The sequence below is a fragment of the Blautia intestinihominis genome, assembly GCF_040096655.1.
Taxonomy (GTDB): Bacteria; Bacillota; Clostridia; order Lachnospirales; family Lachnospiraceae; genus Blautia_A; species Blautia_A intestinihominis.
In genome coordinates this window covers 1-57671 of record NZ_JBBMEI010000007.1, presented here as the reverse complement: position 1 = coordinate 57671, position 57671 = coordinate 1, and the positions used below count along the sequence as shown (strand labels likewise).

The 57671-nt window shown below is 45.1% G+C and carries 53 protein-coding genes and 5 pseudogenes (1 of these 58 running past the window's edge); 11 read left to right on the top strand and 47 right to left on the bottom strand.

All coding sequences use genetic code 11. The features are described 5' to 3' along the window. From WMO75_RS20085 to WMO75_RS03810, 4 genes and pseudogenes are all read left to right on the top strand, one after another. Nucleotides 1–440, top strand: a pseudogene (locus WMO75_RS20085) (IS607 family transposase) (it extends 9 nt beyond the left edge of the window). Then, entirely contained in the window at nt 370–1533 is a 1164-nt protein-coding gene (locus WMO75_RS03820) for an RNA-guided endonuclease InsQ/TnpB family protein (RefSeq protein ID WP_118698763.1), read from the top strand. The pseudogene WMO75_RS20085 and the gene WMO75_RS03820 overlap by 71 nt, the downstream one beginning before the upstream one ends. A gap of 196 nt (nt 1534–1729) precedes the next feature. Continuing rightward, the gene (aroA, locus tag WMO75_RS03815) at nt 1730–3004 is read left to right on the top strand and encodes a 3-phosphoshikimate 1-carboxyvinyltransferase (RefSeq protein WP_227222441.1); all 1275 of its coding nucleotides are present in this window, start codon (nt 1730–1732) and stop codon (nt 3002–3004) included. A 115-nt stretch (nt 3005–3119) separates the two neighbouring features. Continuing rightward, nucleotides 3120–4109 (top strand): 2-hydroxyacid dehydrogenase, encoded by a 990-nt coding sequence (locus WMO75_RS03810; RefSeq protein ID WP_303223254.1) that lies wholly within the window; start codon nt 3120–3122, stop codon nt 4107–4109. A 104-nt stretch (nt 4110–4213) separates the two neighbouring features. On the opposite strand, the gene WMO75_RS03805 is transcribed toward WMO75_RS03810, so the two are convergent. Beyond that, complete coding sequence (locus tag WMO75_RS03805) at nt 4214–5065, bottom strand: deoxyribonuclease IV (RefSeq protein ID WP_022215291.1); 852 nt, start codon at nt 5063–5065, stop codon at nt 4214–4216. 153 nt (nt 5066–5218) lie between these two features. On the opposite strand from WMO75_RS03805, the gene WMO75_RS03800 reads away from it, so the two are divergent. Continuing rightward, the gene (locus WMO75_RS03800; RefSeq protein ID WP_349077654.1) at nt 5219–6589 is read left to right on the top strand and encodes a CapA family protein; all 1371 of its coding nucleotides are present in this window, start codon (nt 5219–5221) and stop codon (nt 6587–6589) included. Between the two features lie 45 nt (nt 6590–6634). Here WMO75_RS03800 and WMO75_RS03795 read toward each other — a convergent pair whose 3' ends face one another. Next, complete coding sequence (locus tag WMO75_RS03795) at nt 6635–7549, bottom strand: LysR family transcriptional regulator (protein WP_118252432.1); 915 nt, start codon at nt 7547–7549, stop codon at nt 6635–6637. A 176-nt stretch (nt 7550–7725) separates the two neighbouring features. Here WMO75_RS03795 and WMO75_RS03790 point away from each other — a divergent pair, with 176 nt between their 5' ends. Then, the gene (locus tag WMO75_RS03790) at nt 7726–8415 is read left to right on the top strand and encodes a YoaK family protein (protein WP_118252431.1); all 690 of its coding nucleotides are present in this window, start codon (nt 7726–7728) and stop codon (nt 8413–8415) included. Between the two features lie 37 nt (nt 8416–8452). On the opposite strand, the gene WMO75_RS03785 is transcribed toward WMO75_RS03790, so the two are convergent. Further along, nucleotides 8453–10075 (bottom strand): hypothetical protein, encoded by a 1623-nt coding sequence (locus WMO75_RS03785; protein ID WP_118698769.1) that lies wholly within the window; start codon nt 10073–10075, stop codon nt 8453–8455. A 153-nt stretch (nt 10076–10228) separates the two neighbouring features. Here WMO75_RS03785 and WMO75_RS03780 point away from each other — a divergent pair, with 153 nt between their 5' ends. From WMO75_RS03780 to WMO75_RS03765, 4 genes and pseudogenes are all read left to right on the top strand, one after another. Beyond that, nucleotides 10229–11608 carry an aldehyde dehydrogenase gene (locus tag WMO75_RS03780; protein WP_349077653.1) on the top strand — a complete coding sequence of 460 codons (1380 nt, stop codon included), beginning with the start codon at nt 10229–10231 and terminating at the stop codon, nt 11606–11608. A gap of 45 nt (nt 11609–11653) precedes the next feature. Beyond that, nucleotides 11654–11788 (top strand): annotated as a pseudogene (locus tag WMO75_RS03775) (B12-binding domain-containing protein); the annotation flags it as partial. After that, on the top strand, nt 11789–12253 hold the full coding sequence (locus tag WMO75_RS03770; protein ID WP_319638488.1) for a cobalamin B12-binding domain-containing protein: 465 nt from the start codon (nt 11789–11791) through the stop codon (nt 12251–12253). A gap of 236 nt (nt 12254–12489) precedes the next feature. Continuing rightward, the gene (locus WMO75_RS03765) at nt 12490–12924 is read left to right on the top strand and encodes a GGDEF domain-containing protein (RefSeq protein ID WP_349077651.1); all 435 of its coding nucleotides are present in this window, start codon (nt 12490–12492) and stop codon (nt 12922–12924) included. An 84-nt stretch (nt 12925–13008) separates the two neighbouring features. On the opposite strand, the gene WMO75_RS03760 is transcribed toward WMO75_RS03765, so the two are convergent. The 44 genes and pseudogenes from WMO75_RS03760 to WMO75_RS03550 all read right to left on the bottom strand — a co-directional run bounded on the left by WMO75_RS03760 (nt 13009) and on the right by WMO75_RS03550 (nt 57086). Then, nucleotides 13009–14382: an MATE family efflux transporter gene (locus WMO75_RS03760; RefSeq protein WP_227222435.1), complete on the bottom strand. Its 1374-nt coding sequence runs from the start codon at nt 14380–14382 to the stop codon at nt 13009–13011. A gap of 116 nt (nt 14383–14498) precedes the next feature. After that, nucleotides 14499–17128 (bottom strand): annotated as a pseudogene (gene ppdK, locus WMO75_RS03755) (pyruvate, phosphate dikinase). Between the two features lie 166 nt (nt 17129–17294). After that, nucleotides 17295–18545: a 6-phosphofructokinase gene (locus WMO75_RS03750; protein ID WP_022213186.1), complete on the bottom strand. Its 1251-nt coding sequence runs from the start codon at nt 18543–18545 to the stop codon at nt 17295–17297. A gap of 280 nt (nt 18546–18825) precedes the next feature. Further along, a complete protein-coding gene (locus WMO75_RS03745; RefSeq protein WP_118252410.1) occupies nt 18826–20220 on the bottom strand; it encodes a glycine--tRNA ligase in 1395 nt (464 codons plus the stop codon). 78 nt (nt 20221–20298) lie between these two features. Further along, nucleotides 20299–21051, bottom strand: coding sequence for a DNA repair protein RecO (gene recO, locus WMO75_RS03740; RefSeq protein ID WP_349077650.1), 753 nt, complete (start codon nt 21049–21051; stop codon nt 20299–20301). Between the two features lie 3 nt (nt 21052–21054). Further along, a complete protein-coding gene (gene era / locus WMO75_RS03735; protein ID WP_022215421.1) occupies nt 21055–21963 on the bottom strand; it encodes a GTPase Era in 909 nt (302 codons plus the stop codon). 25 nt (nt 21964–21988) lie between these two features. Next, complete coding sequence (locus tag WMO75_RS03730) at nt 21989–24913, bottom strand: insulinase family protein (protein ID WP_022215422.1); 2925 nt, start codon at nt 24911–24913, stop codon at nt 21989–21991. A gap of 45 nt (nt 24914–24958) precedes the next feature. Beyond that, nucleotides 24959–25540 carry a DUF6553 family protein gene (locus WMO75_RS03725; protein ID WP_118698776.1) on the bottom strand — a complete coding sequence of 194 codons (582 nt, stop codon included), beginning with the start codon at nt 25538–25540 and terminating at the stop codon, nt 24959–24961. Nucleotides 25541–25694: 154 nt separating this feature from the next. Beyond that, on the bottom strand, nt 25695–26720 hold the full coding sequence (queA, locus tag WMO75_RS03720) for a tRNA preQ1(34) S-adenosylmethionine ribosyltransferase-isomerase QueA (RefSeq protein ID WP_022215424.1): 1026 nt from the start codon (nt 26718–26720) through the stop codon (nt 25695–25697). 2 nt (nt 26721–26722) lie between these two features. Next, nucleotides 26723–27487, bottom strand: coding sequence for a tRNA (guanosine(37)-N1)-methyltransferase TrmD (gene trmD, locus WMO75_RS03715; RefSeq protein ID WP_022215425.1), 765 nt, complete (start codon nt 27485–27487; stop codon nt 26723–26725). Continuing rightward, on the bottom strand, nt 27488–27994 hold the full coding sequence (gene rimM / locus WMO75_RS03710) for a ribosome maturation factor RimM (RefSeq protein ID WP_022215426.1): 507 nt from the start codon (nt 27992–27994) through the stop codon (nt 27488–27490). A gap of 58 nt (nt 27995–28052) precedes the next feature. Continuing rightward, complete coding sequence (locus tag WMO75_RS03705) at nt 28053–28283, bottom strand: KH domain-containing protein (RefSeq protein WP_005424345.1); 231 nt, start codon at nt 28281–28283, stop codon at nt 28053–28055. A gap of 60 nt (nt 28284–28343) precedes the next feature. Then, nucleotides 28344–28589: a 30S ribosomal protein S16 gene (gene rpsP, locus WMO75_RS03700; RefSeq protein ID WP_005424344.1), complete on the bottom strand. Its 246-nt coding sequence runs from the start codon at nt 28587–28589 to the stop codon at nt 28344–28346. Between the two features lie 50 nt (nt 28590–28639). After that, the gene (gene ffh, locus WMO75_RS03695) at nt 28640–29986 is read right to left on the bottom strand and encodes a signal recognition particle protein (RefSeq protein ID WP_022215427.1); all 1347 of its coding nucleotides are present in this window, start codon (nt 29984–29986) and stop codon (nt 28640–28642) included. Between the two features lie 3 nt (nt 29987–29989). Further along, nucleotides 29990–30313: a YlxM family DNA-binding protein gene (gene ylxM / locus WMO75_RS03690; RefSeq protein ID WP_022215428.1), complete on the bottom strand. Its 324-nt coding sequence runs from the start codon at nt 30311–30313 to the stop codon at nt 29990–29992. A gap of 265 nt (nt 30314–30578) precedes the next feature. Continuing rightward, on the bottom strand, nt 30579–30800 hold the full coding sequence (locus WMO75_RS03685; protein ID WP_118252406.1) for a DUF7723 family protein: 222 nt from the start codon (nt 30798–30800) through the stop codon (nt 30579–30581). Next, nucleotides 30790–30921 (bottom strand): annotated as a pseudogene (locus tag WMO75_RS20080) (DUF7724 family protein). Before WMO75_RS20080 ends, WMO75_RS03685 begins: the two are co-directional and overlap by 11 nt. Before the next feature lie 109 nt (nt 30922–31030). Next, the gene (locus WMO75_RS03680; RefSeq protein ID WP_022215429.1) at nt 31031–31282 is read right to left on the bottom strand and encodes a type II toxin-antitoxin system Phd/YefM family antitoxin; all 252 of its coding nucleotides are present in this window, start codon (nt 31280–31282) and stop codon (nt 31031–31033) included. A gap of 516 nt (nt 31283–31798) precedes the next feature. After that, nucleotides 31799–32419: a metallophosphoesterase family protein gene (locus WMO75_RS03675; RefSeq protein WP_118252404.1), complete on the bottom strand. Its 621-nt coding sequence runs from the start codon at nt 32417–32419 to the stop codon at nt 31799–31801. Between the two features lie 17 nt (nt 32420–32436). Beyond that, nucleotides 32437–34350 (bottom strand): BMP family ABC transporter substrate-binding protein, encoded by a 1914-nt coding sequence (locus WMO75_RS03670; RefSeq protein ID WP_349077649.1) that lies wholly within the window; start codon nt 34348–34350, stop codon nt 32437–32439. Nucleotides 34351–34455: 105 nt separating this feature from the next. Continuing rightward, nucleotides 34456–35667, bottom strand: a complete 1212-nt coding sequence (gene ilvA, locus WMO75_RS03665) for a threonine ammonia-lyase (RefSeq protein ID WP_118252402.1) — start codon at nt 35665–35667, stop codon at nt 34456–34458. 39 nt (nt 35668–35706) lie between these two features. After that, on the bottom strand, nt 35707–36660 hold the full coding sequence (gene ftsY / locus WMO75_RS03660; protein ID WP_227222600.1) for a signal recognition particle-docking protein FtsY: 954 nt from the start codon (nt 36658–36660) through the stop codon (nt 35707–35709). A 15-nt stretch (nt 36661–36675) separates the two neighbouring features. Next, nucleotides 36676–40236 carry a chromosome segregation protein SMC gene (smc, locus tag WMO75_RS03655; protein WP_227222599.1) on the bottom strand — a complete coding sequence of 1187 codons (3561 nt, stop codon included), beginning with the start codon at nt 40234–40236 and terminating at the stop codon, nt 36676–36678. 19 nt (nt 40237–40255) lie between these two features. Beyond that, a complete protein-coding gene (gene rnc, locus WMO75_RS03650; RefSeq protein WP_227222598.1) occupies nt 40256–40945 on the bottom strand; it encodes a ribonuclease III in 690 nt (229 codons plus the stop codon). 1 nt (nt 40946) lies between these two features. Next, nucleotides 40947–42005, bottom strand: coding sequence for a phosphate acyltransferase PlsX (plsX, locus tag WMO75_RS03645; RefSeq protein ID WP_022215436.1), 1059 nt, complete (start codon nt 42003–42005; stop codon nt 40947–40949). Between the two features lie 116 nt (nt 42006–42121). After that, nucleotides 42122–42454, bottom strand: a complete 333-nt coding sequence (locus WMO75_RS03640; protein ID WP_227222596.1) for a zinc ribbon domain-containing protein — start codon at nt 42452–42454, stop codon at nt 42122–42124. 156 nt (nt 42455–42610) lie between these two features. Continuing rightward, entirely contained in the window at nt 42611–42754 is a 144-nt protein-coding gene (locus WMO75_RS03635) for a hypothetical protein (protein ID WP_243111586.1), read from the bottom strand. 18 nt (nt 42755–42772) lie between these two features. After that, entirely contained in the window at nt 42773–43183 is a 411-nt protein-coding gene (gene tnpA, locus WMO75_RS03630; protein WP_022215439.1) for an IS200/IS605 family transposase, read from the bottom strand. A 193-nt stretch (nt 43184–43376) separates the two neighbouring features. Next, nucleotides 43377–45215 (bottom strand): ABC-F family ATP-binding cassette domain-containing protein, encoded by a 1839-nt coding sequence (locus tag WMO75_RS03625; RefSeq protein ID WP_022215440.1) that lies wholly within the window; start codon nt 45213–45215, stop codon nt 43377–43379. 9 nt (nt 45216–45224) lie between these two features. Then, a complete protein-coding gene (locus WMO75_RS03620; RefSeq protein ID WP_022215441.1) occupies nt 45225–46571 on the bottom strand; it encodes an MATE family efflux transporter in 1347 nt (448 codons plus the stop codon). A gap of 99 nt (nt 46572–46670) precedes the next feature. Further along, the gene (locus WMO75_RS03615) at nt 46671–47552 is read right to left on the bottom strand and encodes a hypothetical protein (RefSeq protein ID WP_349077645.1); all 882 of its coding nucleotides are present in this window, start codon (nt 47550–47552) and stop codon (nt 46671–46673) included. A 2-nt stretch (nt 47553–47554) separates the two neighbouring features. After that, a complete protein-coding gene (locus tag WMO75_RS03610) occupies nt 47555–47995 on the bottom strand; it encodes a hypothetical protein (RefSeq protein ID WP_118698782.1) in 441 nt (146 codons plus the stop codon). Nucleotides 47996–48003: 8 nt separating this feature from the next. After that, a complete protein-coding gene (locus WMO75_RS03605) occupies nt 48004–48552 on the bottom strand; it encodes a hypothetical protein (protein WP_349077643.1) in 549 nt (182 codons plus the stop codon). Nucleotides 48553–48621: 69 nt separating this feature from the next. Next, nucleotides 48622–48789: pseudogene (locus WMO75_RS03600) on the bottom strand (tyrosine-type recombinase/integrase); the annotation flags it as partial. Nucleotides 48790–48910: 121 nt separating this feature from the next. Then, the gene (locus WMO75_RS03595; RefSeq protein ID WP_227589473.1) at nt 48911–50488 is read right to left on the bottom strand and encodes a recombinase family protein; all 1578 of its coding nucleotides are present in this window, start codon (nt 50486–50488) and stop codon (nt 48911–48913) included. Beyond that, entirely contained in the window at nt 50485–52176 is a 1692-nt protein-coding gene (locus WMO75_RS03590; RefSeq protein ID WP_227589474.1) for a recombinase family protein, read from the bottom strand. Before WMO75_RS03590 ends, WMO75_RS03595 begins: the two co-directional genes overlap by 4 nt. Before the next feature lies 1 nt (nt 52177). After that, the gene (locus WMO75_RS03585; protein WP_117555535.1) at nt 52178–53869 is read right to left on the bottom strand and encodes a recombinase family protein; all 1692 of its coding nucleotides are present in this window, start codon (nt 53867–53869) and stop codon (nt 52178–52180) included. Nucleotides 53870–53977: 108 nt separating this feature from the next. Next, on the bottom strand, nt 53978–54226 hold the full coding sequence (locus tag WMO75_RS03580) for a DUF6870 family protein (protein ID WP_015568866.1): 249 nt from the start codon (nt 54224–54226) through the stop codon (nt 53978–53980). Further along, nucleotides 54207–54587 carry a type II toxin-antitoxin system PemK/MazF family toxin gene (locus WMO75_RS03575; protein WP_015568867.1) on the bottom strand — a complete coding sequence of 127 codons (381 nt, stop codon included), beginning with the start codon at nt 54585–54587 and terminating at the stop codon, nt 54207–54209. The genes WMO75_RS03580 and WMO75_RS03575 overlap by 20 nt, the downstream gene beginning before the upstream one ends. A gap of 153 nt (nt 54588–54740) precedes the next feature. Next, complete coding sequence (locus WMO75_RS03570; RefSeq protein ID WP_005344284.1) at nt 54741–54923, bottom strand: hypothetical protein; 183 nt, start codon at nt 54921–54923, stop codon at nt 54741–54743. Between the two features lie 244 nt (nt 54924–55167). Beyond that, complete coding sequence (locus WMO75_RS03565; protein ID WP_172677211.1) at nt 55168–55641, bottom strand: sigma factor-like helix-turn-helix DNA-binding protein; 474 nt, start codon at nt 55639–55641, stop codon at nt 55168–55170. A gap of 325 nt (nt 55642–55966) precedes the next feature. Then, nucleotides 55967–56398: a hypothetical protein gene (locus tag WMO75_RS03560; RefSeq protein WP_227589475.1), complete on the bottom strand. Its 432-nt coding sequence runs from the start codon at nt 56396–56398 to the stop codon at nt 55967–55969. A 7-nt stretch (nt 56399–56405) separates the two neighbouring features. Then, nucleotides 56406–56618: a sporulation initiation factor Spo0A C-terminal domain-containing protein gene (locus WMO75_RS03555; protein WP_227589476.1), complete on the bottom strand. Its 213-nt coding sequence runs from the start codon at nt 56616–56618 to the stop codon at nt 56406–56408. A 150-nt stretch (nt 56619–56768) separates the two neighbouring features. After that, complete coding sequence (locus WMO75_RS03550) at nt 56769–57086, bottom strand: helix-turn-helix domain-containing protein (RefSeq protein ID WP_008688152.1); 318 nt, start codon at nt 57084–57086, stop codon at nt 56769–56771. A gap of 179 nt (nt 57087–57265) precedes the next feature. Here WMO75_RS03550 and WMO75_RS03545 point away from each other — a divergent pair, with 179 nt between their 5' ends. Further along, nucleotides 57266–57472 carry a DUF6219 family protein gene (locus WMO75_RS03545; RefSeq protein ID WP_008688150.1) on the top strand — a complete coding sequence of 69 codons (207 nt, stop codon included), beginning with the start codon at nt 57266–57268 and terminating at the stop codon, nt 57470–57472. The last annotated feature ends 199 nt before the right edge of the window (nt 57473–57671 follow it).

Genomic DNA, 57671 nt, shown 5'->3' with positions numbered 1-57671 from the left:
TATAAACCAATAGATTTTGCTGAATTATTAGGTGTTTCTGTAAAAACATTTCATAAGATGGGACAGAGAGGGAATCTTAAAGACAAACCATCCCCACAGACAGGCGTTATTACACATCTAAAAAATCAGATAGCATTTTTGCGTCAGTTCTGTAAAACCAAAAGAATGATTGTAGGCCAGTGCATTGAAGACTATGGAAGCGGACTTAATTATAACCGTGGATAAGATCATGGAGCAAAAGGTCAAAACTTAGTAATCGCACATAAAGACAGATTTATGCGTTTTGGATACGACTGGTTTGAAAGATTCTGCATGCATTTTCCTGTAGATTATATGGCCTTCGTAAATATAAAAAGCAGATAGAAAAGGATGAGGAGATTGCTGAAGAGCTTCAAGACAGAGATCAATCCTACAGAAGAGCAGAAGATCAAAATACATAAGACAATCGGTACATGCAGATATATTTATAATTTTTACCTGTTTCATAATAAAGAACGTTATGATATCGGCGAAAAATTCATGAGCGGCAGGGCGTTCAGTGTATGGCTGAATAATGAATATCTTCCAAAACATCCGGAATATTCCTGGATCAGAGAAGTCAGTTCTAAATCAGTAAAGAATGCAATTGAAAATGCCTGTACCGCTTTTTCAAGATTTTTTCATCATCAGAGTGGTTTCCCAAGATATAAGAAAAAAGGAAGATCTGATGTGAAAATGTATTTTGTAAGGAATAATCCTAAAGACTGTTTTTGCGAACGACATAGGATCAAGATCCCAACACTTGGCTGGGTAAGATTGAAAGAAAAAGGTTACATTCCGACCTCCAGGGATGGATATGTTGTCAGAAGCGGAGCGGTTTCCATGAAAGCAGGCAGATACTATGTATCTGCGCTTATCGAAGTACCAACACCGAAAGTGGATGGGAATTTCAGTGATGGTATTGGAATTGACCTAGGGCTGAAGAATTTTGCAGTTGTGTCAAATGGAACTGTATACAGAAATATCAATAAAACAGTACAGATCAGAAAACTTGAGAAACAATTAACACGGGCACAGCGAAAGCTTTCCCGCAAATATGAGAATTTAAGGAAAGGAGAGTTCACTCAAAAAGCAAATATACAAAAGCAAAAGCTTAAGGTGCAAAAACTTTATGACCGGATAGAAAATATCCGTACAGATCATATCAACAAAACAATATCTGAGATAGTGAAAACCAAGCCGTCTCACATAACAATCGAGGATCTGAACGTATCCGGGATGATGAAGAACCGGCATCTCTCAAAAGCAGTTTCGTCCCAGAAATTCTACGAATTCCGGACGAAACTAAAAGCAAAATGTGCAGAATATGGAATCGAACTACGGGTAGTTGACAGGTGGTATCCATCTTCCAAAACCTGCCACTGCTGTGGATGCATCAAAAAAGACCTGAAACTTTCAGACAGAATCTACAAATGCACATGTGGGTATGTTGAGGACAGAGATTTCAATGCGGCACTGAATCTGAGAGATGCAAGGACTTACAAAGTTGCATAATCCTGCAAACGTAAGTATGTACCGAAGGCTATTTCGGGAATTAACGACTGTGGAGTGTACTTAGGATCTGTGAGTAGAGATAACGCAGGTTACTCAAAAACATACACGAAGAAACAGTAAGCGGTATTCGCGAGAAGCCGCATTATCTCAATGTGAGTATGTTTAATCACATTTTGAGTGGCAGTAGAATAAAATAATGGAAATCAAAAAACAAACCAATTTAAGAGGAACTCTTACAGTTCCGGGCGACAAATCCATCTCACACCGTGCAGTCATGTTTGGCTCACTCGCCAATGCCACCACCAGAATCACACATTTTCTCGAGGGCGCTGACTGTCTCTCGACGATCTCCTGCTTCCGCAAAATGGGGATCGATATTGACCGGAACGGCGACGAGATCCTTGTACACGGCAAAGGTCTTCACGGACTCAGTGCACCGACAGGTATCCTTGATGTCGGCAACAGCGGAACCACGACCCGTCTGATCTCAGGAATCCTTGCCGGACAGAAATTTACTTCTGAACTTGACGGAGACGATTCGATCCGCACCCGCCCGATGAAGCGTATCATGACTCCTCTTACTTCCATGGGCGCTGATATCACAAGTAAGCTGGACAATGAATGTGCACCACTTATCATCCACGGAAAGCCGCTTCACGCCACCCATTACGATTCACCGGTTGCTTCTGCACAGGTCAAATCCTGCGTTCTGCTTGCCGGTATGTATGCGGACGGGATCACCAGCGTAACAGAGCCATTTCTTTCCCGTAACCATACAGAGATCATGCTGAATTATTTCGGTGCTGATATCACCTCCGAGGGAACGACCGCTTCCATCAAGCCAGAACCGGTCCTTGAGGGAAGAGAAGTCCAGGTTCCTGGTGATATCTCTTCTGCTGCTTACTTTATCGCGGCCGGACTTCTGACCCCGGGAAGTGAGATCCTTCTTAAGAATGTAGGGATCAACCCGACCCGTGCCGGAATCCTCAAAGTCTGCATGGATATGGGCGCTGATATCACCCTTCTGAACGAAAGCACTGAGGGCGAACCGACAGCTGATCTTCTGATCCGCACCAGCTCTCTCAAGGGAACTGTCATTGAGGGCGGCATCATCCCGACTCTGATCGATGAGATCCCGATGATCGCAGTTATGGCTGCTTTTGCCGAGGGAACCACGATCATCCGCGATGCACAGGAACTCAAAGTCAAGGAATCTGACCGTATCGCAGTTATGGTTGACAATCTCACCCGCATGGGTGCTGATATCGAGGGCACAGATGACGGCATGATCATTCACGGCGGCAAACCGCTTCACGGTGCAGTGATCGACTCCTATCTCGACCACCGCATTGCCATGTCTTTTGCTGTGGCAGGAACGATCTGTGATGGTACCGTGGATATCCTGAATGGAGAATGCGTTAATATCTCCTATCCGGAATTCTATCATGATCTTTACAGTCTGAACAAATAAAACGATTCTATAACAAAAACTGCTTTTTTCATGCAGACAGCGCATACTCTTTTTTCTCTCAGGGCATTCTAAGTCTGAGGTGGAAAATGAAAATCAAGCTAAGGGAGTGTACACGATGAAAATATTATTTTATGGTGCAAGAGATTATGACCAGAGATTTTTTGATAAACTGAAACCGGCGCATCCTGATATCGACATTACTTTTATTGAAGCAAATCTCTACGCAGAGACTGCTTCCCTCGCCGCCGGTTACGAGGGGATCTGCGCTTTTGTAAACGCAGACCTTGGAACAGAAGTGATCAAAGAACTTGCACATCAGGGTATCCGTCTGATCCTGATGCGCTGTGCCGGTTATAATAATGTAGATCTCAAAACTGCTGCCGAATGCGGCATCAAAGTCCTCCGCGTTCCCGGCTATTCTCCGGAAGCGGTCGCCGAGCTTGCAATGGCTCTCGTCCTCACCGCCAACCGTCATACCCACAAAGCTTATATCAAATGCCGGGAAAACAACTTTTCCCTCAATGGTCTCATGGGCGTGAACTTGTATGGAAAAACAGCCGGGATCGTCGGAACCGGCAAGATCGGGCTTGCCATGGCGCGTATCTGCCGCGGCTTCGGCATGAAACTGCTCGCCTACGACCTGTATCCAGACAAAACGCAGACAGATCTTAACTATGTTTCCCTTGAAACACTTCTTTCTTCCAGTGACCTGATCAGCCTTCACTGCCCACTCACACCGGACACTTACCATATGATCAATAAGGAAAGTATCTCCCGGATGAAAGACGGTGTCATTCTCGTAAACACCTCCCGTGGCGGCCTGATCTGCACCGAAGACCTGATTGCAGGTATCCGGGATCACAAGTTTTTTGCTGTGGGACTTGATGTTTATGAGGAAGAATCTGATTTTGTCTATGAAGATATGTCCGAACATATCCTCAAAACCTCTACCGTGCAGAGACTGCTCTCTTTCCCGAACGTTGCGCTCACTTCCCATCAGGGATTTTTTACAGAGGAAGCGCTTACCAATATCGCTGAGACGACACTTGAGAATGCTGAGGCTTTTCGCACAGGGCAGGAACTCAGAAACGAAGTGCATATTTAATGTTATTGTCCATTCCTGACAACACTTTAATTTCTTCTGGAAAGTGCAAAGCGCTTTCCATTTTCTATATCACACAATCATGGAAGCACTTGTCGCGCGTCCATTTATTTCTCGTATGCTTCTCTCAGCGTCCGAATCTCTGCCGCCCACCCTTCATCATCATTCGGCGTTTCCAGAATAAACGGAATTCCCTCCAGGCGCGGATAACGGATCACCCTTACCAGTGCTTCCAGCCCGATCCGGCCCTCGCCGATCCTTGCATGGCGGTCTTTGTGGCTGCCAAGATCGTTCAGGCTGTCATTTAAATGAATGGCTTTTAATTTCTCAAGCCCGATGATCCGGTCAAATTCTTCAAGGACACCATCGAAATCATTCACGATGTCATAGCCTCCATCCCAGACATGGCAGGTATCCAGACAAATTCCCATCTTGTCCTTCTTTTCTACCAGGTCGAGGATCTGACGGAGTTCTTCGAAATTTCTTCCCATCTCCGTCCCTTTGCCGGACATCGTTTCAAGAAGCACCGTTGTGGTCTGGTCTTCGGTCAGTACCTCATTCAGCATTTCCGCGATCATGCGGACTCCTGCTTCTGCTCCCTGTCCTACATGGCTTCCCGGATGAAAATTATAATAATTTCCCGGTGTCCATTCCATACGCTTCAGGTCATCTGCCATCGTCTCCCTGGCAAATTCCCGGATATTTTCCTTTGCCGCACATGCATTCAGTGTATATGGTGCGTGTGCTACGATCTTCCCAAATTTATATTCTTCTGTCAGTTCCAGAAATTTACGCACATCCTCCGGATCGATCTCCTTCGCCCGTCCGCCTCTCGGATTTCTGGTAAAAAATGCAAACGTATTTCCCCCGTTTGCGATCATCTGGCGTGCCATCCTGGTATAGCCTTTGGATGAAGTTGTGTGGTTTCCAATATATAATGGACTTTTTGCTGTACTCATAAAAATCTCCTTTTTTCTTAGCATCTGCGGACCGTTCCGCTTCTATCCTTTGATTATACAAAAAAAATCAAAAACTGCAAACATATTGACGAATTGTATAAAATTCCCTATACTTTTTATAAACAAAAAAATACATAAAACAAGGAGTTTCCCATGCCGCCAAAAAAGAAAAAACACAAAAAACGTGCGTACAGAAAATCCCGCTACTACCGCAGAAGGCAGCAGCTCACTGAACGTCTTCTCATAGGCTGCGGTGCCGTTCTTATCCTGCTGCTTCTTATCATCCTGGTCCGTGGCTGTTCTGCACGCAAAAATGGTACCGTTAAAACAAACGCTTCAGCGAAATCACAGGATGAGACTTCTGCCTCAGATGCAGACCTCACACCAACACCGACCATGGCTCCGGTATCCCTGACCGTCAGTGTCGTAGGTGACTGTACGCTCGGTACAGATGAAAACTTTGACTACGATACCAGTCTTAATGCTTATTACGAGAATTACGGAGCAGATTATTTCTTCTCCAATGTGAAGAGCATTTTTTCCGCAGATGATCTGACGATCGCCAACTTTGAAGGAACTCTCACTGATTCTGATGAGCGCGAGGACAAGGAATATGCTTTCAAAGCTCCTGCCGAGTATACCAGTATCCTCACTGCCGGTTCCGTCGAAGCAGTCAACACTGCCAACAACCACAGTCATGATTATGGCGATCAGAGCTATACCGACACCATTCAGGCACTTGACAATGCCGGTATCCTGAATTTTGGTTATGATAAGACTGTTGTAACGGAAGTGAAGGGGATCAAGATCGGACTTGTAGGAATCTACGAGCTCAAGGATCACCTCGGCCGTGAAGAACAGCTCAAGCAGAACATCGCCAAGGTAAAAGCAGACGGCGCGCAGATCACGATCGTGATCTTCCACTGGGGCAATGAAAAAGAAGAAGTCCCGGACAGCAACCAGACTACACTTGCACACCTTGCAATCGACGAAGGAGCGGATCTGGTATGCGGCCATCACCCGCATGTTCTCCAGGGAATCGAAGAATACAAGGGCAAAAACATCGTCTACAGCCTCGGAAACTTCTGCTTTGGCGGAAACCAGTATCCATGCGATATGGATACTATGATCTTCCAGCAGACTTTCACCGTAGATCAGGATGGAGTAAAAGCAAACAATGTAACAAACATCATCCCATGCTCGATCTCCTCTGATTCTGACTATAACAACTATCAGCCAACTCCTGCCGAGGGAGATGAAGCCACACGTATCCTCAATAAGATCCAGGAGCGCACTGCCATGATCACCGGCGACGCGACGTCATCTTCTGACAGTTCGGATTCTTTGGAAGAAGACAATGAAGATTCCTCAGAGGATTCTTACGACGATTCCAGCTATGATGAAGGATCCGATTCCTATGATGACTCGTATTATGATGATTCCTATGACGATTCTTATGATGATTCCTACAGCGATTACGACGAAGATGATTCTTATGATTACAGTTATGATGAAGAAGAATAGATACTGCCTGCAGTAACCTCATCAAAACCCGGGAATCCCGGAGATTCAGGGTGCCTGACGGATATATTCCGTGAGCACTCTGATCTCCGGGATTCCTTTTACTGTGTCGAGAAGTTCCTGCAGGAAATCCATCACCAGAGGAGCTGCATTCCGCCGGTCTCCCATGATCGCATAGCAGGTACGGTATTCCGGACCATTCTCCAGCGCTACAATGCGGCATTCCCCCTCCTGAGAAAGTTTCTTTCCTATTGTTGCCGGCATGATCGCCCATGTTTTTTCGAGATCGAGGAGCTGGCGCAGAAGTGCCATATTGTCGAGTGATACTTTTACTTCGGAATTATTTCCAAACCAGTAATCGTGCCACATGATAAAAGAATCACTCCATGGAATGTAGATCTCATCCTCGCTTTTCAGACGGGAAGGCAGGATTCCATCCTCATACGCGGTATCTTTGCTGCAGACCAGGACCAGTTTTTCTTCAAAAAGCGGCACCGTCTGCACTTTTTTGAAAAAATGCGGATTGGTGATCAGTCCCATGTCGACTTCTTTGTTTTCGACCGCCTTGTAGGACACATTTGACCGCATGGTATCAATATGAAAACTGCATCTCTTGTGTTTCTCCAAGAAACTGCCGATGACCTGCGGCATGAAATAAAAATTCAGACTGTCTACATTTGCGATCCGAAGAATGTCCTGTGGCTTCTCGTACTGGATCTTGCTTGTCTCCAGCCACAACTGCTCCCACTTACGCGCAAGCGGGACAAAACGCTGTCCTGCATCGGTAAGCTCCAGTGTGCGAGAACCTTTTTTACGGATGATCAGTTCTGTTCCCAGTTCTTCTTCCAGTGCAGACAGGCGATGGCTGAGTGCCGGCTGTGATACAAACAGCACCTCCGCTGCTTTGGATAAAGATGAGCTGGATACGATCGTAAGAAATGTCTTGATGTCCTGGTAATTCATGGTTCCTCCTTCTGTGATGTCTTCTTATGTATTTGTTCAACCTATAATATTACTGTTCACTCCATTCACAGCAACCTATAAATTCTGTTTATATTATATAGATAAAATATCGAATTTACAATATAATATTTTGATACTATAATAAGCTCAAAATCAGAAAGATAGGAATGATATACATGGATAAAGCAGTCCTTGAACGCCGCCTTCACCTGACGGTGACTTTTATCGGTGGTTTTATGGGATGTTATGCAATCTTTAACCGCAGTGATATTTTTGGATCTGCACAGACCGGAAACTTGATCTCCTTTGTGATGGATCTGGTAGGACGTACGGATGCCGAAATCTTTTTCCGTTTCTCCGCACTGCTGATCTACATATTCGCGATGGTCTCCACCGTATTCCTCTCACATAAGATGGAACGGACAACCTTGAAATTTATCAGTGTCCTGATCGATGGTCTTGCCTTTGTTCTTCTGGCATTTCTTCCACAGGACATGGATCCGTTTGTTGCTCTGTATCCAATTTTTTTTGCTACTGCATTTCAATGGTGTTCCTTCAAAGGTGCCGATGGTTTTAACAGCTCCAGCATCTTCTCCACCAACAATCTCCGTCAGTGTACGACAGGATTTGCAGAGTACCTTTACAGCAGAGATTCCGAAGCACTCCGAAGAGGTATCTTCTATGGAAAAGTGCTTCTTTCCTTTCATTTCGGAGTTGCAGTGTGCTTCCTGTTCTGCTCCAGATTCCATCTAGCAGGCGCATGGGCAGGACTTCTCCCGGTATGCACCGCACTCGTCCTTGTCAATGAGGAACGCGCTCTTTCCAGAGCAGCAGAAAAAGAGGAGGTTCTCAGGGTTCACGCCTGAGAGCCTCCTTTTTGGTTCTTATCAATTATTGCTTTTCTTATGCTGCCGCATCTTCTGCGGATGTTTCCTGTGCTGTTGTCTCATCTGTGGATCCTTCTGCATCTTCTGTGGAAGTTTCTTCCACGGAAGATTCCAGGATCTGTAAAAATCCATCTGCCAGGTCTGCCGGAACGCCTGCTGTCTTCATGTTTTCTGTGATGACACTCCAGTCTGCGTTCTTGACATATTCTGTCATTTCTTCCTCATTATCCACTGCATAAACAGTTCCAGGATTTGCAAGATCCGGGATTTCTGCACCTTCTCCATATCCACCTGTAATAGAAAGTGTTCCAAGTGATACACCGGATGTCAGTACAGAAAGCTCCATACTGCTGGTTTCAGCTGTGGCATCAGAATCCATCTTGAGCACTGCACTGAATCCATTCAGCATGCTGGTGACATCAGCATTTTCATCATCTGTCTGTGCCTCCGGGAAGGAAATTGTAAAAGTTCCATTATAATAGCCGGCTTTTTCCGGTTTGAGTTCCAGATCTGTTACACCGATATCCATTGCCTCTGTATGGTTTACAGCCAGGATATAATCGCCGTTCCAAAGTCCGTCAGTGGAAGAACCTGTTCCGGTAACAGTCACATAACTGTCATCTGCTCCAAATTCCAGAAGAAGTGCAGTCTGTCCGTCACTGGATGGTGTCTTGAGTGAAAATACCGGCTGAGAATCTGTTCCGTCAGAAATTCCAATCTCACGTCCTACAACTTTATTCTCACTGTTTACCCAAAGTTTCTCAGAAAAACTTTCTGTACTTTCACTGTCCTCAGATTCTGCTGATTTGATATCATTCAGCAGATCATCAATTCCAGACTGATAAGATGCGTACTGATCTTCGCCCTGATTCCAGAGATCGAAGAGTCCCTTGATCTCCTTATCATCTCTCGCAGTTGTGAGGATTTCTTCCACCATGGAACGTGCGGAATCATCAGTAACAACGCCTTCATATACGGTACAGTCCTCACCGATTCCTTCTACAGAAAGTGTCTCCTCTGTCGCGGTTCCCTCTTCCATATTATCGATCACAAGATTTCCATAGCGGTCAAGAAGTGTGCTGACTGTCTTTCCATCTGGTATTACACTGGTGATATCAGATAAAGCATTCATATATTCCTTCATAAATTCCTGCGTTGTCTCGTCTGCACTGCTGGCAGGATCCAGTGCAAGATATGCATCAGAAACTTCCGGGATCTGAATGTATTGTTTCATCTCTGACAGATCTTCGTATATATTGAGATCACAGAGTTTCTGGTCATTCAAAAGGATCGTGGAAGCGATTGCCTCTGTTCCGTCCTTGACAGAAACTTTCATATCCATAGTCAGATCCTGAAACCAGCTCATGTCTTCCTGACCAAGAAGTGTTCCGAGGATTGCCTTTCCGGTATCCTCCACGGTGAGTGTCATCTTGCCGGTGGAACCAGCAAATGCCTTGTCCATATTCTGTGCATAATCATCAACAGCACCTGCGACAGAAGATACCATAGCATCAAGAGATGTTTTGGCTGTTTCCTGATAAGATCCTGCTGCAAATGCGATGCTTGCCCCTGTCAGGACCATAGAAGAACCAAGTGCAACGGAGGCTGCTTTTTTGAGTATTTTTCTTCCTTTATTCATACAAAAATCCTCTTCCCTTTCTTATTATTATATTTTTTATTTTACCACAGGAATCGTCTTTATACAACAATTTTCGATTAAATATTCAGACTTTTCGATGGGTTGACATTTTTTCTTCTGACTGTTATCCTTGAAATAAAAAAGGAAATTATTATGACAGAAGAAGAAATCAAAAAACTAGTCGAACTTCAGCGAAGTTATTTTTATACCGGGGCGACCCGTCCTGTCAAAACCAGGATCGAACATCTGAAAAAACTGAAAGACTGGGTCACAGCCCATGAAGAAGATATCAACAAAGCCCTTGGAGAAGACCTTGGCAAAAGTTCTTTCGAAAGTTACATGTGTGAAGCCGGTCTGATCCTGAACGAATTGACACATATGATCCGAAATGTCGATGAATATGCTGAAGAACAGGATGTCCATACTCCGATGTCCCAGTTTGCCGCGCGCAGTTACAAGAAGCCTGTTCCTTACGGGATAGTCCTTGTTATGAGTCCGTGGAACTATCCGTTTCTCCTCTCGATCGAACCGCTGATCGACGCGCTTGCAGCCGGAAATACCGTGATCCTCAAGCCAAGTGCCTACTCTCCTGCCACGACAACGCTCATTCAGACTCTGGTACAGGAATGTTTTAAACCGGAACTTGTCTCTGTTGTCACCGGCGGTCGGGATGAAAATACCAACCTTTTGAACCAGCATTTTGACTATATCTTTTTTACCGGAAGCCAGCATGTCGGCAGGGAAGTCATGGCAAAGGCAAGTCAGTTCCTCACCCCGGTCACCCTGGAGCTTGGCGGCAAAAGTCCCTGCATCGTAGACCGGAAATGTAATCTCAAGCTCGCCGCACGCAGGATCGTCTTCGGTAAATTCTTAAACTGCGGGCAGACCTGCGTCGCCCCGGATTATATCTACTGCGACCGCAAGATCAAGGACCATCTCATGAAGCATCTGATCAAACAGATCCGGCGGCAGTATTCTGAAACACCACTTCAGAATCCTGATTACGGCAAGATCATCAATGAGAAACATTTTGACCGGCTCTGCGACCTGATCTCTTCCGGCAAAGTCGCTTATGGCGGGAAATCCGATCCTGATACCCTTCGCATTGAACCGACTATCCTCGACTCTGTGTCCTTCGAGGATCCTGTGATGCAGCAGGAGATCTTTGGCCCGGTCCTTCCAATTATAACTTATGATTCTATGGATGAGGTTATTCCAAAAATCAATTCCATGGCACATCCCCTCGCGCTCTATATTTTTACTTCACGGCGTAAAACAGCCCGAAAGTTCATGGAAGAATGCAGTTTCGGCGGCGGCTGTATCAATGATACGCTGATCCATCTTGCCACTTCTGAGATGGGATTTGGTGGCTTTGGCGAAAGCGGCATGGGTGCATACCACGGCGAAGAAGGCTTCCGGACTTTTTCCCATTACAAGAGTATCGTGGACAAGAAAACATGGATCGACCTTTCGATGCGCTACCAGCCGTACAAACCACGCAACGAAAAACTGCTCCACAGATTTTTGAAATAAGTATTTTTTGTATCTGAGGTAGTACAATTATACCTCGTTCAGCAGTTTACGGAAGCCGGTATTCCTGTAAATGATATTTACGTCGAGATCCTGGCTGAGAGCATGCGTCGTGTCGGGGAACTCTGGCGCACAGCCCAGATCACTGTCGATGCAGAACATTACTGTACTTCTGTTACACAGATGGCAATAACGCAGATGTACCCGCTTCTGTTCTCCAGCGAATGCAGGAACCGCACGCTTCTCTGTGCCCGCCCTGGTACAGAACTCCACGAGATGGGTGCACGTATGGTAGCTGATATTTTTGAAAATGATGGCTGGGACAGCATCTATCTCGGTGCCGCTGTTCCGGAGGATGCCATGCTGGAAGCGGTCCGCAGCAATCACCCGGATCTGATCGCTCTTTCTGTAACCATGCCACAGCACCTTCTTGTATGCCGTGACCTTGTAAATGCGATTCGCAGAGAATTCCCGGAGAGCAGGATCGCAGTCGGCGGCAAAGCTTTCCAGAGTACACATCAGATCTGGAAACAATGGCCAATTGATTTTTATGTCGAAGATGCCCGCGAACTGCTTCAGAATGTAAATACTGAAATGAGATCCTCCACTGTTCTTCTGAGATTCCAATTCAGACGGGTACCTGTCTGAAAGATCTTATCAGCGATCCCGGCTGTCTGGATGAACCTGGGCTTGCCGATTCTCAGCAAACCAACATCATAACTGCATATTTCCCGGATATCCGGCAGGAAATCCCTGTCATCATCTGTACATTCTCGGAATATTATCTGGTCTTTCTGGCTCTGATCCAGAATCAGCAGGATTATGTCGACTTTACAGAGACTTACACAGATTCTCTCTCTTGGGCGAAGCAGAGGCTCCATCCAATGTATACAGATGAATATTTCCAGATCGAGCAGATGAACAATCAGCTCATCAATTCTCAGCGTGCCCTGATGAAGAGCAACAAGAAGCTTCAGAGCCTCCTGGCAGAGATCCGGCAGGCGAGTAATGCCATCGCGATTTTGGAACAGGATGATCTGACTGCACTTTACAGCGCGTCTGCTTTTTACCGCAGGGTCGAGAAATGTATCCAGGAACATCCGGATCAGGTTTATGATATCATTGCACTTGATATCGAACGTTTTAAACTGGTAAATGAAATCTACGGCAGGGTTTCCGGTGACCGTATGCTCAAAAGCCTTGCTATCACACATATCCTTAATACACTTCGAGAAGATGGTTTTTTATCGAAATGGATGATTTCGGTACCGGAGAGTCTTCGCTTTCCATGGTTGCTGAAATGCCTGTCGATCTTCTGAAACTTGACCGGAGTTTCCTTGTCTCCGGCCGCAGCTTTTCTTGAAATTCCCTGATAAGCAAACGTGACGGACTTAATCGGTCCGTCACATTCCTAATATCGTCTTATGTACTTTTTTCCTTACAAAATAATAGCAGATCACCTGCAGAATGATCGTGATGATCCAGGATACCGGATAAGATATAAAGAGGAACGACAGGCTTCTGTGGTGTGGAAATAATCCGAAGATCCACACGATACGTGTTCCTACGGTTCCTATAATCGACAGGATCATCGGTACACCGGAGCGACCCATTCCGCGGAGTGCTCCCGGGATCAGATCCATGATACCACAGCAGAAATAAGGAACTGTTGTGTATGCAAGGATTTCAATACCGCACTGGATAACATCCGGGTCACTTGTATACAGTCTCAGCAATTTATCGCCAAAGAAATACGCGCCGCATCCCAGGGTAAAAGAAACTGCAAAAGACAAAATGATACAGTCCATCAGGACTTTGTCCATACGCTTCGTCTTGCGTACGCCATAATTCTGGCTTGTAAAACTCATGCAGGACTGCGTAACCGCATTGACAGACACATACAGAAATCCAAAGATATTATTGGCTGCCGTATAACCTGCCATGGCGATCGAGCCAAAGGAATTTACGGAAGACTGCAGCAGTGCATTGGAAATATTGATGACTGTGCTCTGGATTCCTGCCGGGATTCCTACCTGAAAGATCTGTTTCAGATAAAAACTTTTGATCGTGAGTTTCGAGAAACGAAGCTGATAGCTTCCTTCCGAACGATACAGACAGCGCAGTACCAGAATACAGGAAATGCACTGGGAAACTACTGTTCCGATTGCAACACCAGCCACGCCCATGTGAAAAACAATGACAAGAAGCATATTCAGGCAGGCATTTGCAACCCCTGATATGATCAGATAAAACAGCGGACGCTTTGTGTCTCCAACCGCTCTCAGAATAGCTGCACCGTAATTGTAAAGCATGAAAAATGGCATTCCCAGGAAATAAATACGCATGTACAGCGTCGAATGAGCAATAACGTTATCCGGCGTACCCATGATCTCAAGTGCCAGCCTGGAAAAGATCAGTCCGACGAACGCCATAATAATACCGCTTACCAGAGCAAGTGTAATGGCGGTATGCACGGTCTCAGACATCTCCTTATGCTTGCCGGAAGCATAGAAACGTGCAGCAAGTACATTCGCTCCAAGAGAGACTCCAATAAATAAATTCGTAAAAACAGCGATCAGAGCTGTCGTCGAGCCAACCGCAGCAAGCGATTCGCTTCCCGCAAACTGCCCCACAACAATGATGTCCACAGCATTGAACATCAGCTGTAAAATACCGGACAGCATCAATGGCAGCGAAAACGAGATCAGCTTGTCCATGATTGAGCCATTGCACATGTCGATTTCGTATTTGTTATTTTTCAAGATTACTCCCCCCATTTTATGTTAATGAGTTTAAAAGACCCCCACAGAATGAATCTGTGGGGGTCGGTATTACTCCGTTTGGACACAATGTATAAATTTAGAATCTATACTAATTTAGAACAATCTATTCCTTATGCATTCTTCTCAGCGATTGCTGCCTGAGCTGCTGCCAGACGAGCGATCGGTACACGGAACGGTGAGCAGGATACATAGTTAAGACCGATCTTGTGGCAGAATTCTACAGAGGACGGATCTCCACCGTGCTCTCCACAGATACCTACATGAAGGTTCGGGTTAACCGGTCTTCCGAGCTCGATTGCCATCTTCATGAGTTTACCAACGCCAACCTGATCAAGTTTAGCGAATGGATCGTTCTCGAAGATCTTAGCATCGTAGTAAGCGTTCAGGAATTTACCTGCATCGTCACGGGAGAAGCCGTATGTCATCTGTGTAAGGTCGTTTGTACCGAAGCAGAAGAAGTCAGCTTCTTTAGCGATATCATCAGCTGTAAGAGCTGCTCTCGGGATCTCGATCATAGTACCAACTTCGTACTCAAGGTTGGAACCAGCTGCTTTGATCTCAGCGTCTGCTGTTTCTACTACGAATTTCTTAACATATTTAAGCTCTTTGATATCGCCAACAAGCGGGATCATGATCTCCGGTTGATTGTCCAATCCGGATGAGCGTTCTGAACTTTGATTGCTGCACGGATAACAGCTGTTGTCTGCATCTTGGCAATTTCCGGATAGGTAACTGCAAGACGGCATCCACGATGACCCATCATCGGGTTGAACTCATGGAGAGAATCAATGATTGTCTTGATCTCTTCAACAGTTTTGCCCTGAGCGTCAGCAAGTTTCTTGATGTCAGCTTCTTCTGTAGGAACGAATTCATGAAGCGGCGGATCCAGGAAACGGATAGTAACCGGGTTGCCTTCCAGTGCTTCGAACAGTCCTTCGAAGTCTTCCTGCTGATATGGAAGAACTTTTGCAAGTGCTGCTTCTCTTTCTTCTACTGTTGTGGAGCAGATCATTTCACGGAATGCATCGATACGTCCCTCACCGAAGAACATATGCTCTGTACGGCAAAGACCGATACCTTCTGCACCAAGCTCAACTGCTTTCTTAGCGTCAGCCGGTGTATCTGCGTTTGTACGAACTTTCATAGTTCTGTATTTGTCAGCCCAAGCCATGATACGGCCGAACTCACCAGCGATCGTAGCGTCTACAGTCGGGATGATTCCGTCGTAGATGTTACCTGTTGTACCATCGATGGAGATGAAGTCTCCTTCGTGGAACTCTTTACCAGCCAGTGTGAATTTCTTGTTTTCTTCATCCATAGCGATATCACCGCATCCGGATACACAGCACTCACCCATACCACGGGCAACTACTGCTGCGTGAGAAGTCATACCACCACGAACTGTCAGGATACCCTGAGCAGATTTCATACCTGTGATATCTTCTGGAGATGTCTCAAGACGAACCAGAACGACTTTCTCTCCTCTTTCTGCCCATTCAACAGCGTCATCAGCTGTGAATACGATCTTACCGCAAGCAGCTCCTGGAGAAGCTCCAAGACCTTTGCCCATCGGTGTAGCAGCTTTCAGAGCAGCTGCATCGAACTGCGGATGAAGCAGAGTATCAAGGTTACGTGGGTCGATCATTGCTACAGCTTCTTCTTCTGTTCTCATTCCCTCATCAACAAGGTCACAAGCGATCTTCAGAGCAGCCTGAGCAGTTCTCTTACCATTACGTGTCTGCAGCATGTAAAGTTTACCGTGCTCTACAGTGAACTCCATGTCCTGCATATCTCTGTAGTGGTCTTCCAGAGTTTTGCAAACCTGTTTGAACTGTACGAATGCTTCCGGGAATTTCTGTTCCATTTCGGTGATGTGCATAGGTGTACGAACACCAGCAACAACGTCTTCACCCTGAGCGTTTGTCAGGAATTCACCGAACAGACCGTTAGCTCCTGTAGCAGGGTCACGTGTGAAGGCAACACCTGTACCACAGTCATCTCCCATGTTACCGAATGCCATCATCTGTACGTTAACAGCGGTTCCCCAGGAATATGGGATATCGTTGTCACGACGATATACGTTTGCACGCGGGTTGTCCCAGGAACGGAATACGGCTTTGATAGCACCCATTAACTGTTCCTTCGGATCAGTTGGGAATTCAGCACCGATTTTTTCTTTATATTCAGCTTTGAACTGTTCTGCAAGTTCTTTGAGGTCTTCAGCTGTAAGCTCAACGTCCTGTTTAACGCCTCTCTTAGCTTTCATTTCGTCGATCAGCTCTTCGAAATATTTCTTACCAACTTCCATAACTACGTCAGAGTACATCTGGATGAATCTTCTGTAGCAGTCCCAAGCCCAACGTGGGTTGTTTGATTTTTCAGCAAGAGTATTAACTACTTCTTCATTTAAACCAAGGTTCAGGATAGTATCCATCATACCAGGCATGGATGCTCTGGCACCAGAACGAACGGAAACAAGCAGAGGATTTTCTTTGTCACCGAATTTCTTACCGGTAACTCCTTCCATTTTGGTGATTGCTTCCATGATCTGACCCATGATCTCGTCGTTGATCTGTCTTCCATCTTCATAGTACTGAGTACAAGCTTCTGTTGTGATTGTGAAGCCCTGCGGTACCGGAAGACCAAGGTTTGTCATTTCAGCAAGGTTAGCACCTTTACCACCCAGAAGGTTTCTCATATTAGCGTTACCTTCTGTAAACATGTAAACCCATTTTGCCATTTTTACATTTCCTCCTAATTATTTGTTCTTTTACATAAAAAAATTATGTTTTACGCACATAATTATTGTATAGACTTTAGTACAAATAGTCAAGGTTAAACTGTCAAAAAATGGGGAAAGTTTTTGTCATAATATGTAAAAACCTTTCCCCATTTCATATTTTACTTTAACGTTTCTTCTTAAGGTTGAGCACAAGGTGTCTCGGGAGCCCGTTTACCATGATCGGCTGGTAGTCTCCCTGGATCAGCGGGCTGATATAATCGACAAAATCCTTGGTCACATAAGTCGCATCTTTGTTCATCCAGTTTCTCGGAACGACCTTCTCTTCGTTGGCGATCCTGTGTACGTCATAGATGCCTGTTTTTGCCATGTACGGGTCATCGGAAACACGGTCGATGACGATCATCTTGCCGGTGTCGCCTTCATCTGCTGCCTTCACTGCAGCACCGCCTACCATGAATGCCTCGTCGATATCGACACGGGATGCCATATGGGAAGCACTTCTCTGTAAGGTAGAAAGCTCTACAGCCCTTGTCTTGCAGCCACACTCTGCTGCCAGGAAGTTGGCAAGGTATGTCGCGGTTCCTGCGAGCTGTTTGTGGCCGAATGCATCCACGTAATCTCCGGAGCTTCCAAGTTCGCAGACATAGCGTCCGTCAGCGAGGCGGATTCCCTCGGATACAGCGATCACAACGGAAGATTTCTTCTTGAGGAGTTCTTTGACTTTGACAAGGAATTTCTCAATGTCAAATGCAACTTCCGGAAGGTAGATAAGGTCCGGTCCGTCGCAGTCCTCTGTTCTCGCAAGTGCAGTTGCGCCGGTGAGCCATCCTGCATTTCGACCCATAACTTCCATGATCGTGATCATGCTCTTCTTGTAGGTAAGACCCTGTGCGTCACGGATCACTTCCTTGGTGGAAGCTCCAATGTATTTGGCTGCACTTCCAAAACCAGGTGTATGGTCGGTCAGTGCGAGGTCATTGTCAATGGTCTTCGGTACGCCAAGGAATTTCTGCTTCTGGCCGGTCAGGATTGCGAAATCAGAAAGCTTCTTGATGGTGTCCATGGAGTCATTTCCGCCAATATAGATAAACGCATCAATATCAAGACGGTTCAGTATACCAAAGATCTTCTCATAGATAGTCTTGTCTTCGTGGATCTCAGGAAGTTTAAAACGACAGGAACCTAAGAACGCGGACGGGGTTCTCTTGAGAAGCTCAATGTCCAGCTCTGAGTGGATCTGTGTGGAAAGATCGATATACTGTTCATCCAGAAGTCCCTGAATTCCGTGCAGCATTCCATATACCTTGTCGAAACCTCGCTCAATGGCGTTCTTGTACACACCTGCAAGACTGGAATTGATTACTGCGGTAGGACCTCCGGACTGTCCTACAATGATATTGCGTTTTTTTGCCATACTGTCATCTCCTTTTTTGTTGTCGGATATATAATAGTTAAATTTTACCAATATTATCCGTTTTCGTCAAGAAGATTTGTGTATTTTTATATGTTTTTGTATATATCTTTTGTTTTTATTATCTATTTTGTATAGTTTTGTTTGTATATGCTGTATGGATTATAAAAGAAATAGAAGAATGCCACAAAAAAATCAGGCATCTGCCGTGTCTGCGTATCAGCGCAGTGCACAGCGAATGCCTGTCGTCATTCTCTTATGAAAGTTTCTGAGTCCTCAGAACTTAGAATGTAAATTTGTCAGCAAAGTATGCTTCCAACTCGTCGATCTTGACACGAACCTGCTCCATGGTGTCACGGTCACGGACAGTAACTGCTCCGTCATTCTCAGATTCGAAGTCGTAAGTGATGCAGTACGGAGTACCGATCTCATCCTGTCTTCTGTAACGTTTACCGATGTTTCCACGGTCATCGTACTCGCAGTTGTATTTCTTGCTTAACTGCTGGAAGATTTTCTCTGCACCATCGTTCAGCTTCTTGGAAAGCGGAAGGACACCGATCTTGACCGGAGCCAGTACCGGATGGAAGTGAAGGACTGTACGAACGTCGTTCTTCTCTGCATCCAGAACTTCCTCATCGTATGCGCTGCACAGGAATGCAAGTACCATACGGTCAGCACCAAGTGAAGGCTCGATAACGTAAGGAATGTATTTCTGTTTCTTCTCATCGTCGAAATATGTCAGATCCTGACCGGATACATTCTGATGCTGTGTCAGGTCATAGTCTGTTCTGTCAGCGATTCCCCACAGCTCGCCCCATCCGAACGGGAACAGGAACTCTACGTCTGTAGTAGCCTTGCTGTAGAAGCTCAGTTCTTCCTTGTCATGGTCACGGTAACGGACTTCGTCATCCTTAAGGCCAAGGGAGCTCAGCCAGTCAAGACAGAATTTCTTCCAGTATGCAAACCACTCAAGGTCTGTATCCGGCTCGCAGAAGAATTCAAGTTCCATCTGCTCGAACTCACGGGTACGGAATGTGAAGTTACCCGGTGTGATCTCGTTACGGAAAGATTTACCGATCTGGCCGATACCAAACGGAATCTTCTTACGGGATGTTCTCTGTACGTTCTTGAAGTTTACAAAGATACCCTGTGCTGTTTCAGGTCTTAAGTAAACAGTGTTCTTGGCGTCCTCAGTTACACCCTGGAATGTCTTAAACATCAGGTTGAACTGACGGATATCTGTGAAGTTGTGCTTGCCGCAGGACGGACACGGAACTTCGTGATCCTTGATGAAGTTCATCATCTGCTCCTGGGACCATGCATCTACGCTTCCTTCGATCGCAATGTCATGCTCTCCGCAGAAATCCTCGATCAGCTTGTCTGCACGGAAACGCTCGTGGCATTCCTTACAGTCCATCAGAGGATCGGAGAATCCGCCAAGATGACCGGATGCTACCCATGTCTGCGGATTCATCAGGATCGCACAGTCTACACCGACATTGTACGGGGATTCCTGAACAAATTTCTGCCACCATGCGCGCTTTACGTTGTTCTTGAGTTCAACGCCAAGGTTACCGTAGTCCCAGGTATTTGCAAGACCTCCATAAATTTCTGAACCAGGATAAACGAATCCTCTGGCTTTTGCCAGAGCAACAATTTTCTCCATTGTTTTTTCCATGATATCTCTCCTCATTGTTTTATTGGTGAAAACCTAAGTGTTCTCATTATACCGCATTTTCAATATATTTCAACTTTTTTATTTCATAACCTCCAGAATCTGGAGACTTCGGAACCTTTTGTCCGTGTTTGCAGCCGTATATCTATGTATGATGTGCTCCAGTTCCAGAAGCACTTCATCCTTCACAGTAAAAGTATACAGCTTTCCCATCGGTGCTGTCGCTATAAAGCGCATGGCATAAAGTGCCGAAGGCGAAATCCGAAGAGTTCCTTTCTGTCCGGATGCGCATTTCTGGCACAGGATGCCGTGGAGATCCTGCGAAAAAAACACCTGTCCTTCCGGAATCTCCTCACGCCCGCACTGCGCGCACTGAAAAAGCTCCGGGCAGAGTCCCTCCTCTACCATCGTCCGCAGTTCAAAGATGCAGTGGATCAGACGGTTGTCCATCTTCGGATTCAGAAGGGCTTTGACTGTGACATAGAGAAGGTTCATCATCTCCCTCTCGTCCGTTCCCTCACGCCCGAAGTAATCTGCCAGTTCCAGGAAGTAATAGCCATAATAGACCCCAGGCTGCATCGCCGCCAGTTCTACGAAATGGTGGGATACGGACACCTGGTTCAGATTATAGCTGCTCCTGCCTTCAAACAGGGTAAAAGTTCCAAACACAAAAGGATCTGCTGCTGCCAGAAACGGGCTGTTCGGCCGTCTTGCACCTTTGGCAAAAGCGGAGATCTTGCCCCTCTCTCTGGTCAGCAGAACGATTCTCTTGTCATATTCGCCGATCGGCATCGCAGAGATCACAACTCCCTGCACGGTGATCAGATCACTCATTTATCAGATTTCCTTCTTGTCGTAACCAAAGTTTTTAATCATAAAGTCACTGTCACGCCAGTCTTTGCGGACTTTGACCCAGATCTTCAGGTTGACCTTGGCATCCAGCATGCGTTCCAGCTCATAGCGGGCATTGCTGCCGATCTTTTTGAGCATGGCACCCTGTTTGCCGATAATGATTCCTTTGTGAGAGTCTCTCTCGCAGATGATCGTTGCTTCGATGTCTACGAGGTTGTTTTTGCCAGGACGCTCTTTCATGCTGTCGATAGCGACTGCGATTCCGTGCGGGATCTCAGCATCAAGCGCGTGAAGTGCCTTCTCACGGATGATCTCTGCGGCAATCTGTCTCTGCGGCTGGTCTGTTACGGTGTCCTCATCGTAGAACATCGGTCCGTATGGCAGGTATTTCAGAATGCACGGGACGATATCCTCTGTGTTCTGGTTGCGCAGTGCAGAGCATGGAATGATCTCATCAAATTCATAAAGTTTGCGGTAGGTGTCGATCGCCTTGAGGATCTCGTCCTTGTCAACGGTATCGACCTTGTTGATCACAAGGATGACCGGCAGATGTAAGCCCTTAAGCTGCTCTGCAATGTGACGTTCTCCTGCGCCGATAAAGGTCGTCGGCTCTACCAGCCAGAGGATCACATCGACATCTTTGAGTGTTCTCTCTGCTACCTGGACCATGTACTCGCCCAGCTTGTTTTTTGCCTTGTGGATACCAGGGGTATCGAGGAAGACGATCTGACCGTCCTCACAGGTATATACGGTCTGGATACGGTTTCTGGTCGTCTGCGGTTTCTTGGATGTGATCGCGATCTTCTGACCGATCAGATGGTTCATCAATGTGGATTTTCCGACATTTGGACGGCCGATGATCGCTGTAAATCCGGATTTAAAATTATCTTTCATATTTACTCCTAAACTGCTCCCTGGATCAGCCGTTGATCAGCGGGCTGATGCTTCCAAAGAGTGTCTCTTCTTTCTGTACTTTTGGTTCACTTCCTACAACACAGATCTCTTCATCGGACAGGATCGCCTCGATCAGCGGAGCAAGTGCCTGGATGTCTTCTGCCTGTGCATTCAGGATCTCGTCACGTTCTTTCTGCATCATCTCTTCTGTCACGCCGCAGAAGTATGCTCCCTTGGATGCATTGCCTTTCATCTGCGGAGTCTTCGGTACGTCTTTGCCGCTGATCGTTCCGATGATGTATTTGGTCATCTCACGCTCGTCAGCCTTAAATCCACGTACATAATCCGGGATTCCTGCAAAAACATCGTAAGTGCGTTTCAGATGCGGATCACGGTAAGATACGAAGAAGCTCTCGCCACTGTATTTGAATCCGCTCATGCAGCCATAAGCGCCGCCTTTGACACGGATGTTGATCCAGAGATAATCGTAGCTTAAAGCGACTTTGAGGATATTGAGTGCACCTGTGTATGCAAAACCTTTCTTGCGGAAGTTTCCTGCCTGTGCCGCGTACTGTACCTGTCCGGAGGTCATGAAGCCTTCGTTCTTTTTCTCGCAGATCATCGGTGCCGGAGAAGTTTCGACTGCTTCCTGATGAAGAGTTTTCTTTAATTCTCTGACTTGTTTCTGCATCGTTTCCAGAGATTCTCTCTCGCCGGTGTAGCTGACGCTTAAGTTTTCCGGGCGGAGGATCTCAGTCATCAGGGATTTAAGGTTCTCAATGATCTCATCCTTGCGCTCTTCAAATTCCTTATCCAGTTTTTCGATGAACTGGTAGTAAGCGATTCCTGCCATCGCATCCTGGAACGCAGCCATCGGTGAACCATAGGATGCAGCACGGAGTACAGCTGTGGAATGTCCTGCACTCACCAGACTTGACTGTGCTCTTGATTTGACTCTTGAGATGATCTCATGAAGTCTGCGGGTGTCTGTCACATCAGAGGTATTGAGGATCTCACGGATCATGCGGAACATAACATCTGTCTTAGGGTACATTACCTTGCCCTTCACTCCGAAGAATGCACGGTATTCATCGACAGAGTCTGCGCGGTCAAACACTTCCACGCCGCACACGATCCCGCCTGTCTCGGCATTGATCTCATTTGAAAGTTCTCCATAGGTGTAATGTGCGGTATTCACATAACCGAGTACGGATTTCAGGAGTCCGAGATATAGTACTTTGTCCGGTGAAAGGCTCTTAAGGTCAAACATCAAATCCAGATAGCCGATTCCATTGGTCGGAACGTCGTGATACAGGAAAAGACTTCCGTCCACATCCAGTTCTTCATTGTAGAATTTATCTGCTTCCTTGCGAATATCCTCGCGCTTAAGCATCGGAATGCATTTGGCTGCTTCCGGATCTTCCTCAGCTTCCTGGTATGCCTCAAGATCCTTCGTGCGCTGTACCATCTGCTGTTTTTCTTCCTCGGAAATTCCATTCAGGTAGTCAGCAAGTTTGTCCTCCAGGGCTTTTGCCTTTCTTGCAGCAAGACCTCTGGATGGTACAAGGGTCAGTACAGATCCGTGTGGATTATCGAGGAGATATTTCCGGATCAGTTCTTCGAAGTATCCTGTGTTCTTGAGGGATTTCAGCTTCTCAAATACCGGGATCAGTTCTACCTGTGCAAATGGATGTTCATCGTCATAGAGCCAGTTGCCAAGGATATCGAGTCCATAGATCAGCCCCTTCGGATAGGAAGAGAAATCTGCCTCTCTGTAGCGGAATTCCATGCAGTTGATTCCGGCTTCCAGAGCTTTCTTGTCAATTCCGGATGTGATGACATCCTGAAGGACTTTGCGGATAACGGAAACAAATTCGTCTTTTTTGTCCGCATTTGCGCCCTTTGCGATAATGTCAAAATATGGCTGACGGATACCATCCTCATAAGCACCGTAGATATCCTTACCGATGCCGACATCAAGAAGTGCCTGCTTGAGCGGTGCGCCCGGCGCGCTTAAGAGTGCATAATCCAGGACTTCAAATGCAATGCTGGTGAGGCTGTCCATAGCAGTTCCCACTACAACGTTGTAAGAAAGGTATGCATTGTCCTCCTCACCCTCGCTCTCTGCAACTGGATATTCCATGGTCAGATCCTGCATTGCGGCAAAAGGCTTCTGCTCTCTGATCTCGGAATCTACGTTTAGGCTGTCATAAGCGGAAAGATAATGTTTGTCGATAAAGTCAAGTTTCTCCACCATGTCCATATTTCCGTACAGATAAATATAGCTGTTGGATGGGTGATAATACGTTCTATGGAAATCAAGAAACTCCTCGTAGCTTAAATCCGGGATATTGTCAGGATCTCCGCCGGATTCACAGCCATAGGTGATATCCGGGAACAAAGAGTTCATGATGTCACGCTCCAGGACATCGTCCGGAGAGGAAAAAGCTCCCTTCATTTCGTTGTAAACAACCCCGTTGTATGTCAGTGGTCCTTCCGGCTGTTCCAGATGGTAGCTCCATCCTTCCTGGCGAAAGATCTCTTCTTTCTTGTAAATATTCGGGTAAAAAACTGCGTCCAGGTAAACATGCATCAGGTTCTGGAAATCCTGATCGTTGCAGCTTGCCACCGGGTAGCAGGTTTTGTCCGGATAAGTCATGGCATTCAAAAAAGTGTTCAAAGAGCCTTTGACCAGTTCCACAAAAGGATCCTTCAGTGGAAATTCTCTGGATCCGCAAAGCACGCTGTGCTCCAGAATGTGGGCAACGCCTGTGCTGTTCTTCGGCGGGGTTCGAAAAGCGATATTGAACACTTTGTTTTCGTCATCGTTCTCAATGAGCATTACCCTCGCTCCGGTCTTGATGTGCCGGAGCAGGTAGCCTGTAGAACGGATATCAGTTAATTTTTTTTTCTGGATGACTTCGTATGCAGTCACTTCGTTTAAATTCATTGATGCCTCCGTTTTTTATATGTAGTATTTGTTATTTTGCGGAATTTATTCCGGCAGTCCGCCCTCGCCCGGGAAATAATCCTCGTAGACTTTGCGGGCAGCTCTGGTGAGCAGTGCCAGTTCTTGTTCCATATCAAGTTCTCTCGGTACTTTGACAGCAGTCTCATAAATATCTCTCTGGAGTTTTGATTTGACATCATCCCGCTTCATTGTCACAAGTCCGCAGAGTATTGTATTATAACTCTTGTCTGTCTGGCAGAGATCCATGTACAACTTCACAAGGTGTTCGCACTCCCGATAAATGAGTTCTCTGTGCAGTTCACTTTTCGCTGCAAGTTCATGAAAGTGCACCTGATCCAGTTCCTTCTGAAGTCCCTTACGCGCACCTTTGGAAGTAAACCATCTGTTTCCGGAAGTACGGTTGAATTCGATCGTCATCCAGAACTTCAGATAACCATCTGCCTGACCTCCAAGATCAGATTTCATGCTGTAGCGGGCATCCCAGATCTCCCTGCGGGCCTGATTCTCCTCTGTAGCGCCTTCCTCGGCAATTGCCTGCTCCAGAAGTTCCTTACGTTTAGCCGGGTCTGTTTCTCTATAATATTGTGCGATTGTTGGTGTATCCATATATATCCTTCTCCTTTTGGTATTTTATTCTGCCACGGTGTTAGAAGATAAAAAAATAAAACCCTCTTTCCTCCAATATGCCTATTATAGCAAATATGGAGAAAAAAGGGTAGTCCTCTTTGTGAGAAATAGCTTGTCCCTAATTTGTCAAGATTTACAGGATGAGCATGGCGTCGCCGAAGGAGAAAAAGCGATACTTCTGGCGTACTGCTTCCTCATAAGCTGCCATAATGTTTTCCTTGCCTGCAAGAGCGGAAACCAGCATCATCAGGGTGGATTCCGGCAGGTGGAAGTTGGTGATTAGTCCGTCGATCATCTTGAATCTGTAGCCCGGATAGATAAAGATCTCTGTCCAGCCGCTTCCTGCGAGAAGGATCCCGTCCTCACCGGTTGCTGATTCCAGGGTACGGCAGCTTGTGGTTCCTACGGAGATCACACGTCCGCCTGCTTTCTTGGTATCGTTGATGAGTTTTGCCTGATCTTCTTCTACCATATAGAACTCTGAATGCATATGATGCTGTTCTACATCATCTACTTTGACCGGACGGAAGGTTCCAAGTCCTACGTGAAGTGTCACATGTGCGATCTTGACGCCCTTTGCCTTCACCTGCTCCAGAAGTTCTTTCGTGAAGTGAAGTCCGGCTGTCGGTGCTGCTGCGGAGCCGTCGTTCTTGGCATATACGGTCTGATAACGGTTCTTGTCTTTTAATTTATGTGTGATGTACGGAGGCAGAGGCATCTCGCCAAGCTGATCCAGGATCTCCTCAAAGATTCCGTCATAGTGGAACTGGATCAGGCGGTTTCCTTCATCAACGATGTCGATGATCTCACCCTTTAAGATTCCGTCTCCAAAAGTGATCTTTGCGCCCGGTCTTGCTTTCTTGCCTGGTTTTACGAGACATTCCCAGATGTCATTCTCGCGGCGTTTCAGAAGCAGGATCTCGATCAGGGCTCCTGTCTCTTCCTTGTGTCCGTACAGACGCGCCGGGATAACTCTCGTATCGTTGATGACCAGACAGTCTCCCTCATTCAGATAGTCCAGAATGTCTGTAAAATGTCTGTGTTCCATGGATCCGTCTTTCATAGAAAGATGAAGAAGCCTGGAAGAACTGCGGTCTTCCAGCGGATCCTGTGCGATCAGTTCCTTCGGAAGATCATAATAAAAATCTGATGTTTTCATAATTACTCCTTATCGTTCTGTTCTTTTTCTTCTTTCCATTGTTTTCTCCACTGGCGGACCTGGTTCCATTCTTTGTTGGTGAGGTCTGCCTTCTTGAGAAGATCCGGTCGGTTTTTCGCCGTGCGCAGGATGGACTGCTCTCTCCGCCATGCTTCGATATTGGCATGGTGTCCCGATAAAAGGACAGGAGGGACTTTTTTGCCGTGCCATTCTTCTGGACGGCTGTACTGTGGATATTCAAGAAGATTTCCGGCAAAAGATTCCGTCTCGCCGGATTCCTGGTTGCTTAAGACTCCCGGGACCATTCTGGAAATGGAATCCATCATGACCATTGCCGGAAGCTCGCCGCCTGTGAGCACGTAATCGCCGATGGAAACCAAATCTGTGACTACTTCTTCAAGTACACGCTCATCGATCCCTTCGTAATGTCCGCACAGGAAAACCAGATCCTTTTCTTTGGCAAAGTCTTTCGCCATAGTCTGGTTAAAGACGCTGCCCTGTGGAGTCAGGTAGACCACGCGCGGTCTGTAGCCGATTTTTTCCTCGATGGACTGGTAAGCGAGGTAGACAGGCTCTGCCTGCATCAGCATACCTGCGCCGCCGCCGTAAGGATAATCATCGACTTTCTGGTGTTTGTTGAACGCATAATCGCGGATGTTGATGGCTTCCACAGAAAGATAGCCTCCTGTGATCGCGCGTCCGATGATGCTGGTGTTCATTCCCTGCTGGATCATTTCCGGAAAAAGTGTCAAAACATGAAAATTCATTTATATAAGTCCCTTCATCAAATGTATGGTCATTGTATTGCTTTCCAGATCTACATTCAAAATGCACTCTTTGATCGCCGGAAGGAGCACTTCGCCGTGTTCTTTGGAGTTGATGATATAGACATCATTTGCTCCTGTCTCCATGACATCTTTGAGTGTCCCGAATTCTGTTCCGTCTTCTAATACCACATTCATTCCCAGAAGATCTGCAATATAGTACTCATCCTCTCCGAGCTCCTGGCCTTCTTCTCTCGGGATCCAGAGACTGCATCCTTTGTATTTCTCGATATCATTGATATTGTCGATGCCGTCAAATTTGAGGATCGCAAGGTTTTTGAAAAATCTTACGTTCTTGATATCCAGTCTGCGGTATTCTTTTCCTGTATCCAGCATCACATAATCCAGATCCAGAAAACGCTCTGCATCGTCTGTGGTAGGATATACCTTTACTTCGCCTCTCACTCCATGTGTGGTAGTGATCACTCCGACCTTTAATAAATCTTCCATAAAAAACTCCCTTTAAGATGTAAAAAGGAGCTATGTTTCCACAGCTCCGATTCTTTCTTTATTGCAGAATGTCTACAATTACTTTTTTGCTGCTCTTTGAAGAAGCCGCCTTAACTACTGTACGGATTGCCTTGGCAATACGTCCCTGTCTTCCGATGACCTTTCCCATGTCGGAAGGGCCTACTTTCAGTTCAATGATAACTGCATCTTCTTTTTCGTTTTCGGTGACTACCACCTCATCCGGATGCTCGACAAGAGATTTTGCAATTACTTCAACTAATTCTTTCATTACATACCTCCCTGTACTGTCTATGACAGGACTTTAGAAATACCTTCCGTAAAGTATTTCTTATTTCTCGATTCCGGCCTCTTTGAAGATTCTTGCAACAACGTCTGTTGGCTGAGCACCAGCAGCAAGCCATTTTTTAGCTTCTTCTTCGTTTACTTTGTATGCGCTTGGCTCGATGTTCGGGTCGTATGTTCCAATCTCAGCGATGCATTTTCCGTCACGTTTACTGCGGGAATCTGCAACTACGATTCTATAAAAAGGTGCTTTTTTCTGTCCCATTCTTCTTAATCTGATTTTAACTGCCATTTTTTGTTTCCTCCATTATGATATCTTTGTATTTTTATTGGTTGATTTATTTAAAAAGGAAGCTTGAAGCCGCCTCTTTTACCCATTTTACCGCCCATCATTCCAGGCATCTGTTTCATGAGTTTCTTACTCTGCTCAAACTGTTTGACCAGACGATTGACTTCTGCGATGTCAACTCCTGCGCCTCTGGCGATGCGGTTCTTGCGGGATACATTGAGGATTCCCGGATTGGTCCGCTCTGCCGGTGTCATGGAAAGGATGATCGCTTTGGTACGGTCAAGTGCTTTCTCATCGATCATGTCCTCGAGATCCTTGGCCTTGTTGCCGATTCCCGGGAGCATGTTGAGGATGCTGCCGATACCGCCCATCTTGTTCATCTGCTCCATACTGGTCAGATAGTCGTTGAAGTCGAAGTCCATCTTTTTGAGCTTCTTCTGCATTTCTGCTGCCTGATCCTGGTCGAGTGCCGCCTCTGCTTTCTCGATGAGGCTCATCACATCTCCCATTCCCAGGATTCTGGAAGCCATACGTTCCGGATAGAACTGCTCCAGATCTGAAAGCTTCTCACCCATACCTACATAGAGGATCGGCTTTCCGGTTACTGCTTTGATGGAAAGTGCCGCACCGCCTCGGGTGTCGCCATCCATCTTGGTAAGGATCACACCATCGATCCCGACCTTATCAACAAAAGTCTTGGCTACGTTTACCGCATCCTGACCTGTCATTGCATCTACAATGAGAAGTGTTGCATCTACCTGTATGTTCGCCTTGATATCTGCAAGTTCCTGCATCATGTTTTCATCAACATGAAGACGGCCTGCGGTATCGAGAAGAACTACATTCTGCTGATTGGCTTTGGCATGCTCGATTGCTGCCTTTGCAATGTCAACCGGGTTCTGCTTGTCTCCCATGGAAAAAACTTCTACGCCCTGCTTCTCGCCATTGACCTGAAGCTGTGTGATCGCTGCCGGACGATAGACGTCACATGCGACTAGGAGCGGTCGTTTTCCCTTGGATTTGAGCTTGCCTGCAAGTTTGGCAACTGTGGTTGTCTTACCTGCCCCCTGAAGACCTGCCATCATCAGTACGGTAATCTCATTTCCCTGTTTCAGTGGAAGCTCTGTTGTCTCGCTTCCCATCAGGCTTACAAGTTCGTCATTAACGATCTTGATCACCATCTGTCCAGGATTCAGTCCGTTCATTACATCCTGTCCGACTGCACGTTCCTGTACAGATTTCGTGAACTGCTTCACGACCTTAAAGTTTACATCCGCCTCAAGAAGAGCCATCTTGACTTCTTTCAGAGCAATCTTAACATCTTCCTCTGTAAGTCGGCCTTTACTTCTCAGCTTTTTGAATACATTTTGCAATTTTTCCGTCAAGCTTTCAAATGCCATGCGTTATAACTCCTCTAAAATTTCATTGGAGATCTCTGTGATCTCCTGGGCCTGATAAGTGGCTGCGATCTGTTTGATCCGACGGACCTGCTCTCTGATACTCAGGAACTTCTCTACCAGATGAAGCTTGCCCTCGTATTCTTCCAGTGTATGATTGCAGCGCTTGATCATATCATGAACACCCTGGCGGCTGATCCCTAGTTCCTCTGCCACCTCACTCAGAGAATAATCCTCCAGAACAACGCTCTCATATACCTGCTGCTGCCGCTCTGTAAGCAATTCTCCATAAAAATCATATAACAATGTCTGTTCCACAATTTTTTCCATTTGTAACCACCTTGGGTATCATAACTTATTTTGGTGCGGGTGTCAAGTGTTTTTTCTTGACAAAGTTAATTTTTCTTATTTCATCTTTACCACAAAATTCACATATCTTTTTATAATTGCTTAATGTTTACTATTTTTCACCATAAAAACCGGTATCAGCAATCTCAATCCATTTCAGGTACATTTCTTTATAGTGTTCTTTAATAAAAGCTCTGATTTTTCTTACAATAGCCACATACTTTAAATTCATAATATTTGGGCATGGCTAATCCTCCATAAACTGCTTATTGTTCAAATAATAATCCAGTACTATCTGATTTTCGATATCATCCATATTAGTTTCCACTATCTTATTATCATATATAACCGCTGCATGGTTTGGTTTATTCAGATTAAGCATACGAATATATTTTCCCTCTTGAGTATACGCATACCCATTAATGATCATATCTGCTGCATCTGCTATCTTTTTAATATCAAGCTGCATAGTCAATCTGAACCTCCTTTACCGGTGTAAGGAATTCATCTACATCATAATATAAATTTTGAAGAATCGGAACAAGATCAATATACTACTCTACCTCATTCAGATTTTTGTACTTCGCCATTACAACCAGATAACCTTTATCCCATTCTTTCTCAAAATCCTCCCCCAAAAAAGTCTCTCAGATCTGCCACTCCGAGGGATTTTGCTTTGCATTGAACATTAATCAGAACTCATTCATCCGCCTCAATTAGTTCATGCTCCTGGCCTTTTCCTGCTAACAACTGAGTAATTCCTCGATCTATCATGGCAAGATATTCTGCATTGCGGGCAGCCTTTTCGAGCTGATTATATTTTTCAAGACTCATGATTACAACGTTCTTTTCACCTTTACGAGTAACAATGACTGTCTCGTGATTGTCTGTTGCCTGATTGCAATAATCCTTTAACTTATTTCTGATTATAGAATAAGTTACTGCTAACATAATTTCACCAGCCTTCTCATAGTATTTTTCTTGCTGTTATGATTTTAGCTCACGCGCTAAAGAGCAATTTGTTCTTATTTATGCTATACTATATACGTTGCTGCTCCCAAATCTGGCAACAGAGGGGAGGTGCTTTGTATTGGATCCAATTACTTCTTTTTTAATCGCTGTTGCGGCTGGTGTGGTTTGCCACCTCATCGACAAATGGTTAGACAAGCGATAACAACAGCAACTAGCCTCGGTTAGCGCACCGTAAAAGCACAAAAAGAAAGCCCCCAGTATTCCCAGTACTGAGGGCTTTCGCTTTGCATTGAACATTATTACTTCTTTTTTTGCCTATGGCAATTATAGCATATGTATTTCTGGAAATCAATATGCCTGATCTCGGTATTTCTATGAATTTTTCTCCATTTGTCACAAATTTGTCACAGAATCAAATTCCATCTCCCGCAAAGCCTTGTATTTCCTGTCTTTCTCAGGAATCTATATCAAGTGTTTTTTCTTGACAAATAATCTTTATTCCAGCTCCTTCCCGGGTTCTTCGGCTTCGAATTCGAAGACGCAGCGGTCGAAGGCGTTGATCACGTTGGTTTCTTCGTATTTGTCGTAGCGTTTGTGTTTTCTTCCGTATGACATGTGGACGTGTCCGTGGAGGAAGTATTTGGGGTGGTATTTTCCCATGAGGCGGCGGAAGATCTTGAAGCCCTGGTGCGGGAGGTCTCTGCCGTCGTTTAGCTGGTAGGCAGGGGAATGGGTCACGAGGATATCGAAACCTCCCCGAAACCAAATCTTCGGGTAGAGTTTCAGCACCCTTTTTTGCATTTCCCATTCCGTGTACTGATGGACACCTGGTTTGTATCTCATGGAGCCGCCAAGCCCCAGAATCCTTATTCCTTCATAGACAAAAAGTTTGTCGTCAATGCAGATGCAGCCTTCCGGTGGGATCTTTTCGTATTTGTCATCATGGTTTCCGTGAACATAGAGCACCGGTGCCGATGTAAATGTGGCAAGGAAGGAAAGGTATCTCGGGTCCAGATCTCCGCAGGAAATGATAAGATCGATTCCTTCCAGTTTGCTTTTTTCGAAATAGTCCCACAGATACTTGGATTCTTCATCTGCTATGGCAAGTATTTTCATTTATTTGCGTTTCCCCTCTAATTCTCAAGACCAGACTGCTGTGTAACCGGTTTGGCCTGATCTGTTAATTCTTTGCGTGTCGGGATCGAGCCGACAACGTTTTCTGCCAGCCAGTCCATGGTGATGATCTCTTCCGGAGAAAGAGCCTTGTTCGGATCTGACTGTACCATTCCATCCTGAGAGTACAGAACTCCCGAGAACGGATTGAATTCTCCCCTTGTGATATTGTCTTTGAGAAGCTGGATCAGACGTCTCGTTCCGATCGGCAGATTCTGGGAGTGGATGACATCTACAACGCCAGCAGAAAGTCCCCACCAGTAGTTGATCGCTTTTGTTTCATAATTATCGTCATATTTCCAGGTTCCATCCATGATCGTGCGGATCAGCTGCTCATAAAATTTACCCCAGTGCCACAGAGGCATGGCGATATTGTGCGGCTCGCCGTTTTCCAGATGATAAAGTCCAAAATATCTGGAAGTCTCTTCCGGGATCACCATATCTTTACCGGAAACAACAGTCACACCCTTTTTCTGCACATTTTCCATTGTACGTCCCAGGTCAACATCCTTAAGCGTGGACCATTCCAGATAGATCTTTGCTCTCGGGTTCACCATCTTGGCGCCCAGGGCAAAGGCATTGATATTTGCGATCGTTCCAAAGATCGGATAATCTGCAATGTACGCAAGCTGGCCATTCTCCGCCATCGCACCGGCGATCGCTCCCATCAGGAATTTCGCTTCATGCATACGCGCATAATAGGTACGGATGTAACGGTGGGAAGTGTTCAGCGAACAGTTCAGGATCCTTACATTCGGATTGGCGATCGCGGCCTGCACACTTGCCTGTACAAACTCCGGTGTCGTTGTGAAAATGATATTGCAGCCCTTCTGGATCGCATCGGAGATCGCTTTTTCTGCAAGTTCCAGTGTCAGATTCTCATAGCACATGGTCGTAACTTCCTCTGGGAAAGTCTGCTCCAGATGAAGCCTTCCCAGTTCATGTGCATAAGTCCATGCGGAAGTTCCCGGTGTCTTTGCATAGAGAAAAGCGATCTTAAGTTTCGGTGCACTGAGTGGAAGCAGGCGGTTGAGCAGAGGCTTTTTCTCCTTGTTCGGGTCAAGTTTCAGGTCAATGACATTGTCATGTTCGAGAAGTTCAAACTCTTCCCAGCTCTTTGCGACCAGGGTCTTGAGTTCGCTTACTGTCTTCTGGCAGAGCGCTTCATAACCATAAACTGTTAGAAATGCCAGGAATGCATCCCCCGTCGTGATCGAAAGCTTCTTACCGCCGGCAGCCTCATATTCTGCTGCAAACCTGGAATATACAGAACTGAAATTCAGCTTGTCATCGTCCGTCCAGAGTTCTTTCGGGCCTTTTCCTACTGCTTCCTGCAGCTTCGCAAAACTTCCCAGTTTGGAAAAATAAATATAATTGATCTGAGAAAGCGCATAAAAATCCACAAATTCATAGTAGATCTTGTTTTCCTTCTGGTCAGTCCTTGCAGGAAGGATCCTTGTCACGTTTCCAGGAACAGAGACAGCATCACAGTATTTCAGGACGCTGACACGCTTGTTTCCCTCTTCGATATAGAACTTATTCATGTACTCATAAGCTTTGACCGGGTCATGGATTCCTTCTTTGAGGTGACTGTCGATCAGTACACTCCATTTGTAGGCAAACTCCGTGTTTTCCCTGAGGATCGGCATGAAATTTCCGGAAAACGCACTGCTTCTGCCGCCGCTCTTTGTTCCTACGATCTGATCGATCGGGATCTGGACAAGTCCCAGCGGAACTTCAGAATAAGAACCTCTGGACGGGAGGATATCATCAAGGACTTTAAGCGTCGGGACTTCGCCTCGCATCATCCTTGCCTGATAATCTTTTTTGCCCATTTTATATGCTTTTATATAATCTTCTGATACATATGTCATAAAAAATTACCCCCTTTTTAAGTGGTTATTCTATTTGGCCAAAAGGGGATCCGGACCTCCCCGGTCTGAATCCCCTGCTTTTCTTTTATCAGAATTTCTTATACTTTACAGACTTGCGCGAATCACTTTCGGTCTGCATCCTGCTTTTTCCAGAGCCTGAACGATCTTATTCTTGTGCTCTGTTCCGTATGCTTCCAGTGTTACCTTAAGTTCCACTGCCTCGTTACGGTTGGTGCTAATAAACTGGTTGTGATCCAGTTTGATGACGTTGCCCTGGTTTTCTGCAATGATGGATGCAACACGTACCAGTTCACCCGGCTTGTCCGGGATCAGGACAGAAACAGTAAAGATTCTGTCTCTCTGGATCAGACCATGCTGAACAACAGAAGACATGGTGATCACGTCCATATTTCCACCACTTAAGATGGATACGACTTTCTTGCCAGTGAAGTTCAGATGACGGAGTGCTGCAACTGTCAGAAGTCCAGAGTTCTCAACGATCATCTTGTGGTTTTCTACCATATCAAGGAAAGCAACGATCAGCTCATCATCGTCGATCGTGATGATGTCATCCAGATTCTCCTGGATGTACGAGAAGATGTGCTCGCCCGGTGTCTGTACTGCAGTACCATCTGCAATGGTATTTACATGAGGAAGAGTGACAACTTCGCCTTTCTCAATGGAAGCTTTCATGCAGGCAGCTCCGGATGGCTCTACACCGATGACTTTGATGTGCGGGTTCAGAAGCTTGGCAAGAGTGGAAACACCTGTTGCCAGTCCGCCTCCTCCAATTGGAACCAGGATATAATCTACCAGCGGCAGCTCCTGAACGATCTCCATGGCGATGGTTCCCTGTCCTGTTGCAACAGCCGGATCATCGAATGGATGGATGAAAGTGTATCCTTCTTTTTCTGCCAGTTCCAGCGCGTAAGCACAGGCTTCGTCGTAAACATCCCCTTTGAGGATGACTTCTGCGCCGTAGCTCTTGGTACGCTCTACTTTGATAAGCGGTGTGGTAGTCGGCATAACGATGACTGCCTTTGCACCGAATTTATGTGCCGCATAAGCAACACCCTGTGCATGGTTTCCTGCGGATGCAGCGATCAGTCCCTTCGCTCTCTCTTCTTCGGAAAGTGTGCTGATCTTGTAGTATGCGCCACGCACTTTGTATGCGCCGGTACGCTGCATGTTCTCCGGTTTCAGGAAAACCTTGTTTCCTGTCAGTTCTGAAAAATATGCGCTCTTGATCAGCTTTGTTTCCTGTGTTACCTGTTTTACGATCTCTGCTGCCTCTTCAAAGCTCTCTAATGTAAGCATCTTTTGCTCCTCCTCGTTCTGTTTCTGTGAACAGTTTATTTATTCTTCTGTACCAAGATCTTTCTCGTCTACGTCAAACAGTGCATTGACAAACGCATCTGCATCGAATTTCTGCAGGTCATCGATCTGCTCGCCGACACCGATGTATTTGACCGGAATATCAAGCTCTGACTGGATCGCCACTGCAATACCACCTTTTGCTGTGCCATCCAGTTTGGTAAGGATGATTCCGTTTACGTTGGCAACTTCTGCAAACTGCTTTGCCTGTGCCAAGGCATTCTGTCCTGTTGTTCCGTCGAGAACGACCAGCGTTTCCAGATATGCCTCCGGATATTCTCTCTCAAGGATCCTGTAGATCTTGCGGAGTTCTTCCATAAGGTTTTTCTTATTGTGAAGTCTTCCTGCGGTGTCACAGATCAGGACATCTGCATTTCTTGCCTTGGCTGCTGCCACCGCATCATATACGATAGATGCCGGGTCTGCTCCTGCCTGTCCGCCGATAAGGTCGACACCTGCACGGTTTGCCCACTGTGCAAGCTGCTCACCTGCTGCCGCACGGAAGGTATCTGCTGCTGCAAGGATGACTTTCTTTCCCTGATCTTTGAGTTTGCCGGCAAGTTTACCAACAGAAGTTGTCTTTCCTACTCCGTTGACACCGATCACAAGGATCACAGATTTCTGGTTTTCGAATGCGTATTCTGTACTGTCAACACGCATCTGATCTTTGATCCCGTCGATCAAAAGCTGCTTGCACTCTGCCGGGTTCTTGATATGCTGTTCGGAAACCTGTTCTTTCAGTTTCTCTATGATTGCTGATGTTGCGTTGATCCCGATATCTCCCATGATAAGGATTTCTTCGAGTTCCTCATAAAAATCCTCATCAATGCTGGAATAACCACTGAAAATCGAATCAAATCCGGCAACGATATTGTCTCTTGTTTTGGTAAGGCCGCTGACCAGACGTTTAAAAAATCCTTTTTTTTCTTCAGCCATTTTCATACCTCCTCGTTATCTGGTTAACTGGTTCTCGACCAGGTCTACGGAAACCAGGGTGGATATGCCCTTCTCCTGCATGGTGATACCATATAACCGGTCTGCGGCATTCATCGTGCCGCGTCTATGTGTTATTATAATAAATTGTGTATTTTTCGTCAACTTCTGAAGATAAGATGCGAAGCGTCCAACGTTGGAGTCATCCAGTGCCGCCTCGATCTCATCGAGAAGACAGAACGGGGACGGTTTCAGGTTCTGGATCGCAAACAGAAGCGCGATCGCGGTCAGAGCTTTCTCTCCACCGGAAAGCTGCATCATATTCTGAAGTTTTTTGCCCGGCGGCTGTGAGATGATCCGGATACCGGCTTCGAGGATATCTTCTCCCTCTGCCAGTTCCAGCGTTCCCTTTCCTCCACCGAACAGTTCCTTAAATGCCTTGTCAAATTCCCTCTGGATATCCTGGAATTTCTCGGCAAACTGCTTCCGCATTCCCTCATCCAGTTCCTGGATGATATTTTCCAGTGTCTCCTCTGCCTTGACAAGATCCGTATACTGGGTCGTCAGGAAAGTGTGACGTTCGAGAAGTTCTTTGTAATCTTCGATCGCATTGACGTTGACGGAACCGAGCCTGCGGATCTCCTCTTTGATGCGGGCAACGTCTTTTTTGATCTCCTGAAAATCATCGAGCTCTTCTTTTTTGTAAGAAAGCGCGTTATTTGGAGTGATTTCATACTCTTCCCACATGTAGGAGATCCGTCCTTCCCGCTGTTCTTCGACCTTTTCTGCCTGACTGCGCAGACGGAAACATTCTTTGTCCAGAAGTGTGGTCTTCTCAGAAAGACGGTCTCTTTTTTCAAAAAATGCCTTGTGGCTTTCGGTTCTCTCTTCCTTCTCTGCCTCGCATTTTTGTCTCTGTACAAGAAGCTGTTCGTCTTTTTTGCGGCAGTCTTCGATCGCTTTTTTGAGGTCCTGGATGCCGCCTTCTTTTCGGGTGATCTCATCTCCGCTCTGGGCGAGACTGGTAAGCAGGTCCTCGGATTCCCTTTCAAAAGCCTCGATCTCTGACTGCAGTCGGCTTAAATTTTCCTGAAGGAAATGTTCCTGCTGTTCCAGCGCGGAAGAATCCAGACGAATCTGCTCCAGTTTCTTCTGTTTGGCAGTCTCTTCTGCTTTCCATTCATCCAGCTCGGCCTGCTTCGTCTCGATAAAGGTTTCCAGCTCTTTCTCGTCTTTCTGGGAATCTTCGAGCTCTTTTGCAATATTCTTATGATCCTCACGGATCTCCGATGCCTGATGTCTCAGCTCATCCTGATCGCGGTCGATCTGACGGTAATTTTTCTGGATCTCCTGTGCCTTTTCCTGAAGCTGTTCGAGGTTCATCTTCGCGGTATTCTGCTCGATGTACTGTCCACGGAGCTTCTGCTGGAGTTCGTTTATCGTGTCACGGAGTTTATTTCGCTGTTCACGGTTTTTAAGGATCGATCGCTGGGTCGTTTCCAGTTCTTTCTTACGAAGTGCGACGTTTTTTTCCAGCTCCTCTATCTCACGGCGGCGGCCGAGGAGATTGCTGTTATTACGGAACGCACCACCGGTCATGGAACCGCCCGGGCTTAAGGATTCACCTTCGATCGTGACCATTCGGAGACTGTGGCGGTATTTCTTGCCGATCGCGATCGCATGGTCGATATTGTCCACCACCAGAACCCTGCCGAGAAGATACTGTACCAGTTCACTGTATTCTGCATCTGCCTGGACCAGTGTGTTCGCCGTTCCGATCACTCCCGGTTCCTTCAGCGCATCTCTTTGTGTAAAGCCGCCTCTTCCGCTGATATTCGACAGTGGAAGGAAGGTCGCACGGCCATAACGGTTCTGCTTCAGGAAACCTATCATCCGCTTCGCCGTCTGTTCATTGTCCGTTACGATATTCTGGATGCTTCCGCCAAGTGCTGTCTCGATCGCAACTTCGTAATCCTTCTGCACATGGACGATATCTGCGACAACGCCCCGGATACCCGGTTCTTTTGCCTTCTGTTCCATGACCCTCCGGATACTGTTGCCATAGCCGTCATAACGCTCTGTGATATTCCGCAGGGATTCCAGACGGGATGCCTCTCTGTGGTAGGCGGTCTGTCCTGCCTCTATCTCCCTGCTCTGTTCCTGCAGTTTCGTCTGAAGTTTCTGTACTTCTCCACTTAAATGGGTACATTCCTCATTGCCTTCCTGGATCGAAGCTGTGATCTCGTCATAAGCTTGCTGATAACGGCTGCGATCATTTTCGAGGACTTCTTCCTCGCTCTTTAAGCGAAGAATCCTCTGGCTTACTTCTGCCTTACGGATATCGAGCTGCTCGATCATCGCATCAAATCGCTGCGCTTTTCCCTTGGTCGTGGCACGGCTGTTGAGGATCTCGATGATCTCATTCTTGCCGTCCTCCACCGCACTGGTGCATTCTTCTACATTGGAAGCGATATTTTCGAGTTCTTTCTCTTCCTCCTTGAGATTCTTTCGGATCTCTTTTAACTTTTCGTGAATCGTCAGTTTCTCTTCGCTTAAGTTTTCCTGCTCTTCCCGGCGATGTGCAAGTTCTTCCTTGAGCGTTGCCAGTCGGGATTTGAAATGTTCACTGCTCTGTCTGCCCGCAAGGATCTGCTCCTCGAGGACCTGCATCTGACCTTCAAACTGCTGCTTTCCAAGGGCATTCTGCTGCTGTTCCTCTTTAAGAGAATCCAGACGCTCATTCAGCGTTTCCAGTTCTTCTTCCAGACGTTCATATTCTGTTTTGGTGCGGTCATAGGCTTTCTGGGCTTCGTCAAGTTCTCTCTGGGCATTCGAAAGTTTCTGCTCCAGTTCTTCCAGATTCTGAACGCTCTGCTCGTATTCCAGAAGGAAAAGATTGACATCCAGTGTCTTAAGTTCCTCCCGCTTGGCAAGATAGATCCTTGCTGTCTCGGACTGTTTCTCCAATGGACCGAGCTGTTTGGTCAGCTCGCTCAAGATATCTGTCACACGGACAAGATTCTGGCGTTCTTCTTCCAGCTTCTTGATCGTGGTATTTTTTCTTCGTTTGAATTTTACGATTCCCGCTGCCTCGTCAAAAAGCTCCCTGCGGTCCTCTGGCTTGCCACTTAAGATCTTGTCGATCTGTCCCTGTCCGATGATGGAGTAGCCTTCCTTACCGATACCGGTGTCATAAAACATCTCCTGGATATCCTTCAGGCGACAACTGCTGCCATTGATCAGATACTCACTTTCCCCGGAACGGTACAGCCGTCTCGCGACAGTCACTTCATTAAAATCCACTGGAAGCTTGTGGTCGCTGTTATCCAGTGTGATCGCCACCGATGCGAAACTTAAGGGCTTTCTGGACTCTGTACCGGAAAAAATGACATCCTGCATATTGCCGCCTCGAAGCTGCTTCGCGCTCTGTTCTCCGAGAACCCAGCGGACGGCATCGCCGACATTGCTCTTTCCACTTCCGTTCGGTCCGACGATACCGGTGATCCCGTTGTGGAATTCAAAATTGATCTTCTGGGCAAACGATTTGAAGCCATATACTTCAATATTTTTTAAATACATAGTTCACCTGCAATTTATTTCATTTGACGCTTACAGCTTCCAGCTTTTTCTCCTGGATCGCCTGGTAAGCTGCCGCCTGCTCTGCGGCTTTTTTGGTGTGGCCGGTGCCACATCCGTACACTTCACCGTTTACTCTTACTTCTACGCTGAACTGCTTGTCATGATCCGGACCTTTTTCCTCTGTGAGAATATACTCTACCGGCTGGAGTCCTTTCTCCTGAACGATCTCCTGTAAGATCGTCTTGCTGTCATAGAAAAGCTGCTTGCTCTCGATATCATTCAGGATAAAATTCAGCACAAACTCTCTCGCCGGCTCAAATCCGCCGTCAAGGTAAATCGCGCCAAGGAGTGCCTCGGTCGCATCGGATACGATAGAATCTCTGTTTCGTCCTCCGGTCATGTTCTCTCCACGTCCAAGGAGAAGGAATTTCGGGAGTCCGAACTGTCTCGCACAGTAGGCAAGGCTCGGCTCGCACACAAGGCTGGCTCTCTTTTTGGTGAGTTCTCCCTCCGGGATCTGCGGAAAACGTGCATACAGGAAATCACTGCTGACAAGTTCCAGTACCGCATCGCCCAGGAATTCCAGACGTTCATTACACCCAAGTTTGCCAAGCTTTTTCTCGTTGGCATAGGAGCTGTGTGTCAGTGCCTGTTTCAAAAGTTTCTTATTCTGAAAAGTATATCCTATGATCTGTTCCAATTCTTCCATATTATTTCTGTCCTTCTTTTTCTGCTGCCGGTGTTTCTGGGGCTTCATAATGAGGCGGAAGAATACGCTCGGCGATTTTTTCATTTATCTTCTGCTGTTTAAACTGTACACACTGGAAGATCGCATTGCGGATCTCGACGGATTTCGCGCTTCCATGTGTCTTGACAACAAGTCCTTTGAGTCCCAGAAGCGGTGCTCCACCGTACTCTGTCGCGTCAAAGCTCTTGAGCGTCTGTTTCAGTGCCGGTTTCACGAGGAGAGCACCGATCTTGCTCTTTAAGGTGCTCATCATTCCTTCTTTGATCTTGTGGATCAGTTCGGAGCTGACACCCTCATACAGTTTGAGGATGACATTTCCGACAAAAGCTTCGCAGACGATGACATCGGCATAGCCTGCCGGGATATCCCTTGCTTCAATGCTTCCGATAAAATTGATTCCTTCGATTTCTTTGAGAAGAGGGAACGTTTCTTTGACCAGTGCATTTCCCTTCTCTTCCTCTGCACCGTTATTTACGATAGCGACACGCGGATTCTTGATACCTACTACATTTTCCATATAGATAGAGCCCATCTTGGCAAACTGTACCAGATGGGACGGTCTTGCGTCTACGTTGGCACCGCAGTCGATCAGGAGGGATACTCCCTTGGCTGTCGGGATCAGCGGGGCAAGAGGCGGACGCTCTACACCTTTGCTTCGTCCGACAAGCACCTGTCCGCCAACCAGAACGGCTCCGGTACTTCCGGAAGAAACGAATGCATCGGCTTTCTTTTCTTTGATCATCTTGAGACCTACTACGATGGAAGAGTCCTTCTTCTTGCGGATCGCAAATACAGGAGGCTCTGCAGTTTCGATCACCTCTGTGGCATTGACCACCTGGATCCTGTCCTTCGGATAATCCTGATATTTCTTAAGTTCTGCCTGGACAACATCCTCCACACCTGTCAGGATCACCTGAATATCATCCCGCTCTTTGACTGCTTCCACGGCTGCTTTTACAGGTTCCACCGGGGCGTAGTCGCCACCCATGGCATCTACAACTACTCTAACTACTTCTGCCATAATTTTTCCTCCTGCTGTTTTTGTTTATGTCAAATTACAAATCTGTTCTGAAAATATAAAAGATTTACACTTTATCATAGTGAACTACTCGGCAACAAATTACCAGAGCATCTGAATCAAAGCGGGATACCGCATTTTTCAGGGTGGGTCCATGCCACTACTACTGCTTGCTTTTTTGCTACGCAGCTACTTTTATTATTTGGGGCTGTTTCAGTCCGGTTACGGACAGCTGTTTCTTTTTTCCCCGCCACATACAATCCACGTTTTTTTCGGTTGGATGGCTCTGCATATTTTTTTGATACTTCCGGTGACACCGGACTGCACTGGCTGCTGTATGATTCTTTCTGTTTTTCCAGACGTATCCCATACATCTTCAGCTTATATTCCAGCATGATATACAATTTATTGTAAGGCAGTCCATGGAATTTCTGGTTCGTTCTGTGTCCCATACTCCTTCTCCATATAGATCTTCAGTTCCTTTGGCAGTGACAGCCGTATCCTGTCTGTGCCAGTTTCGTGCACGATCCCCATCTGCATATAGGTGATCCGCATATTTTGTTTTTTAAAACGGGGCGGGTTTGGCTCCCTGACCCCTTCGGACTTCTTTAAAGCATAAAAAGATTTCCAGGCTTTATCCAGCAGTTTGCAAGTTTCCTGTGCCGTCTGGGATGGAAGTTGCCTGTACCACAGATCACTTTTATGGTTTTTTTCTGACTGATCTTTACAGACGTCTTCTGCGACAGCAGCATTTCTTTCCCTCCTGGATTTCAATAGGCTTTGCTCTGACGTTCGATATAACGACGGATATTTTCTTCTGATACAGATCCGATGGTTTCCACATAATAGGAATGATTCCACAGCTCTCCTTTCCACAGCTGGTTCCTTATTTCCGGAAAACGTTCAAATAATTTTCTTCCTGTGATCCCTTTCAGATATTTAACAATAGCAGTTATGGATAACTTGGGTGGTGCAGATACAAAACAATGGATATGGTCCCCCTCTCCACATTCAAATAAATGAACCGTAAATCCCTTATCTGCTGCAATCTCCTGTACCAGCTCCTGCAGATAAGATTCGATCTCTGTACTTAATATCTTACGTCGATATTTTACTGACCACACCATATGGTAATTGATATTGCATACGCAAGTCCTGTAATGTATGAGATTTTCTTTCATACATATAATATAGCATAAGATTGTTTTAACATCAATAATATATCGAACATATTTTCTTTTATATATTTAATATAATTATATATATGTGCAGACATGCACAATTCACGCTTTTATCTCGGCAATTGAATTACCGATGATTCCCGCTTAGTATCCTAAAGAACTCGACGAAAATCAATAAAAACCGCATAATTTATTAATTGTTATTCTGGGCTTCGATCTGCTCTGCGAGGTCGTTTAAGTAAACCCAGCGGTCCATTTTTTCTTCCAGCTGCGCTTCTGCTTCTGTTTTTTCCTGGGTAAGCTCGTTTAACTTGCCGGAATTTGTCGCATTTGCCATGATCTCCGCGTCCAGTTTCTCGATTCGTGCTTCCAGCGCTGCGATATCATCATCGATGGTCTCAAATTCCCGCTGTTCTTTGTAGCTGAATTTGAGTTTGGACGGACGGTTCTGTTTCCAGGTCTTGACAGAATCTTTTTCTGCCTTTGGTGCTTCTTCGGCAGTTTTTGCTACCTTGGAAGGCTCAGCACTTCCTGCATCACTGCTTCCCTCTCTGCGCTTCTTTGCCTCCAGATAATCTGTATAGCCGCCCTCGTACTGGGTAAGATTTCCCTCGCGGTCAAACTCAAAGATACGGTCTGCGATATTATCAAGGAAGTATCGGTCATGGGATACTGCAATAACGATTCCGGCAAAAGAATCCAGATAATCTTCCAGGATCGTAAGTGTCGGGATATCGATATCGTTCGTGATCTCGTCAAGAAGAAGGACGTTCGGTGCCGCAGCCAGGACTTTAAGGAGATAGAGACGCTTCTTTTCTCCACCGGAAAGCTTCTCGATCGGCGCATACTGCATCGCCGGGTCAAATAAAAACTGCTCCAGAAGTTTCGACGCACTGATAAGTCCGTCCTTCGTCGGGATAAATTCAGCAACATCTTTGATATAATCGATCACTCGCTGGCTGCTGTTCATATCCTCGATCTCCTGGGAAAAATATCCCAGTTTGATGGTATCTCCGACCTCTACCTCACCGCTGTCCGGCTCGATAATGCCTGCGATGATCTTGAGCAGGGTGGATTTGCCACAGCCATTCGGTCCAATGATACCGAGACGCTGGTTCTTGAGCACGATATAGTCAAAATCACGGATGCAGATTCTGTCACCAAAACGCTTGGAAATATGATGGAGTTCGATCGTCTTTTTGCCCATTCTTGTCTCCACGGAGTCGATCTCTACGTTTTTGTCGCGCACCGGGGCTGTGGAATTTTTCATTGCCTCCAGACGGTCGAGACGTGCCCTCTGCTTGGTGCTTCTCGCACGGCAGCCACGCTTGGCCCACTCGATCTCCATGCGCAGGATACTCTGTTTCTTGCGTTCGGAAGCCATCTCCATCTCTTCTCTCTGCGCCTTGAGTTCCAGGAATTCTGAATATTTTGCCTCGTAGCTGTAAAGCTTGCCATGGCTGATCTCGAGGATCTTGTTTGTCACACGGTCAAGGAAATATCGGTCATGTGTTACCATGATCACAACGCCCTTGAAACGGTTAAGGTAATCTTCCAGCCAGGAAGCCATCTCATTGTCCAGATGGTTGGTCGGCTCGTCCAGGATCAGGACATCCGTTGGGTTTACAAGAACTGCCGCCAGCGCCACACGCTTTTTCTGACCACCGGAGAGATGTTCAATCTCTTCTTCATGGTCTTCGATCCCCAGTTTGTTGAGAACCATATGTGCCTCTGTCTCCGGATTCCAGCTCTGTTCCTTCTGCCCCTGCGTCACATAGGAAAGGATCGTTGCGCCCTCCGGGAACTGCGGGTGCTGCGGAAGATAGGTGATGCGAAGTCCGTTCTGCGTGATCACCTGACCCTCATCTGCTTCTTCCAGTCCGGCAAGGATCCGAAGGAAGGTTGTTTTTCCTGTTCCATTGATGCCGATGATCCCGATCTTGTCTCCCTGATGGATCCCGCAGGAAATGTCATCAAAGATCACTTTATCTCCATAAACTTTACTGATATGCTCCAGATTCAAAACATTCATTCTATAATCTCACTCCTGTACGTTTTTTACTTTTGGAAATTTTCTGAAATAATAAATAATGAACAAAACTGCCGTGATGCCCCAGGATACCGGGTAACTCAGCATGATCGTATTGATCCCCGGATGTCCCGGAAATACACCGAACATCCACACAATACGGATCAGACAGACTCCTCCGCAGGTGAGCAGCATCGGCACAAGGACCCTGCCTGCCCCTCGAAGTGCACCGGAAAGGATCCCGATCACCACATACATGAAATAGGATGGCAGAAGGAAATGCATCATATCCACACCGATCCGTACAACATTTTCATCTGTCGTAAACAGCCGATAAAGCGGGCCTGCCAGCGCATACAGCACTCCACTTACAAGAATCGCACCGGCATATGACATCCCAAGACAGATGCCGACACTTTTTCGCATTCTTTTTACCTTACCTGCCCCGTAGTTCTGCCCTACAAAAGTCGTGATGGAAATGCCAAATGCATTTACGACCATCCAGTAAACCGCATCGATCTTTGCAAAAGTTCCCCACGCTGCGACGGTATCTGTTCCCAGTTCATTTACGAACACCTGAATGATCAGGTTGGCGATGGTATACATGGTCGCTTCCAGTGCCGCAGGAATACCGATCCGAAGGACAGAATTAAGGGAAACTCTGTAAAAACGGATCTCCCTTAGTTTCAGCTGGAACAGCGGATGTTCTTTCATAAGCATTGCCGTGACCAGAATGGAACTGATTCCCTGACAGCTCACAGTCGCGATCGCAACGCCCATAACACCCAGACGGAAAATCACCACAAGCAGGATATCAAGGACAATGTTCAGCCCGCAGGTAACCATCAGCACGTACAGCGGTCTTCTGGAATCTCCCACTGCGCGGAGGATGGACGCCCCCATATTATAAATGATATTAAAAATCATGCCGCAGAAATAAATATGAAGATAAAGCCTGGAATCTGCCATCAGTTCCTGCGGAGTCTTCATAAGCTCAAGCACTGTATTTGTAACCAGAAGTCCGACCACAGCCACCACAAATCCTGTCACAATACCAAATGCATAAGATGTATGAAGTGTCTTATTCAGGTTCTTCTTATCTTTTGCCCCGTAAAACTGCGCCACGATCACGGACGCACCGGACGTCAGTCCGACAAAAACTTCCACGACCAGGTTCACAATCTGGTTTACCGAACCGCCGACAGCCGCCAAAGCTTCCTTACCTACAAAACGACCGACAACAATGCTGTCGGCCGTGTTATATATCTGCTGAAAAAATGTCCCGATCACGATCGGAAAAAAGAAGATCAGAAGCTGTTTCCAGATCACACCTTCCGTAATCTGATTCTTCTCATCCATTTACATAACTCCCCCATTTCATACTCTTTCGAGTCCATTCGATTTCTCATCCTTATCCTTGTCAGTATAGCAGAGGGAAATGGGAAAAGCAATGTATTTTTACCATTGAGAAGGATCAGACAATACGATCTGCGGATTTAACGGGTCTGTGGAAGAATACATGGAAAAGACATTTCCTGCCGGATCGAACCACTCACCGCTGCCGCCTTCCTGCATTCCCGGATACAGTGAATCCCATGCATCACCTGGCTGATAACCGTACATGCAATATTCTCCTCCTGACTGCTTAAGTACGATTTTGGATATTGTAAGATCAGAAAGCTCCACTGCCTGTCCTCTGGCATAAAACATTACCTGATCATTTTCTACTACGGTATCTTCTCCTTCTGTCCTTGCACCTACGTCATCTACTTCAAAAAAAATCTCCCGCAGGTTTTCTCCCATATACTGAGAAACTTCTGTTTTGTCTGTGTGTGATCCCAGTGTGACATGCGACATTGTCACCGTCAGATTATTATCTTGTCCGTCCAGAGCCACATAATTGCCGTTTCTGTCATAGTAGACCGGTTTTGACGGCATGCACCGGAATCCCTTTCCTGACAGTTCATTTCCTGCATCACTGTATGACATCCCGGTATCTACTCCCATCAGCCAGTATGGATTCCCGCTCCCTGTGAGCTGAATCTGTGTAATGCCATCTCCTCCATTACTGGAATCTGCACTGAATAAAGTCACCTGCCCATTAGAAGAACTGGTCACGCCCATATTCCAGTAAGGTTCAGACATACCGTCAAATTTCCCTGCCATTTCTTTGAGGCTTCTTCCAAACATGGATTCCAGTTCCGGGTCTTCTACGGACGATCCGCCAATTTCCCCAATAAACGGAATCTTGATTCCTGCATAACATGGAACTGCTGCCATTCCGCTAATCGTCATTGCTGCAGCCACTGCTGCACTTATTGTCTTAAAATTTCTTTTCATAACTATATCTCCTTTTCTTTCATTATTTTCCATCCCTTTTTTTCCAGAGTTTCCAGTTTTTCGTTGAACTCTGCCCGGTCTTCTTCTGCGCTGGAATTATCCAGCCCGTCTGTGATCAGATGCAGGCTTACTTCCTGTCTTTCTGCTGGCGGCATGAGATCACAGACCAGATCCAGTACTTCTTCTGCCCGGTCCGTATAGGCAGTATAACCTTTTGTATAATAGGTAAAAGTATCCAGTGGTTTCACATATTTCAGCGGCATCCGGCAATAAAGCAGTTCACATTCTTCATTGCACAGTGCCAGCGTTACCAGAAACGGACTTTTTTTCTGCTTCTGTTGTGTAAGCCAGTGATTAAAGCGTTCTATGATTTCTTTTTCTTTCCCATGCATTGACCTGCTGCGGTCTATGATATAAACAAATTCTGTAGTTTTCTTTTCCATTGCTCCTCCTACTCTGCCGAATATGCGCTTTCCTGAAAAAACTGGTATTTTTTTCGCGGAACGATCTGGATTTTCAGGAAATCTTCCCGGCTCTCTCTGAAAATCAGAATCCCCTCTTCCCACTGATACATATGAATGCTCCCTGTATCTTGTTGATTCTGGAGTTCCCGGTCTTTTGCAATAAGATCTCCGGCAGTTTTGTTATCCGGGTCTTCTGCATCTGCAAGAAACAAAAGAAGTTTCGAAGCCAGTTCTCCCGGTTCAATTCCCTTTCCTTTCTGGCACGTCATTGTAAGTTCCAGAATATCCCCATTGACCAGATCTCTTTCTGCTGTGATCGTGCAGAAATCTTCTATCTGATACTCTGTATCCTGGTGAAAATCCGTTTCTGTAAGTCCATATTCACTGACTGCTGCCGTACATTCCGTTTCTTTTTCTTCTTTTTTATAAGAAAAACTTACTAAATTTCTGATTATCTTTTCATAAGTTGGTAAATGCCGATATATCCCGTATTTTAGGGCTTTATCGGTATTTTCTTTTTGGAAGATACCTTGCATAAGCTGGCATTTACCAGCATGAAAATGCAACCAAAAGTAGTAAATGAGTAGTAAATATAAGCTCCGATATTAACAAGCCAGTCTTTCCAGTTCTGCTTTTGCAGATTGAAATGTACCGTGTGCATAATAGCCAAGTGTCATGGTTATGTTAGCGTGTCCCATAAGATATTGCAGGGTGTTTGGGTTCATTCCTCTGTTTGCCATATTCGTACAGTAAGTATGTCGGAATGAATGTGGATGTGTCAAGTATAGGACAAAAAAAATTTTATTTTTTTCTGCCGAAGACTATCTGACGCTTCCATCAGGTAGTCCCAGCACCTTTATTATCTTCTGATAAGTCCTTCTTGTCCTGCTCAAGTTACCTCTGTTCCGAAAAAATATCGTCAAAATTCCATTCGATTTCAATTTCATCCTGACAATGAACACGGATCACCTTGATAATCTCACGCAACTTCTCTGTATCGAACTTCTGAATTCCCAAGAAATCTTTTAGTTTTATTTTATCAGAAAGTTCATTTTGTTCAAGAAGCTTTTTACTATTCTCCGCATCTTCTATCTTTCGTTTTATTTCCTCCAGCTGTACACTTATCTTTCCAGCTCTCTGCTTATACGAATCACGATCTATACGACCATCTTTGTAAGCATCATAGAGTTTCATCTTTTCCGAGGTCAACTGTCGGCTTTGTTTTTGCAATTCTGCGGTATTGATCTCTTTGTCGTCGCATTGCCTGTTGGAAGATACTTTCTTTTCTTTTTCCAACATTGACGCTGCATACTGATGGACAAGCCCAAGGATATTCTCCTCCAGCGGTTCCCGTCGGATCACCAGACTTCGACACACAGGATCTCCATTGGTTCGAGCATCTGAGCATTTTAGCAGATGCTCCGTTTCTTTTAGTAAAGAATGCCCACAGTTGGCACATATCAGTAATGCCGGCTGTTTTTTACGCCTTTCCAGAGTAAAATTGGTGCGTGATTCCGCAACACTTCTCTTCTTTTTCGGATGCATTTCATTTGCTTTTTCAAACAATGCTCTGTCTATAATTGCCGTATGATGATTTTCCAGGCGAACCCATTCTGTTTCATCATTCAGAACTGCTTTATGACCGGTATGCATACTGCAACGTGTTTTTCCCCAGATTCTGGTTCCAATATAAATCTCATCCCGGACAATTGCCGCTACTGTCGTAGGGCTCCAATGTTTCTTTTTGATCGTGTCAAACCTCTGGAACTGCACCTGATCCCCTCTTGATAATTTCTGCTCATCACAAGTGGCAATCGCCTGTCTGTTCAATTCCCTTGTAATATCTGCGAAACTTGTTCCTTCCGCTGCCATCCGAAAAATCATTTTCACGACTTTTGCAGCCTCCGGATCAACTTCCAGTCTTCCGTCTTTTCCTTTTTTATAGCCATATCTGGCATTTACCGGAAGGCGTGTACCATTTCTCGTTCTTGTCTGCAATGCTGATGAAATTTTCTTGGACAAATCCAGGCTATACATATTGTATATCAGATTCTGCAATGCTACATTCATTCCACCAGTCATTCCGCTGCTCGCTGCACTGTCATAGCTGTCATTAATCGAAATAAATCGAATCTGTAGAAGTGGGAAAATATATTCAATATAAAATCCAACTTCCAGATAGTCTCTTCCAAATCTGGAAAAGTCTTTCACAACTACACAGCCGATTTCTCCGCTTTTCATGTCATCCTGCAGCTGTTGAAATCCCTGCCTTTTAAAATGAGTACCGCTAACACCGTCATCCACATATTCCAGAATATCCAACTCAGCTACACCCAGCTCATCAATTGCAAATGATTTTAACAGAATTCTCTGAGAAGTTACACTGTCGCTCTCTTTTTTGGCTCTGCCATCTACATTGTCATCTTCTGCAGACAAACGGATGTAAACAGCTGTTTTTCTAAGATCTGTCATCTTGACTGCGCCTCCTTCTCTTTCTTTAGTTTCTGTAAATCTGCAAACTGATCGTCATATACCAGCTTGATCTCATAATCATACTTACCACGGATAATAATTGAATCTACAAAGGCATCTGCCATTTCTTTTGTCAGCTTACGCTTTGACATATAAGTATGTATCACATTTCCCCAGCCTTCTTCAATGTGGTAATCCTGGGAATACCGAACCTGTGCCGCCAATACTGTGTCCAGACGGCTCTTGATATTCTCAATTTCATTGGAATAGATCCGAGAAAACTGTATGTATTCTTCTTCTGTAATCAAACGTTCGGAATAGTCTTCATATAAATCCGATTTACGCTTACTGATACGGCTTAGTTCCCGTCGAAGTTTCCCCACCTCTTTATCCAAAAGCAGGTACTGTGTCTGATTTTTGGAAGCTGCATTCATTTCCTGAATCATTTTTTCTGTATCCAATACGGTTTTCATATGCGTTTGAATCAGGCGAAGAACATCGTCATCCACATATTCTTTTCTGACTCTGTGCCCTTTGCATTGCTTTCCTCCGGATTTATGGTTAGTATTGGCTCCGCAGATATAAAAGAATGTGCCATTTCTTTCTCTGGACAACGTCATGCGGTTGCCACAGCCTCCGCACCATATCTTTCCTGTATAGAAATTATGGTTTCTAATAGCTCCATTGTTCTGCTGATGTTTCTTCTTATAAGCTTCCGTATATTCCTGGATTTTAGATTGTACCTGTTGAAACAACTCTCTATCTATAATCCCTTCATGCGTGTTCTCCACATGCACCCATTCACTCTCTGGTCGATTTCTCTGTTTATTTCCCTGGAAAACACTTTGCTGATATTTTCCAAATACAGAATCACCTGTGCAATGAACATCCTGAAGAACTCGTTTCACTTCATAATTGTTCCAGGGTTTTGACTCCGGAAGCGGCTTTTCACCGGTTTTATAGAATTTTCTCTGTAAAGTCGGCGATAAAACTCCATCTTTATTGAGCTGTCTTGCAATATCACTATAGTTCCTGCCATCCATATACATAGAAAATATACTTTTCAAATGTTCTGCAGCTTCTTCATCAACGATCAGCTGATGATGGTCTTCTTCTGACTTTCTGTAACCATACGGTTCCCAGGCACTTGTAAATTTTCCTTTTTTCCAAAGAGCTTTTTTTGCGCTGCTGCTCTTTTTGGCAAGGTCTTTCGAATAGAACTCATTGATAATATTCTTCAGTGGAACTGTAAGATCCACACCCTCTCTGAAGGAATCGAAATCATCTGTCACAGCCAGGAATCTTACATGAAAAAACGGAAATACTCGTTCAATATAGTTGCTGGTTTCGACATAATTTCTTCCAAGTCTGGACAAATCTTTTACAATAACACAATTGATTTTTCCATGCTTGATATCTTCCATCATCTGTACGAATCCAGGACGGTCAAAATTTGTACCTGAATAGTCTGAGTCCTTATAAACTTCCGCAACCGAAATATCTTCCGTATCTGCTACAAAGTTTTTCATCAATTCCACCTGGGTTTCTATCGTCCCTCTTTCTAATGTTTCTTCTGTTTCCATTGAAATTCTGGCATACAATCCTGCCCGGAATGGTCTTCTCACCTCTGTCTGGACGGTTGCACTGCCGACTACTTCCGGAATGTTTTTCCTACTCTTTCGTGCCATTTTATACAACCTCCTTTACCTTAACCTGCAGATTATTATCATCATCTATTACCGTATCAACTCCCATAGCCGGTAATTGATTCAGCAATGTCTGATAACAATCATCAAAATCAAAAGTGATCTCTATATTCTTTTTATCATATACTCGGATTTTCCTGATCAGTTCTACCACCACTGTGCGGGACAGTTCTTCAATATCCTGATATTTCACAAAATAATCCAGCCAGGTATTGGCATTGTCTGCTTTTTCCAGCTCACTATCCATTTCTTTCTGGATTGCACGGATACTCTCTTCCGCATTTCTAAGCCTCTTTCCATAGGCTGCATGAAGCTCTACATAGTCTTCTTTTGATACAATGCCCTCTTTCATATCCGAATAGAGCATCATCCGTAACTCCTTACAACGTTCTGTCTCCTGTTTTTTCTTCTCCAGCCTGTCCTGCAGCTTCTTCATATTGATCTCCTGAAATGGCACAGTACCAACAAATTCCAGGACTCTTTTCAGGTGCAGGATATTCTGGATATGCTGTTTCAGCATCACCAGTACGGCATCTTCCAGATCCTTTTCCGGTATTCTATGACTAGAACAGCGTTTTGTTTCTTTATTTGCGGAACATAGATAATAAGCATATTTTTTCCCTGCCACAGTAGAAACCTTTCTTGTCATAGGTGCACCACAATCCGCACATACAGCAATTCCGGATAACAGATATACTTGCTTTTGGTCAGGCGAAGTACGTGTATCCATGCCCAGAAGTCTCTGAACAATTTCAAAATCACGGTCACTCACCAATGGCTCATGATTTTTCTCAATCCGGATCCAGTCATCTTCCGGTTTCACATAAGTCTGCTTCACTTTATGGTTCGGTGTCGTCCTTTTTCCCTGCACAAGGTTTCCGATATAAACCTCGTTTTCCAGTATCCTGCGGACGGTAACGGAACTCCAAAGTGCCTGTTCTTTCTGCCGGAAGCCTGTTTCATAATGACTGCCACTGCTGATTTTATACTCAAATGGGGAAAGAATACCCAGTTCATTTAAACGATTAGCAATCGCATCCTGACTCATTCCCTGCAGCTTCATCTTAAAAATATCCTGTACTACACTGCCTGCAGATGGATCAATCTCTAATTTATGCTTATCTGTCTTTGTCTTCCTGTATCCAAAAGCTACAAACGGAGTCACGCATTCGCCTTTTTTCCTCTTAATCTCAAGATTACTCCTGATCTTAATAGAAATGTCACGGCAATAAGCATCATTGATTAAATTCTTAAATGGGATAATAATTTCGTCTGCCTGATTCTTTCCCTTGAGACTGTCATAATTGTCATTGATGGCAATAAAACGCACACCAAGAGCCGGGAATAATCTCTCGATATACTTCCCAGAATCAATATATTCCCTTCCAAATCGTGATAAATCTTTTACCACTACGCAGTCTACAATCCCACGCCGGATATCTTCCAGCATTGCCTGGAATGCTGGGCGCTCAAAATTAGAGCCTGAGTAGCCATCATCAACTCGGACTGAAACAACTTCTATATCTTTTTTGTCTTTCAGGAAATCCAGAATCAAAGCTTTCTGGTTAGAAATGCTGTTACTTTCCAGTTTTGCTGAACTGGAAATATCGCCATCTTCTTTAGATAATCTGACATAGATGGCGGCATGATAGATTTTATTGATATTCTGATACATATCTTACCTCCTTTTATTACGTCAGAAAATCCATGTAATAAAAGGGGGCTGCATAATTTGTCCTTACCGACATTCTAACACAGTCCCCTCAATCTTGCCAGTACTTTTTCAGACACTCAGAAGCATATTCTCAAATGCCTGCTCCATAGATATACCGTTATTGGCAAATCTGACTTTTACTTTCATATTGCCGATCCGGACCAAATATGGATTTCCTACTTTATTCAGAAAAATATCTCTCCGTTCCTGAAGCGATTTATTTCTGTCTGCTTTTATCATCCGTAGATCAGTCATTTCATTGATATCTACATCACTGAAATCCTGCTCCAGATAGTTTCTATATTCCTCTGCCGTCATGCCCTTCTCCTTCCATTCCCATCTGAATCTGTACTGCTTTCAGTACCCGATCCAGGCTCCACTTGTTCACTCTTCCGCATTTCTCAATAATACATTTCGTAGAAATGCTCATAACCTGTTCAGCCAGTGCCAGGCTTCCTTTTCGGATTCCCGTCATATCATATTTGCTGATAAATACATGTGTTGGCAAATACCGTTTCTTATAAATTCTTGATGTCAGCGGAACTACCGTTATGACTGAACTGTATGTATTGGCTTTATTATTACTCACTACGATCACCGGTCTTACTCCACCCTGAACAGATGTTGTAGGAAACATACCGAGATCTGCCCATAAAATATCTCCTCTGCGGATTGTCATTTGTCCTCTCTCCAATCTATTATTTTTATTTGTAAAGCATCCATAGCGCTATATTGGCTCCACAGGAATACGGCAGAGTTTCTTTCCCATAAGGAAAGCTCTGCCGCATAACCTCTATAGCCAATTTGATTATTAAACAGTGCTCGCTCGATTCTATTTATCCTCGATACCCCGAATCGTTACTCCCGCATATGCAGGAAGGGAATAATAACCTGCCCGGATGCATACTCCGGACCACAACCCGGAAACTCTCGTTTCCAGGCTCCAGCAGTTCATAGGTTTACCAGTTACAGACTTCTCAGGATCTGCAAGTGTATCGCATCTCATACATATCATCGCATCACCAGCCTGCCAGCTGGCTTCGGTCAGTGCTTTTTCGCAGCATTACGGACTGAACTAAAAATCTTTGTTTTGTCTTATAATCCTATAGCGGCATCTTCCTCGTGCTCTTTGCATGAAATGTCACGTCAGTTATTATTGGATATTCAGTTATCATGGTTCATTTTAGGAAGTCCTTTAACTTCCTCTAATTACTAAAGTCAAATGACTTTGGCAGATGCAAAAGATTTTGAAAAATTTTTTAAAAAAATTTATTCATATACATTTCACGCATCTTATTAAGAGTGGATTTCAGCTTGTATGACAGCATCTGTCTGGAAATCCCCATAATCTCCGCCATCTGTGTCTGTGTCTTGTTTTCAAAGAAAATGCCATAAATAATCATGCGTTCCTCTGAGTTCAGTTGATTGATCACTGTGTGAATATCCTGCTGTTCCATTTTTGTCAGTACACAGTGCTCCACATCACAGTTCAGATCTGGAAAATCCTCAATCATGAAGCCTTCTCCATCAATGGACTGACCGCTGTAAGGTACTTCTCTCAGCATCTTATCCACAACCTCACCCAGTTCATTCTTAATCTCAACTTTTTTTGCCTTGCTGCTTCTGTAAAAATTATTCATCGCATACGCAACTTCTTTTGTAATCTCGATCATTTCTCCATCAATATTTGCGTAATACTTTCCTTCGTAAAAATATGGGTGTTCAATATACATATCCGTTCCTCCTGAATTTGAAATCTTGTTGCTCGTTTCAAATCCAGAAGGCGGACCTCTGTTTAGGATCATGCCTGCTCCGCCTTTATCCTGCCGGGATACGCCCGCAGTTATTGGCTGAGAAATTCAGGCACGAAAAAAGCCCCAGTAGTTTTTTCTTAACTACTGAGGCTTTCGTCTCTTTCTTGTATTCAATTATCTATGCCTTCTTTCATCAGCATAATCATTGTATCAGGATAAAGTTCACAAAGTATCCGCAATATATTCCCATAAGTTCATATCATTATTGGAATCGTACATATTTCAGTATAAAAAGTTCACCGTGTTATTCTTCTACTTCTTTTCCATCTATATATAGTTGAAATTTATCAGGATTATTGACTACATCATAGTCCTTTCCGTATTCTACAGGTCTGTATTCAGCTGTCATTACCGATTCCCCTTCTTCAATATTCTCTTTCCATAAATAGATGTTCATATCAAGGCTCGTCGCATATCCCCTGTCTGTGGAGAATTTTGTCGAATGAAAAGAATCATCCTTGTACATCTGCAAAAGTTCTCTTGCAAACGCTTCTCTATCCTCAATATTTTCCCGGTTAGCGACCACAGTTAAATTTTCATCCCGATTTACGGAAAATGTTCCTACTACATCCGGTTCACCTCCCTTATGACCGGATTCAGATTTCCAACAAATACTTCCTGTAGCAATTATCAAGATTACTGCTCCTGTAATCACTGCAATTATCTTTTTCTTCATATTTTCATTAATTTCCTTTTAATTGTTTTACTGCGAAATTGATTACTTCTTCCGGTGTGGGTCTGTTTCCTTTAAGTGTCATTTTCTTCCATTCTTCCTGGACATCCGGATCAGGATTATCAAATCCTGCATCTATGGCTATCTGCATTTCTCTGCGTACTTCTTCTGGTGTTGTGTTGTACTTTTCTGCAATCTTCTCATAAATAGTTTTCTCTCTCATTCATTTTCCTCCAATATACAAGTAGAATTATATCTTGTTCTATAGAACTAATTTAGCATATTTCTATTGTCATGAAAAGACACTTTACAACTTAAAGCTGAATAAAAGGTCAAAAAAAGAAGAGCTACTTGCTCTTCCCAGTTTGTCATATTACTCTTCCAATAATGTATGGATTACTTTGATAATTTTTTTCTGCTCTTTGATCGGAAGTTTTTCTATTTTCTCTGTCAGCTCATTGGTAACACCTGTAACTGAATGTGCCACAACATCAATCAAAAGAGTATCTGCAGAAACATCTAATGCATTTGCAATTGCAACAAAGGTATCCAATTTTGTAACTTTCAAACCTCTCTCTATTACACTCACATGCGTCGGGCTTAAATTTACTAATGCAGCCAGTTCCTCTTGCGTGAGATTTTTTGCTTCTCGTGCTGATTTGATTCGCTGTCCTACTGCTTTCAAATCCATCGTAACACCTCCTCCAGAACGAATAATCGTTCTGAATTTAGTATACTTGTGGATATCTTAAATATACAGAATCGCAAAGCCAAGTTCTAATTCTACAGAACTATATTCAAAGTTTTTCTTTGCATTTTCGTAAAAAAGCGTTATGATTGAATCAGTTAAATCAAAGGAGGTATCAAATCATGAAATCACATAAATACTGGTCCTTAGGCGCACTTTTCTGTATGTTGGGATGCATTTATTCTGGAATCAAAAAATCTATGACTGCACATAAATACTTTGCCTATTCTTCATTGCTTTGTATGGGCATGTCCATTTATTCCGGTCACAAACTGGTTTCTCCAAAGAAGAAAAAAATCACTGAATCAAATAATAGTGAGAATAGTTAAATAAAAAATTGACCTTTATTCATCAAAGACAAAGTTGCTGGAGAATATTTTTTCTCTCCAGCAACTTTCTTTATCTTTAAGCCATTGAGATACAATACTGTCCAATCAGCTTCATCCAACTATTATATTTATTCTTTTCACACACCTTTCGGCAAATTTCATTTTCCATCAATACACAGAACATCTTATCATAATCAAA

Coding starts and splice junctions, on each gene's coding strand:
- WMO75_RS03585 (WP_117555535.1), bottom strand. CDS start 53,869: ATGTATCAGAATATCAATAAAATCTATCATGCCGCCATCTATGTCAGA.
- WMO75_RS03670 (WP_349077649.1), bottom strand. CDS start 34,350: ATGACATATGTATCAGAAGATTATATAAAAGCATATAAAATGGGCAAA.
- WMO75_RS03760 (WP_227222435.1), bottom strand. CDS start 14,382: ATGGGGGGAGTAATCTTGAAAAATAACAAATACGAAATCGACATGTGC.
- tnpA (WP_022215439.1), bottom strand. CDS start 43,183: ATGAAAGAAAATCTCATACATTACAGGACTTGCGTATGCAATATCAAT.
- smc (WP_227222599.1), bottom strand. CDS start 40,236: ATGTATTTAAAAAATATTGAAGTATATGGCTTCAAATCGTTTGCCCAG.
- WMO75_RS03770 (WP_319638488.1), top strand. CDS start 11,789: ATGGCAATAACGCAGATGTACCCGCTTCTGTTCTCCAGCGAATGCAGG.
- WMO75_RS03605 (WP_349077643.1), bottom strand. CDS start 48,552: ATGCAAGGTATCTTCCAAAAAGAAAATACCGATAAAGCCCTAAAATAC.
- WMO75_RS03625 (WP_022215440.1), bottom strand. CDS start 45,215: ATGAATGTTTTGAATCTGGAGCATATCAGTAAAGTTTATGGAGATAAA.
- WMO75_RS03560 (WP_227589475.1), bottom strand. CDS start 56,398: ATGAAGAAAAAGATAATTGCAGTGATTACAGGAGCAGTAATCTTGATA.
- recO (WP_349077650.1), bottom strand. CDS start 21,051: ATGAGTGATCTGATCACCGTGCAGGGAGTTGTGATCTCTGCGATGCCG.
- WMO75_RS03610 (WP_118698782.1), bottom strand. CDS start 47,995: ATGGAAAAGAAAACTACAGAATTTGTTTATATCATAGACCGCAGCAGG.
- trmD (WP_022215425.1), bottom strand. CDS start 27,487: ATGAATTTTCATGTTTTGACACTTTTTCCGGAAATGATCCAGCAGGGA.
- WMO75_RS03580 (WP_015568866.1), bottom strand. CDS start 54,226: ATGACGGCAGAGGAATATAGAAACTATCTGGAGCAGGATTTCAGTGAT.
- aroA (WP_227222441.1), top strand. CDS start 1,730: ATGGAAATCAAAAAACAAACCAATTTAAGAGGAACTCTTACAGTTCCG.
- WMO75_RS03680 (WP_022215429.1), bottom strand. CDS start 31,282: ATGTTAGCAGTAACTTATTCTATAATCAGAAATAAGTTAAAGGATTAT.
- WMO75_RS03765 (WP_349077651.1), top strand. CDS start 12,490: ATGTATACAGATGAATATTTCCAGATCGAGCAGATGAACAATCAGCTC.
- WMO75_RS03790 (WP_118252431.1), top strand. CDS start 7,726: ATGGATAAAGCAGTCCTTGAACGCCGCCTTCACCTGACGGTGACTTTT.
- WMO75_RS03545 (WP_008688150.1), top strand. CDS start 57,266: ATGAAATCACATAAATACTGGTCCTTAGGCGCACTTTTCTGTATGTTG.
- WMO75_RS03550 (WP_008688152.1), bottom strand. CDS start 57,086: ATGGATTTGAAAGCAGTAGGACAGCGAATCAAATCAGCACGAGAAGCA.
- WMO75_RS03620 (WP_022215441.1), bottom strand. CDS start 46,571: ATGGATGAGAAGAATCAGATTACGGAAGGTGTGATCTGGAAACAGCTT.
- WMO75_RS03745 (WP_118252410.1), bottom strand. CDS start 20,220: ATGGAAAAAACAATGGAGAAAATTGTTGCTCTGGCAAAAGCCAGAGGA.
- WMO75_RS03590 (WP_227589474.1), bottom strand. CDS start 52,176: ATGGCACGAAAGAGTAGGAAAAACATTCCGGAAGTAGTCGGCAGTGCA.
- WMO75_RS03615 (WP_349077645.1), bottom strand. CDS start 47,552: ATGAAAAGAAATTTTAAGACAATAAGTGCAGCAGTGGCTGCAGCAATG.
- WMO75_RS03595 (WP_227589473.1), bottom strand. CDS start 50,488: ATGACAGATCTTAGAAAAACAGCTGTTTACATCCGTTTGTCTGCAGAA.
- rnc (WP_227222598.1), bottom strand. CDS start 40,945: ATGGAAGAATTGGAACAGATCATAGGATATACTTTTCAGAATAAGAAA.
- WMO75_RS03725 (WP_118698776.1), bottom strand. CDS start 25,540: ATGGATACACCAACAATCGCACAATATTATAGAGAAACAGACCCGGCT.
- WMO75_RS03640 (WP_227222596.1), bottom strand. CDS start 42,454: ATGGGACACAGAACGAACCAGAAATTCCATGGACTGCCTTACAATAAA.
- ylxM (WP_022215428.1), bottom strand. CDS start 30,313: ATGGAAAAAATTGTGGAACAGACATTGTTATATGATTTTTATGGAGAA.
- queA (WP_022215424.1), bottom strand. CDS start 26,720: ATGAAAACATCAGATTTTTATTATGATCTTCCGAAGGAACTGATCGCA.
- WMO75_RS03555 (WP_227589476.1), bottom strand. CDS start 56,618: ATGAGAGAGAAAACTATTTATGAGAAGATTGCAGAAAAGTACAACACA.
- ffh (WP_022215427.1), bottom strand. CDS start 29,986: ATGGCATTTGAAAGCTTGACGGAAAAATTGCAAAATGTATTCAAAAAG.
- ilvA (WP_118252402.1), bottom strand. CDS start 35,667: ATGCTTACATTAGAGAGCTTTGAAGAGGCAGCAGAGATCGTAAAACAG.
- rimM (WP_022215426.1), bottom strand. CDS start 27,994: ATGGAAGATTTATTAAAGGTCGGAGTGATCACTACCACACATGGAGTG.
- WMO75_RS03820 (WP_118698763.1), top strand. CDS start 370: ATGAGGAGATTGCTGAAGAGCTTCAAGACAGAGATCAATCCTACAGAA.
- WMO75_RS03565 (WP_172677211.1), bottom strand. CDS start 55,641: ATGTATATTGAACACCCATATTTTTACGAAGGAAAGTATTACGCAAAT.
- WMO75_RS03675 (WP_118252404.1), bottom strand. CDS start 32,419: ATGAAAATACTTGCCATAGCAGATGAAGAATCCAAGTATCTGTGGGAC.
- WMO75_RS03805 (WP_022215291.1), bottom strand. CDS start 5,065: ATGAGTACAGCAAAAAGTCCATTATATATTGGAAACCACACAACTTCA.
- WMO75_RS03635 (WP_243111586.1), bottom strand. CDS start 42,754: ATGCTGCTGTCGCAGAAGACGTCTGTAAAGATCAGTCAGAAAAAAACC.
- WMO75_RS03705 (WP_005424345.1), bottom strand. CDS start 28,283: ATGAAAGAATTAGTTGAAGTAATTGCAAAATCTCTTGTCGAGCATCCG.
- WMO75_RS03730 (WP_022215422.1), bottom strand. CDS start 24,913: ATGAATTTAAACGAAGTGACTGCATACGAAGTCATCCAGAAAAAAAAA.
- WMO75_RS03810 (WP_303223254.1), top strand. CDS start 3,120: ATGAAAATATTATTTTATGGTGCAAGAGATTATGACCAGAGATTTTTT.
- WMO75_RS03785 (WP_118698769.1), bottom strand. CDS start 10,075: ATGAATAAAGGAAGAAAAATACTCAAAAAAGCAGCCTCCGTTGCACTT.
- rpsP (WP_005424344.1), bottom strand. CDS start 28,589: ATGGCAGTTAAAATCAGATTAAGAAGAATGGGACAGAAAAAAGCACCT.
- WMO75_RS03780 (WP_349077653.1), top strand. CDS start 10,229: ATGACAGAAGAAGAAATCAAAAAACTAGTCGAACTTCAGCGAAGTTAT.
- WMO75_RS03570 (WP_005344284.1), bottom strand. CDS start 54,923: ATGATATGTATGAGATGCGATACACTTGCAGATCCTGAGAAGTCTGTA.
- WMO75_RS03795 (WP_118252432.1), bottom strand. CDS start 7,549: ATGAATTACCAGGACATCAAGACATTTCTTACGATCGTATCCAGCTCA.
- WMO75_RS03750 (WP_022213186.1), bottom strand. CDS start 18,545: ATGGCAAAAAAACGCAATATCATTGTAGGACAGTCCGGAGGTCCTACC.
- era (WP_022215421.1), bottom strand. CDS start 21,963: ATGAAAGATAATTTTAAATCCGGATTTACAGCGATCATCGGCCGTCCA.
- WMO75_RS03685 (WP_118252406.1), bottom strand. CDS start 30,800: ATGCAGCTTGATATTAAAAAGATAGCAGATGCAGCAGATATGATCATT.
- WMO75_RS03800 (WP_349077654.1), top strand. CDS start 5,219: ATGCCGCCAAAAAAGAAAAAACACAAAAAACGTGCGTACAGAAAATCC.
- plsX (WP_022215436.1), bottom strand. CDS start 42,005: ATGGCAGAAGTAGTTAGAGTAGTTGTAGATGCCATGGGTGGCGACTAC.
- WMO75_RS03575 (WP_015568867.1), bottom strand. CDS start 54,587: ATGACAATCCGCAGAGGAGATATTTTATGGGCAGATCTCGGTATGTTT.
- ftsY (WP_227222600.1), bottom strand. CDS start 36,660: ATGGCTGAAGAAAAAAAAGGATTTTTTAAACGTCTGGTCAGCGGCCTT.